This window comes from Streptosporangium sp. NPDC000095 (genome assembly GCF_042899335.1).
Classification (GTDB): Bacteria; Actinomycetota; Actinomycetes; order Streptosporangiales; family Streptosporangiaceae; genus Streptosporangium.
This window is the reverse complement of record NZ_JBIAZS010000016.1, coordinates 1-57,671: the sequence shown is the minus strand read 5'-3', so window position 1 is coordinate 57,671 and position 57,671 is coordinate 1. Positions and strand designations below refer to the sequence as shown.

The window sequence follows — 57,671 nt, the reverse complement described above, 5'->3', positions numbered from 1 at the left end:
GTCCCGTCGAGGACGAGGCCCCCGCCCACACCGGTGGACACCACGATGCCCAGCAGGGCGCGGGAGCGCGAGTGCCCGCCCCGCCACCACTCCCCCAGTGCCATGCACTGCGCGTCCCCCGCGAGGGCGACGGGGAGGCCGGGAAGGAGCTCGCTCACCGCGCCGACCAGGGGGAAGCCCCGCCAGGCGGGGATGTTGACCGGGCTGACCGTGCCGGCGACGGCGTCGAGGGGGCCCGCGGAGCCGATCCCGATCCCGGCCAGATCTCGGGTGTCATCGACGCCGACGGCGGCGTCTGCGGGGCGATCGTCCCGGGTACCACGGATGTCGTGGACGAGCGAGACCAGTGTCGCCTCGGGGTCCCGGCCGACCGGCACCTCCACCCTGCGTGTCACGGTCCCGTCGGGCCTGACCAGCGCCGCGGCGAACTTGGTGCCGCCGATGTCGATCGCGAGGGCGGTCACCGGCCGGCCCGCCCGGCATGCCGGGGCGCGGCTGGAGGGCAGGTGACCATCGGTGCCACCGCGCGGCTGTGCAAGGGGATCCTCCGCTGATCGATGCCACAAAGGGTACTTTTCCCAAGTGACCGGGCAAACAGGCTGAAGGTACGACGGTAATGACAACGTTGTCAACGGTATACGGGGAGCACGGAGCCACCGGTTCACCCCAAGCCCTCATGAGTTGTGCAGCCTTATCCGATTTAAGGGCAGATACGGTTAGCCCAGGTGTGATGTGAGGAGACTGCGATGACGCACGAACACGCGGGACAGCCCGCCAGGCCGTCCGATCTGGTCGACGTGGCCCGCCTGGTGACCTCTTACTACGCCCTGCATCCCGACCCGGGTGAGATCGGCCAGCGGGTGGCGTTCGGGACGTCGGGACACCGGGGCTCCTCGCTGAACGTCGCCTTCAACGAGGACCACATCCTCGCGACCAGCCAGGCCATCGTGGAGTACCGGGCCGCGCAGGGTGTCGACGGCCCGCTGTTCCTGGGCGCCGACAGCCACGCGCTGTCGGAACCGGCCGGCGTGTCGGCGCTGGAGGTCTTCGCGGCCAACGGGGTGACGGTCATGATCGACAGCCGGGACGGCTACACCCCGACCCCCGCGGTCTCCCACGCGATCCTGGCCCACAACCGGGGACGTTCCTCGGCGCTTGCCGACGGCGTGGTGGTGACCCCCTCGCACAACCCGCCCGGCGACGGCGGCTTCAAGTACAACCCGCCGCACGGCGGCCCCGCCGACACCGACGCCACCTCCTGGATCCAGGACAGGGCCAACGCGCTGATCGCCGACGGGCTGAAGGAGGTCAGGCGGATCCCGTACACCCGGGCGCTGGCCGCCGACACGACCGGCCGGTACGACTTCCTCGGCCACTACGTGGACGACCTGCCCTCGGTGCTGGATCTCGACGCCGTCCGGGAGGCGGGGGTGCGCGTCGGCGCCGACCCGCTGGGCGGGGCGAGCGTCGCGTACTGGGGGGAGATCGCCGAGCGGCACCGGCTGGACCTGACGGTGATCAACCCGCTCACCGACCCGACGTGGCGGTTCATGACGCTGGACTGGGACGGCAAGATCCGGATGGACTGCTCGTCGCCGTACGCGATGGCCTCGCTCATCGCCAACCGTGACGCCTTCGACGTCTCCACGGGCAACGACGCCGACGCCGACCGGCACGGCATCGTCACGCCCGACGGAGGGCTGATGAACCCCAACCACTACCTCGCCGTGGCGATCTCCTACCTCTACTCCCACCGGCCGGGCTGGCCCGCCGGTGCCGGGGTCGGCAAGACGCTGGTGAGCAGCGGCATGATCGACCGGGTGGCCGCCGACCTGGGCAGGCCACTGATGGAGGTCCCCGTCGGGTTCAAGTGGTTCGTGCCCGGCCTGCTGGACGGCTCGCTGGGCTTCGGCGGCGAGGAGAGCGCCGGGGCGTCGTTCCTGCGGCGCGACGGCTCGGTGTGGACCACCGACAAGGACGGCATCATTCTGGCATTGCTCGCCTCGGAGATCATCGCGACCACGGGCCGTTCACCGAGCGAGCACTACGGCGACCTGGTGTCCAGGTTCGGCGACCCCGCCTACGCCCGCGTCGACGCCCCCGCGACCCGGGAGGAGAAGGCGGTGCTCGCCAGGCTCTCGGCCGAACAGGTCACCGCGGGCAGCCTCGCCGGCGAGGAGATCACCCAGGTGCTGACCTCGGCCCCCGGCAACGGCGCGGCCCTCGGCGGGCTCAAGGTCTCCACCGAGAACGCCTGGTTCGCCGCCCGCCCCTCGGGCACCGAGGACGTGTACAAGATCTACGCCGAGTCCTTCAAGGGCCCCGAGCACCTGAAGCGGGTGCAGCAGGAGGCGCGCGACCTGGTCTCGGCCTCCCTGGGCTGACCGCGACGGCGGCGGCATACGCCCGGCGGGCGCGTCCGGGGGCAGGACGCCCGCCGGGCGCCCCTCCCCGGACGAAAGCGGGCGCGGCCTCAGGTGAACATGCGCCAGGCGGCGGGCAGGACCGTCCAGCGGCGCCGGGTGATCCGGCCGGTCAGCTCGCCGTCGGCGTTCACCGGGACGGATTCGCCCTCCACGGTCACCTCCCCGCCACGGGTGGTGATCACGTCGCGCAGGTCGGGATGGGTTCCCCTGCGCAGCCGGAGGGCGTAGGCGAGCCTGTTCAGCGGTCCGGTCGTCAGCGAGACGACGACGTCGGCCATGCCGTCGTCGGGCCTGGCCCGGGGAGCCAGTGGGGTGCCGCCGCCGATGGTGAGGCCGTTGCCGATCCCCACCATGAGTACCCGGTGCCCGTCGCCGACGGAGCGGCCGTCCACGGTGACGCGCAGCCGCCAGCCGGGGCTTCGCACACCGGCGAGCAGCGCTCCCGCCGCGTAGGCGAGCCGCCCGAGCACCGGCTTGAGCGGCGTCGCCCCCTCGGACGCCTCGGCGCCGATGCCGAGGTGGACCATGTTGACGACGACCCCGTCCTCGTCGTCCACCAGCAGGTCGAGCGGCTGCGGCCGGCCCGCGAGCACGACGCGGGCGGCGACCGGCGGGTCCAGCGGGACGCCCAGGCCGCGGGCGAAGTCGTTGCCCGTACCCAGCGGGACGAGTCCCACCGTACGGGTCTCCAGCTCGCCGCGCCGGTGCAGGGCGGCGACCACCACGTGCAATGTGCCGTCGCCGCCCAGCACGACCACGTCCCTGCCCGGGCAGGAGTCGAGCATCTCGTCCAGGTCCTTCTTACCGGCGGGCGCCTCGATCACGTCGGCGCCACCGGCGCGCAGCGTTTCGAGTGCGGCGGTCCTTGCCTTCTCGTCGGCGCTCCCCGCGCTCTCGTTGTAGATCGCCAGCAGCTCGGCCATGTCGTTCCTCCACGTGGTCGTCCCTACGGCTCCTGCCCACCGGAGTCCCGATCACGCGGGTCCCGCCCCATCCGCCACCAGCGCAGGGACACCCACAGCCCGGTCGCGACACCGATCAGCACGGCCAGGACGTACACCGCGCGGATCGTCTCCGGTGAGGTGTAGCCGTTGCCCGCCACGAGGATCGCCATGAGCAGCGCGGACAGCAGTCCCACTCCCACACCCCCGGCGATCCCGAGCAGCCCCACCTTCAGCGCGCGTGACAGACGGCCGCCGGGAGGCCGGGGCACCGGCGTCATGACGGCCATGAGGCGGCCCACGACAAGGGCGGGATCGTCGTCGACCCCGCCGGCGACGAGCTGGACGGTCACCCCGCCGCGTTCGGGTTCGCTCAGGCAGATCCATTGGCGCTCGTCGAGGAAGACGGTGGCGCCTCCCGCACCGGGAACGGTCAGCCACAGGAACGGCGTGCCCTCGGGGAACGTCCTGACGCCGTGTCTGGCCGTCGGCGCGTGCACGTCGAGCGCCGCGCCGAGAGCCCGCAGCGCCACCTCCTGGCCGGATATCCCCACGGCTGCCTCCCTTCCTCGTCCCTGTGCGGCGCGCGACCGGGCGCTCGCCTTCCGGCGGGGCGCCCCGACCCGAGGGGCGCCCGGAGGATCGGAGCCGTACGGCGGACCTCGTACGGCGGATCCCGGGGGCCGGGCCCGGCTCTCGGCGGGGCCCGGCGAGCGGTCAGGCGGACCTCACACGGTGGACCCGCGCAGAGAACCGGTCTCGGCGAGGGAAGGGGAGCAGATCTCGTCCAGCAGGTCGCGAAGCCGGGCCCGGTAGTCCTGGTCGGCGAGCCTGCCGTCGGCGTCGAACGGGGCGGGAGTCGTGGAGACGGCCAGTTCCGCGCCCCGGACCACCGCGCCCGCCGCGCCGAGCGCCCTGCGCAGCTGGATCTGCGTCCACATCCCCTCGTGGGCGCGCGGGCAGGCGGTCACCACACCCACCGGCTTGCCCATCAGGACCGCGCCGCCTCGCGCGCAGACGATCCAGTCGAGCGTGTGTCCCAGCTGCGCCGGGAGCGCGCTGTGCGCCGGCGCGGTGATCAGCACGCCGTCCGCGGCGGAGAGGCGGTGCCACAGATCGGCCACCGGCCGCGGGAGCCCGCCCTCCTCCAACGGCGGCACCTGCTCCAGGCCCCGCCAGATCTCGAAGTCCACCGTCGCGGGCAGTTCCCGTGCCGCCGCCTCCAGGAGCCTCCAGACGTACGCCCCCGGGCGAAGGCTTCCCGCGATCCCAACGATCCTCATTCCCGGCCCCATCCTGTCGCCGTACGGCGACGTTACGAGTGAGAGAGGTTCCGCCCTCGGTCACGCGGTCGCGGCCGCCGGCAGGGCTCCCCCTCGAACTCACCGACACAAACCGCTACTCGACCTCACCGTGACGCGAAGAGGGAGGTCCGATCGTGGTACGGGTCGAGCCGCCCCGCTCACGAACCCCGGAACGGCGATCACGCTTCCGTGAACCAGCACGGCGACGGCGGTGCCGGCGAACCTCACACTCCATCACACTCGGGGCCTGCCCTCAGTGCGGGGGGACGAACATGATCAAGCGTATCCTTCGCGAAAAAGCAGGTTATTTCTCTGTCAAGGGCGGCGAGGGCGCTGGAGGAAAGGCCGGTCCCGCGCTATGGAGCCCCCGGGTAGGTGCGGGGAGCCGCCCGGTCGGTGACCCGCTTGAGCTCGAAGAACGCCTCCTCGGTGGCGAGCACCTTGAACGCGTCCCAGAGCCGCCCGGCCCGCTCGCCGGTCGGGATCTCGCTGACGACGGGGCCGAACTGACCGGCGTGCCCGTTCACCGAGATGGTCGGGACGCCGATCAGCGCCTGGTTCCGCTCCCCCGCCGGCACCAGGGCGTGCGAGGCGTGGATCGCCTCGTCCCAGGTGTCGTCGCTCCGCGCCGCGAGCAGTTCGGGGGGCAGTCCGGCGTCGGCCAGCGCGGCGGCGATCACCGGCTCCAGCGACTCCATCGCGGCCCGCCAGCTCGCGAGACCGCCGTCGGGCGTCGTGTCGCGGGCGCGCCGGAACAGGCCGTCCTCGCCGTGGTAGCGGGTGCCGAGCGCGGTGTAGAGCTCGCCGACGGCGGCGTCCCCGGCCGCCGCGCGTGCCGCCGCGAACACCCGGATGGTGCCCCGGCCGAGCTCGACGATCTCGCGGTACTCCTCAGGCATGTCCTGCTTCTCGTTGAGCGCCGCCAGGCTCATCTCCCGCCAGTTGATCCTGATGGGGCGCACCTCGCGCACCTCCAGAATCCAGCGGGAGGTGATCCAGGCCCAGGGGCAGCCGGGATCGAACCAGAAGTCGACCAGATCCTCACTCATCGGAATCCTCTTTTCCGTGGAAGTTCCTCACAGCATCGGACCTCAAGCACACTGAAGGTCAAGTTCGCCGGCCGCACCGGAGCCGGGGCACGAGCCACGGCCACCGGCGTTCCCTGGGGCCGGACGCCGGGATCCCGCCCGTCCCGTGCCGCGCACGTGCCACCGATCTCCCCGGGGGGAGCCCGCCGCAGCTGATCAGTCGTGGCCACCGACTCGCCACGACGCGGCCCGCGCGGGGTAGGGGGCTAACCGGCCGACGCGGCGCGCCGGGCGGCGGGGGCGATCGCCGCCACCAGACGCGGTGCGAGGGCCGCCGCCTGGGCGCGGATCTCCGGGATCGCCGTCGTCTCGTACAGGCTTCCGCGCAGCAGGGGGCCGAGCGTGAAGATCCTGTCGTCCGCTTCTCCCGACGCGTCCAGGACCGCACCGCCGGGATCGGCGTCCAACCCGAGCCGCAGCCGGTCCGGCCGGACCACGCCGTCGGCGACGAGGCGGGCGAGGAGGGGGTCGCGGGCGATGTCGGTGCCGGGCCCGGTGGCGTTGACCAGCCAGCCGACGTCGAGTTCGCGGACGGCGCCGTCGGTGCTCACCTGGGCGCGCAGCCCGCGAGGGCCGGCGGTGGCCCGGAGCAGCCGGCCGCGGATCAGGTGAAGGCGGCCGGCGGCTCTGAGGTCGGCGATCCTGGCGGCCGTGGGGGGAGGGATCCGGTGGCGGTGAACCTCCCAGTGGCGGGCGGCCAGTCCCAGGAACCGCCTCTGGTCGTCCGGGGTGAGCCGGGCCCACAGTCTCTGGGCCTGTGGCCGCAGGCCGTCGACCACGCCGTACCAGTCGCCCCCGTTGTCCCGTACGGCCAGACGCACGGCGCGGAGCAGGTCGCCGATCCCCAGCGGCCCGTCCGGGATCGGCGTCGGGACCGGTGGCGGTACGGGCCGGGGGTGCGGGCGCGGCAGCAGCGCGTGCCGCGACACCGCGTGGACCACGGTATCCGGGTGCGCCCGGGTCACGCTGACCGCCACGTCCACCATGGTCAGCCCGGTCCCCAGCACGAGTACCGGCGCGCCGTCGCGGATCTCCGAGAGCGCGTCCGGCGCCCACGGGTCGGCGACGTAGCCGGGGCTTTTCTCGTCCACGATCGGCGGCCTGGCGGACTGCGCGCGGTTGCCCAGGGCGAGCACGACGGCCTCGGCGTCGATCCCGCCGCCGCCCGACAGGTGGACCCGCACCCCCCGGTCCCTGGTCAAGGCGCTCACCGTGCCCTTCACCCTGCGCACCACACGGACGGGCCACTCCTCCGCGTCGGCCAGCAGGTCGCGAAGGTAGCGCCCGTACGTCTGTCTGGGCAGGTAGTCGGATTCGGAGACGTCCAGCCCGTCGTCGAGGGCCCAGCGCAGGAAGTGGCCGGGGTCGTCGTCCAGCCCGCTCATCTTGTTCGCGCAGGCGTTGAGGAGGTGGTGCTGATCGGTGGTCGAGTACGCCTGTCCCAGCGCGTGCCGCCCGTACCGGTCGATCAGCACGACCTCCAGCGGCGTGTTCCGTGCCCGCGCCTCGCGGAGCAGGTGGACAGCCGCCAGCGTGCCGCTCGCGCCGCCGCCCACGACGGCGACCGATGGGTAACCTGACACGCGATCCAGCATAACCCACTATCCCTACAGGGTATACGGGATAGCGAGAACACGGGCCGCCCCATTCGCGGTCTTGACGCTTTCGGCGGCGAGCACCCCCTCCGCGTGCGCCCCCCTCCCACCTCGACAGGAGAGGGGAGCGCACGCAGATGACAGAAAACTACTTTTGGGGCATTGAAAATGAAGGAAATCATCATTGATGGGTAACCTGCCTTGAGACACCTTCCTCCGCCCACCCGCCACACGACGCCTACCTCGATCAAGGTGACCGCATGCCCCATCGCAGCCCCGACCTGGCCCGGCTGGCCATGACCGTCCTCCAGCCCGGGTTCGACGGCACCGAGCCGCCCGGGTGGCTGCTGCGCGCGCTCGGCGAGGAGGGCCTCGGCGGGACCGTGTTGTTCGCCCGCAACCTCACCGGCCTCGGCCACACCGCCGATCTGGTCGCCCGGCTGCGCGCGGAGAACCCCGCCGCGGTGATCGCGGTGGACGAGGAGGGCGGGTCCGTCACCCGTCTGCAGGCCGCGCGGGGCAGCTCGTGGCCGGGCAACCGGGCACTGGGCGTGGGCGACGACGTCGAGGCGACCCGGCTCGTCGCCCAGGAGATCGGCCGCCTCCTCGCATCCGCCGACATCACCCTCGACTACGCCCCGGTGGCGGACGTCAACGCCAACCCGGTCAACCCGGTGATCGGCGTCCGCTCCTTCGGCGCCGACGCGGAGCTGGTCTCCCGGCACACCGCGGCCTGGATCTCCGGGCTCCAGGGGACCGGGGTCGCCGCCTGCGCCAAGCACTTCCCCGGCCACGGCGACACCCACACCGACTCCCACCACGCCCTGCCGACCCTGCACGCCTCCGCGCGCCTCCTCGCCGAGCGCGATCTGCCGCCCTTCCGCACCGCGGTGGCCGCGGGGGTGCGGGCCGTCATGTGCGGGCACCTGCTGATCCCCGCCCTCGACCCGGAGAATCCCGCGACGCTGAGCCGGAGGATCGTCACCGGCCTGCTCCGCGAGGAGCTGGGATTCACCGGCATGATCGTCACCGACGCCATCGAGATGCGCGCCGTCGCGGCCCTCCATCCGCCGGGGGAGATCGCGGTCCGCGCCCTGGCGGCCGGGGCCGACGCGATCTGCGCGGGCATCTCCTCCCCCGGGGGCGAGAACGTCCACAAGTTGCGCGACGCCATCGTGGACGCCGTACGGGAGGGCAGGCTCGGCGAGGACCGGCTCGCCGAGGCCGCCTCCCGCGTCCTCGCCCTGTCGGGCTGGTACGCCTCGGACGCCGCCGCGCGGGCGCGGGCGGCGGGGATCGCCGCCAGGGACGCGGGGGACGAGGGCGAGGAGCTCGGCCTGCGGACCGCTCGGTCGGCCATCCGGGTGACCTCCACGGCCGCTCCGGCCGTGCTCTCCGGACCGCCGCTGGTCGTCGACATCGCCCCCCGGCTGAGCGAGGCGGTCGAGCCGGGCACGCTCACCGGTCTCATCGGCGCCTTCGCCGAGGTGCTTCCCGGCACCGTCGGCCACGTCGTCACCGTGGAGGCGCCCGAGCTGCCCGACCTGGGTGACGAGAGCCGCCCGCTGGTGATGGTGGTGCACGACGCCGGGCGCCACCCCTGGGTCGGCGAACTGCTGGCGCGGGCCGTCGCGCTGCGCCCCGACACCGTGGTGATCGAGACCGGGATGCCCGGCACCCCCACAGGGGCCGTGTACGTGACCACGAACGGCATCTCCCGGGCTTCGGCCCGCGCCGTGGCCCGCTGGTTGACCGGTGACCAATAGGCTGATTTATGACATGAAAGGCGCTTAATGAACGTCCTCGACGGCCCCACCCCCGTGAACCTGGTGGCCACGGTGAGGGCCGTCCTCCCCTCCCTCACCCCCGCCGCCCAGTCCATCGCCCGTCTCATCCTCGACGACCCCGGCGTCGTGGCCCGCAGCACCATCACCGAGTTCAGCGCGGCCTCCGGCACGAGCGAGGCCACGATCGTGCGCACCGCGAGGGCCCTTGGCTTCGCCGGATACTCGCAGCTGCGCTTCGCCCTGGCCGCGGCGGTCGCCAGGAACGAGCCGGAACGGCTGGTTCCCGGCGACCTCGGCCCCGACGACCCGCTGACCGACGTGATCGCGAAGGTGGCGAGGGCCGAGTCGGAGGCGCTGGCCGACACCGCGGCCCAGCTCAACCCCGACCGGCTGGGCCTGGTGGTGGAGGCGATGGCCGGAGCCCGCAGGGTCGACGTCTACGGGGTCGGCGCCTCCGGGCTCGTCGCGGTCGACATGGCGCAGAAGCTGATGCGGATCGGCCTGCCGGGTCACGCCTACACCGACGCGCACCTCGCGCTGACCAGCGCGGCACTGGTACGAGGCGAGGACGTCGCGGTGGCGGTGAGCTGCACCGGCGAGACCCCAGACGTGCTCGCGCCCGTGCGCGTCGCGCGGCGTGCGGGCGCCACCACGGTGGCGATCACCAACAACCCGCGCTCCTCCCTGGCCGAGCTCGCCGACCACGTCCTGGTCTCGGCGGGCAGGGAGACCGCCTTCCGGCCGGGCGCCCTGGCCAGCCGGATCAGCCAGCTCCTCATCGTCGACTGCATCTTCGTCGGCGTCGCCCAGCGCACCTTCGAGACCTCCGACGCGGCCCTGAGGGCGACCAGGGACGCCATCGACGGCTTCAGGACCGACTACCGCCGCCGGAGCAGGTCTTCCTAGTCCTGTCACGGCACGGCGCCCCAGCCCACCCCCGGAGTCCTTGACCGGCCACCGGCTCAGGGTCTGGGGCACCCCGTGCAAGACCGGCAGTGACGGCTCCGGGGGAATCTCGAAACCCGTTCACCCGGCCTCCGGACGCAGCCGCGACGACAACCGGTGGAATGCCTTCAGGTCGGTATGCGACAGCTCCGACAGGATGCCGGGTGGCCGGTAGAGGTCCTCCGTCAGCCGGGCCTGGAGCTCCTTACCGCGCCGGCTCAGGACGACGACCTTGACGCGCCTGTCGGTCCGATGCGCCTGGCGCTCGACCAACCCCTGTTTCTCCAATCGGTCGACGATCCAGGTGACGGTCGAGGCGTCGCAGCGCCACATGTCGGCCAGTGCCCGCATCGGTTCGCCCCGTCCCGGAACCAGCCGCATGAGGGCCTTGAGGTCTCCGGGGCTGACGCCCAGTTTCCCGAGGGACTCGATGCGACGCTCGTGTTCGGCGAGGAAGAAGTCGTAGAGCGCTTTCCAGATCTCGGATCTGAGGTGTTCGTCCTGATCAGGTTCGCGCTCTTCCATGAGAACCATGGTACGTAAGTCCAATGGCTTAAAATATTGGTGACATTAAAAGGTTTAAGTAATCCAAGTATCTGCTAGCGTCACACCCAGTGGTCCATCGAACCCTGGGAGTCCCTCCATGACCATTCTCGTGACCGGTGCGACCGGGCGGGTCGGCAGCCGCTTCGTCCCCCGCCTGCTCCAGCATGGGGAGCCTGTCCGCGCCCTGGTCCGCGACCCGGTCCGGGCCGAGCCCCTCGGCGGGCTCGGTGCCGAGGTGGTCGTCGGCGACCTGCGTGACACCGGCGGCCTCGATGGCGTCCTCAAGGGCGTCGACGCGGTCGTTCATCTCGGCGCGGCCTTCCGCGGCGTCCCCGACGAAGAGGCGATCGCAATCAACCACACCGCCACGGTCGAACTGGCCGAGGCCGCCCTCCGAGCCGGTGTCACCCGGTTCGTCCACGTCGGCACCACCCTCGTCTACGGTCCCGGCCGGGGCCGCCCGGCCCATGAGGCGGATGAGCCCGTTCCATCGGCAAGGGCCTACCCGGCGAGCAAGGCGACCGCGGAGAAGATCCTCCTGGGACTGCATCGGACCGAAGGACTGCCACTGCGCATCGCCCGCCTCGCCTTCGTCTACGGCGACGGTGATCCACACCTGGCGGAGTCGCTGCTGTGGGCACGCGACTGGCCACTCCACAAACGTCTGCACATGGTGCACCACGCCGACGTCGCCCAGGCCCTGCTGCGCCTCATCCGGGCCGGCGGTGTGGACGGGGAGACGTTCAACGTCGCCGACGACGCTCCCGTCACCGCGCTGGAACTGCTGAACCTCAACGGTGAGCCCGTCGCCGACGGGGCGACGAGCCGAACACTCGACGACCCCTGGGAGGGCATCGCGGACACCTCCAAGATCCGCCGTGAACTCGGCTTCCGGCCGATCCACCCCACCGTCCACAGCGCCGGGGCCGCAGGGGCGCTCTGATCGGGCAACGGCCGGCTCTCGGCTCCGCCGATCCTGTCTTCCCGGCCACGAATCACGGCCACTTCCTTTTCCGTGCCCTGCGGAGAACGCGACCGGAAGGCGTGCGGCGCGGGCTCAGGACAGGCGCAGGGCCTCGGCGGCGACGGCGTGGCGTAGGTCGCGGATGCCCGCGCGGCCACGCAGGGGGTGGACGTTGTTGGTCAGCAGGACGACGGTGAGGGCGCGTTCGGGATCGACGACGAGCGAGGTGCCGGTGAAGCCCGAGTGGCCGTAGGCGTCGGCCAGCGGGCCGACGATCGCGGGATCACCGATCCGCACGCCCAGGCCGTGGCGGAAGCCCGCGTCCCTCACGCCGTGGTCGCGGGTGAGCTCCGCGACCGCGCCGGGCCCCAGGACCGGCGCTCCCCCGGTGCGCAACGCCTCGGCGAAGCGTAGGAGGTCGTCGGCGGTGGAGAAGATCCCGGCGTGCCCGGCGACCCCGCCCAGGCCGTGCGCGGTCTCGTCGTGGACCTCGCCGCGCACGCATCCGGGCCCCGGGCGCTCGGGTTTGTGCTCGGTGGCGACGATCCTGGGCAGCAGGGACGCGGCGGGACGGTATCCGGTGTCGGGCAGGCCCAGCGGATCGATGACCCGGACGCGGACGAGCTCGTCCAGGCAGGCCCGGCCGGCGACCTCCGCCACCCTGCCCGCCGTGATCAGACCGACGTCCGAATAGAGATAGCGCTCACCCACGGGACCGATCGGCGGCGTCGAGAGGATCCTCTCCATCCGCCTGGCGCGGACCTGCTCGCCGTCGCCGGGAATCTCCTCGTGGGCTCTGCGTCCCGGCGGCAATCCCGCCGTGTGGGTGAGCAGGTGCCGCAGGGTGACCTCGGGCGCCCCGCCGTAACAGGCGGGCAGCCGGTCCGCGACGGGATCGTCCAGGCCGAGCAGTCCGTCCTCGGCCAGCGACAGGATGACGGCCGTGGTGAAGAGCTTGGTGATCGAGGCGAGGTCGAAGACCGCGTCGCGGAGGGCGGGTGGCCGGTCCTCGGCGAGCTCCTCCGAGGCCGACGAGTAGCGCACGGCCTCCCCCACCGCGGCGGCGGCCACCGTGACACCGCCCACGGCGATCGCGGCCACCGCCGCCGAGCAGACGCGCGGCACGGCCGCCCCGAGGATCCCGGCGAGCCGGGCACCCTCGTCACGCTCGGACATCGTTCCCGCCTCCGGTCCCCGGTCCCGGTCCCGGCTCCGCGCCGGAAACCGGCTCCGCGCCCGGCGTCGCTCTCACGTCCGGCGCCGGCTTCCCTTCCGCCGGAGGTTCAGGCGCCCCTGGCCCGTCCCGCCTCCAGCGCCGCCTCAAGATGGTCACCGTGTCGCTCCAGGAGGACCCGGGCACCGTCGGCGTCGAGGCCGTGCTCGATCATGAGTACCGCGACCTTCACGTGCCATCCGGCGGCCTCCAGCGCGGAGCGGGCGGCCGACGGTGCCGCCCCGGTGATGTCACTCACCATTCTGGCCGCCCGGTCGGCCAGCTTGGAGTTCATCGCCGACACCTCGATCATCGTGTTGCCGTAGGTACGGCCCAGCCTGACCATCGCGATCGTGGAGATCATGTTGAGGACCAGTTTCTGCGCGGTCCCCGCCTTGAGCCTGGTGGAGCCGGTCACCACCTCCGGGCCGACGATCACCTCGATGGGGTGCCGCGCGGCCGCCGACAGCGGGGTCGCGACGTTGCACGACAGGGCCACGGTCAGGGCTCCACGGCGGCTCGCCTCGGCCAGCGCGCCGAGCACGAAGGGCGCGCGACCGCTCGCGGAGACGCCCACCACCGCGTCGAGCGCGCCCACTCCCCGTTCCGCCAGGGCCGCCGCTCCCCCGTCCCGGTCGTCCTCCGCGCCCTCGACCGAACGCGTCAGCGCGGGGGTTCCGCCCGCGATGACACCCTGGACGAGCTCGGGGTCGGTACCGAAGGTCGGCGGGCATTCCGAGGCGTCCAGCACGGCCAGCCGGCCCGACGTCCCCGCGCCCACGTAGAACAGGCGGCCACCCGACCTCATCCTGGCCACGACCGCGTCCACCGCGGCCGAGATCTCCGGAACCGCCTCGGCGACCGCCGCGGGCACCGCGGTGTCCGCGGCGTTCATCAGCCTGGCCACCTGCTCGGTGGGGAGCAGGTCGATCCGGCTGTAGCGCGGATCGCTCTGCTCGGTGGAAAGCGTGGACAGCGTGGCTACTTGATCACTCATGACATCCCATGTCGTTAGTTGTCCTGTCTCACTGCCGTCAACCAGATGATCATCTGGCAGCGAGGAAGTTACGGCCGCGTACCCGGCAGCAACCCGTACATCGGGTCACTCCGGTGTGCCGAGGCCCTCATGACAGCCCACGGCGATAGAGCCAGAAGACCCGCTCGGCGTGCGCGCCGACCGTCCTGGCGTAGAAGCGCAGCGGCCCCACCCAGCCGATCTGGGCACTCGACATGCCCGCGGCCCGCTGCTCGGCGAGACAGCGGCGTACGAGCACGCGACCGACCCCCAGGCCCCGCGCGGCCGGCGCGGTGCCCATCGGGCCGAACCAGGAGGGCCGCGCGCCCCACGCGGCGAAGCCGAGGATCTCGCCGTCCCTGACGGCGTAGTGGCAGCCGGTGGCCTGCTCCGCCTCCCAGGCCCAGTTCGCGTTCCATTGCTCCTCGACGAAGGCCGACACGGCGGCGCGGTCCCCGGGGGCGACGGCGTGCACGGTGACCCCCAAGGCCGCCAGCCGCCCGAGGTCGGCGTCGACGGACAGGTCACCGGTGAGGTCGGCGGTCATGTTCCAGGCGACGTTGTGGCGCTCGTAGCCGAGGCTCTCGGCCAGGCAGGCCGCCGCGGTGTAGCGAACGTCGATGCCCGGCCAGGCGTAGCAGGGCGGGTTACCGGCGAAGCGCGCCTCGGTCGCCCCCCGGCCGCGCAGCCAGTCCTCGGCCGCGGTGACCAGCGCCCGGCCCAGGCCCGCTCCCCGAGCCTCGGGACGTACGGCGAGCAGGTCGAGATGGCCCACCCACGGGTCGCGCGCCGACATCGAGGCGAACACCACACCGTCCAGACCGCGCGTCACCAGCGCCGTCCAGGAGCGGTGCGCGGGCGGCGCGGCGAGACGGGCGACCAGGCTCGCGGCCTCCCCCGCGTCATGGGCGAGAGCGGCCCCGGCGATCTCCGCGAGCGCCTCCGCGTCGGCCGCGACGGCCTGCCTGATCACGGACAGCTCGCGGGTTCCGGACAGCTCGCCGATCTCGGACGCCGCACGGCTTCCGGACAGATCGCGGATTCCCGGCGCTTCCGGGCTCCTCGACGTCTCAGCGGCCCCCTGCGCCCCGCCCGCACTCCACGACCCCGCCCCGGGTCTCTTTCCCAGCGGGGTCACGGGTGACCGACCGGCATCGCGACGACGTTGCGTGGAGCGGGGTGGAAGCAGGCGTGCTCCTGAGGCGTACCGCCGCCGTGGCCGAGCAGCGGGTGCTCGGACTCGCAGCGGCCGGTACGGAACGGGCAGCGCCGGGCGAACAGGCAGCCTTCGTCGAGGCGGCTCTCGTCGAGCGCCCCGGTCGGCGTCACCGGCTCCTCGCCCGGCCGCTCCAGGCCGTGCAGCACGGGGATGGCCGACAGCAACGACTGGGTGTACGGGTGCACCGGAGCGGAGATGATCGTCTCGACGTGGCCGCGCTCGACGACCTGCCCCCGGTAGATGACGTACAGCTCGCCGTCGTCGCCGATGTAGCGCGCGGTCGCCACGTCGTGGGTGATGAACAGCACGCTCACCCCGAGGCGCTCGCGAAGGTCCTTGAGCAGGGCGAGGATGCCCAGCCGCAGCGATACGTCGATCATGGAGACGGCCTCGTCGGCGACGAGCATCTCGGGGTCGACGGTGAGGGCGCGGGCGATGACGACCCGCTGGCGCATCCCGCCGGAGAGCTGGTGGGGGTAGCGCGGCAGCACGTAGCCGGGGTCGAGGCCGACCAGTTCCAGCAGTTCCTGGGCACGTCCGTCCGCCCACGAGCGTGATCGGCCGGTCTGCGCGGCTCGCAGCGCCAGCGGCGCGTCCAGCGTCTGGTGCACCGTACGGGTCGGGTTGAGCGCCGAGTACGGGTCCTGGTGGATGAGCTGGATCCTGCGGAAGTGGGGCTGGCGCTGCCTCGGACGCAGCGACGACATGGGCGTGCCGTCGATGACGATCTCTCCGGAGTCGTAGCTCTCCAGCCCGGCGATGATCCGCCCCAGCGTCGTCTTGCCGCAGCCCGACTCCCCGATGAACGACACCGCCCCGCCCTTGGGGATGGCGAAGTCGACGCCGCGCAGTGCCTTCACCTCCCGGCCGGCGAGTATGCCGCCCCGCTGCTTGAAGGTCTTCGTGACTCCCTGTCCAGTGATCACGCTTTCTCCCTCGGCCCATGTGTCCCGGCGGGCCTTCCGGCCCCCCGCGAAACCGCGTCCCGGTCCTCGTGGGCGTTCCCGTTCGTGTTCGCGGCCCCGTTCCCGTTCTTCGTCCCGTTCCCGGCGCCGCCGTCCGTCCCGCTCGTGGCGCGCGCGGCGACTCCGTCGCCGGTCCGGTGCGCGGTGCGCGCGGCGTTCGCGTCCTCGTCCGCGTGGCGGGCGGCGACGGCGTGGCAGGCCACGATCCACTCGCCGCGCGTGACGGCGGGCGGCTCCTCGGTCTCGCAGACGTCCATGCGCAGCTCGCAACGCTCCCTGAAGACGCATCCCCTCGACGGGACTGTCCCAAGCGTCGGCGGACGGCCGGGCAGTGCCCTCGCCTCCCCGATGTCGCCGACCAGACGCGGGATGGCCCGGATCAGGCCCTGGGTGTAGGGGTGGCGGGGTGCGCCGAGCACCTCGGTGGTCGGTCCCTGCTCCACCACGCGCCCGCCGTACATGACGGCCAGCCGGTCGGCGACCTCGGCCACCACGCCGAGGTCGTGGGTGATGACGAGCGTGGTGAGCCCGCGCTCCTCGTGGACCTCCCTGATGATCCGGAGGATCGTGGCCTGGCTGATCATGTCGAGCGCGGTCGTGGGCTCGTCCAGCACGACGAGATGGGCGTTGAGCACCAGCGCGAACATGATGCCGACCCGCTGGCGCATCCCGCCGGACAGCTCGTGCTGGTGGGAGTCGAGCACGCGCGCGCCGTCCAGGCCCATCCTGCCGAGCAGGTCCTTGGCGTCCCTGACCAGCTCCCTCAGATCCTGGATGTCGTGCGAACGCCCCAGGTCGAGGAGTTGCTTGCCGACCGTCTTGAGCGGGTTGAGGGAGTTCTGTGCCGCCTGGAAGACGTACCCGATGTGCCGTCCCCGCGCCCGGCGCAGATCGTCGCCCCGCAACTCCACGACGTCACCGAGCCCGTCGATCTCCACGCGGCCCGAGCGGATCCTGCCGGGGGGCTGGACCGCGTTCAGCAGCGACAGCGCCAGGGTGGACTTGCCCGACCCCGACTCGCCGACCACCCCGGTGATCGTCCCCGGCACCAGCTCAAGGTCGATCCCCGACACGGCGGGCAGTTCTCCCGCCGACGTCCGGTAGACGACGGACAGGTCGTCGACGCGCACTCCGGGCGGGCCGCTCCTTCCCGCCTCGCGGGAGTTCGCCGCGCCCTGGGCGCTCGCGGTGCTCTCGGTGCTGCCGGTGCCCTCCGGATTCCGGGAGCCCCGGGTGCGCCGGGCGCTCAGGGTTCTCACGGCGGCGGCCAGCCGCTCGCCCGGTGTCACGGACACCTTCTCCGAACGTGCGAACATCTGTTCAGTCCTCCCGCAACCGGGGGTTGAAGATCTCGTCCATGGCGTCGACGACGAGGACGATGCCCAGGGTGAGCAGCAGGATCGCCAGCAGCGGCGCCAGCATGTACGGCAGCGCGGTGGTCGTCGTCAGCGCGCCGCCGCCGAACACGGCGAGGTTGAGCATCACGCCCCAGTTGTTGGCGTCGAACGGCAGGACCCCCAGGAAGAACAGGCCCACCTGCGCGTACACCGCGCCGGTCACCGCGATGAGCATGTTCATCGCGATGAAGGGAGCCATGCTGGGCAGCAGTTCCCTGCCGACGATGTGCCTGCCGGACAGACCGAGCCCTCTGGCCGCCTCGATGAAGCCGCGCTCGCGCAGCGAGAGGGTCTGCGCCCGTACGGCGCGCGCCACACCGCCCCAGCCGAGGAGTCCGAGCACCAGGCCCATCTCGAGCGCGCTGGTGAACTTCCAGACGGTCGACAGGACGAGCAGCAGCGGGAGGGCGGGGATCGTGAGCTTCATGTCGGTGATCCGCATGAGCACGGAGTCCCAGCGTCCGCGCCGGAACCCCGCGAAGAGCCCGACGGCGGTGCCGACGGCCACCGTGATCACGGCGGTGACCAGCGCGGTCAGCAGGACGTACCGGGCGCCGGTGACCACCAGGGCGAGCACGTCCGTGCCCTCGAAGTCGGTGCCGAAGGGGTGTGCGAGGCTCGGCGCGGCGTAGAGCGCGTTGTCGTCGCGCGGCAGCCGCGCGGGGTAGAGCAGCGGCCCGAAGATCCCCATGAACGCGAACATGGCCAGGATCGCCACGCCCACGATCCGGCTGGGCTTGCGCCGCAGGACCCGCCAGACGCCGCGCCGGAAGTTGCGCCGCAGCGTCGCGCGGGTGCCGGCGATCCCCGAGGTCCCCGAGGTCCCCGGGGTGCCGGGTGCGCCGGGGGCGCCACCCGTGATGACCGGTGCCGTCACGCGATCACCCCCGCGGTGCGGGTGTACGGGCTCGTGAGATCCGCCGCCCGCGTGCCGGAAAGGCGGTTTCCCACGGCTCCCCTGATTCGTCCGGTCATGACGCCTCCTGTCCGGAACGGACCCGTGGGTCGATGGCGGTGTAGAGCATGTCGGCGACGATGTTCGCGATGACGATCGCCACGGTGATCAGCAGGAAGGCCCCGCCCATCAGCGCGTAGTCGCGGTCGGTGATGCTGTTGAGCAGCAACAGGCCGAGCCCCGGGTAGGTGAAGATCCGCTCGATGAAGATCGCGCCGCCGAAGAGCAGACCCAGCGAGAGCGCGAGGATGGTGAACAGCGGCAGGATCGCGTTGCGCGCCACGTAGCGGAAGATGACGCCGCGCTTCATGCCGCGCAGCTCGGCGGCGAGGATGAAGTCGTCGCCCAGCACGGTGACCACGCTCGACTTCATCGCCAGGATCCAGCCCCCGTATCCGGCCAGCGCGTAGGTGAGGATCGGCAGCGTGGCGTACTGGATCAGCGAGCCGATGTAGGGGGCGTTGAGGCCGGGTTCGAGCGTGACGTCCGCCGTGCCGCTCGCGGGGAAGATCGGCAGCAGGGTCGTGAAGACCGCGCTCAGCAGCAGCGCGAGGACGTACTGCGGCAGGCCGTGCAGCAGCGAGCCCGAGACGGCCAGGATGTCCCCCAGCTTGCTCGACCGCTTGATCGCCGCGTAGACGCCCAGGATGATGCCGACCGCGAAGCTGAGCAGGGTTCCGACGAGCACCGGCAGGATCGTCCACGTCGCCGCCGAGGCGAGCAGGGTGGTCACCTCCGCGCCGGGAACGCTCAGCGACTGGCCGAGGTCGAGGTGGAGCAGACCTCTCATGTAGCCGACGTACTGCTCCCACATCGTGCCCTTCGGCATGAACCCGTACAGCACCGCGACGGCGCGTTCGGCCTGTTCCGGCGACATGCCCTGCTCGACCAGCTTCTCGTAGCGGGCCTGCATGGGGTCTCCGGGGATGTTCCTGATGATCACGAAGCTGATCGTGGTGACCACCAGGATCATGGCGAGCCCGCGGACGAGGTGGCCCGCGAGGCGGCGTGCGATGACCGTCATATCTGGCTCCTCCTCTTGATCATGCCCAGCTGGAGCCAGACCCCGGAGGTGAGGCGCAGCGCGTCGCTGTCGTCGCCGGGGAATCCGGTGAAGCGGGTGGTGTTGACGACCTGGGTGTTGACGTAGTCCCACAGCTGGATCACCGGGAGGTCCTGGTTGGCGGTCCTGGCGAGGGTCGAGACGATCCCCCGCTGCTCCGCCTCGGGCACCGAGTTCAGCTTCACCGCCAGCTCGCCGGGATTGACCCTGCCCACGCCCTTGACGTCGATGATCTCGGCGCCGCCCATCCAGTTGCCCTCCGTGCCGGGGGCGACGTGCTTGAGCCTGCCGCCGAAGAGCTGCCAGCCGTTCTGCGCGCCGTACAGGCGCTGGAAGATGTTGTAGGGGGCCGGGCCGAGCGCCACCAGCCAGAAGCCGAGGTCATACTTCCCTGCCGCCATCTCCTCCAGGTAGAGCGGGTAGTCGGCGGTGGTGACCACCTCCGCGTCGATCCCGGCGTCGTTGAGCTGGCTGGTGACGGCCTTGGCGCCCGCCAGCCAGTCGGAGAAGGAGGCGGGCACGTTGATGGTCATCTTCCAGGGGCTGCCGTCGGGCATCGTCCACCTGCCGTCGACCTTTCTCATCCCCGCGGCCCGCAGCTCGCTCTCGGCCCTGGCGGGGTCGTGCCGGTAGGGGTCCAGGGCGGCGAGGCCGTCGCCCAGCCACGCCTTCGCGGCCTCCTCGTGCAGGCCGGAGGTGGTGGCCGAGGCGGCGCCCCCCTCGGGGGAGGCGACCTTGGTGACCTGCGCGCGGTCGATCAGGTACGCCAGTGCCCGGCGTACGTGCACGTTGTCGTAGGGCTTCCTGGACTGGTTGAACGCGAGTCCCATGCTGACCGGCGAGTATCCCCTCACGATGGTGTTTCCCGGGGTCTCGGTGATCCGCCGCATCACCCCCGCGGGGACCGCGGTGAACGGGGCGTTGTCCAGCCTGCCGGAGACCAGGTAGTTCCAGACCTGCTCGTTGCCGGTGTAGTTGAGGATGCGCACCTGGTCGGCGGCGACGTTGGCCGCGTTGTAGAAGTTCTCGTTCTTGACCAGCAGCGCCTCGCCCGGGTTGACGCGCTTCAGCACGAACGGCCCGGCTGAGACGTCCCTGGGCGGGGCGAAGGAGATCACCTTGTCCGCGAGGCTGGTGATCCCCGCCCGGGCCACCTCCGCGCCGGGGGCGTCGCTCTGCGCGAGCTTCAGCTTCTGCCAGAAGTCGGCGGGCAGCACACCGCGCCAGACGTGCTCCGGGACGATGACGGTCTCCATGACGCTGCGGACGAAGGAGGAACTCGGGTTCTTCGCCGCCTGGGTGATCTTGATGGTCCGATCGTCCAGAATCTTGATGTCGGAGGCCGTACCGGCCGCGGAGGGGTCGAGGGCGTAGGCGGTGCCACCCTGGGTGTAGGCCAGGCCGATGGAGAACCTCACGTCCTCCGCGGTGATCGGCTCGCCGTCGGACCACTTGCCGTCCGGGCGGAGCTTGAGGGTGATCGAGGACTGGTCTGGGGCGACCTGCCAGCTCTGCGCGACCCCCGGGTAGAACCGGTTCGGATCGGTCAGGTGATTCTTGGTCCACCCGAGCCACTCGGCGTTGAACCCCCGGAAGGCGTTGCCCTTGGGGTTGTACGGGTTGACCGGCGCGTTCGCGTCGATGCCCGGCTTCAGCGCGTCGATCGTGGTGAAGACGTCACCGGCGGAGCCGGCGGAGCTGTCCGCGTTGCCGCCGCACGCCGCGGTGGCGGCTGCGAGGCAGAGGGAGACCGCTACCGCTGCTAGTCGCTTCATGAACGCTCCGTTGGGTGTTCTTCGAGGTCAGGGCACTGATACCGAGGTGTGGTGTTGTCCGGACAATACGTTCACCCTGCCGTCAACGTCAATTATCTCCACTCTTGTGATGCTCTCTGTAGCTTTCCTTCACCAGCCGCCCACCGGGGTTTCACCCACGCGCCGATCATCGTCCGCCCCGTGTGGAGCGGGCGATCCGATCCGCGCGGAGAAGATCCGGTCCGCGCGCGGGGAGGTGGACGATCTCACCGGGGTGTGAGGCCGCCCGGCGGCCCCGGACCCGGCCCCGTCCGGAAGGCACGAAGGACACGGAAGGCCGCGAGACACGAGAGCGGGCTGAAAGTTACACCCTCCCGGCGAGAACCGCGCAGGTCAGGACCCCGCGGACGCGGACGGCTTCCCGCCCCCGCCCGGGACGCCTAGCATCGGCCCGCAGCCGGGCGAGACCGAGGCGGGAGCGGAAGATGCGAAGAACGGCACGCGGAGGCGGCACGATTCTCACGGTTCTGGCGACCGCGATGGCCGCGGTCGTGACCCTGGGACTCCTGCTCGCGGGCACCGCGGTCCCCGCGCAGGCGGCGGCCACCAGGATCATGGCACTCGGAGACTCCATCACCGGCTCCCCCGGATGCTGGCGCGCCCTGCTGTGGAACCGCCTCGTGAACGCGGGACACACCGGCATCGACTTCGTCGGCACCCTGCCGCCCCAGGGCTGCGGCGTCGCGCACGACGGGGACAACGAGGGACACGGCGGGGCGCTGGTCACCAACGTCGCCGACCAGAACCAGCTTCCCGGCTGGCTCTCGGCGACCAGGCCCGACATCGTGATGATGCACTTCGGCACCAACGACGTCTGGAGCAACCGTCCGACCGCCACCATCCTGTCCGCGTACGGCAAGCTGGTGGACCAGATGCGGGCGAGCAACCCCGACACGAAGGTCCTCGTCGCCCAGATCATCCCCATGAACCCCGGCACGTGCGGTGAGTGCGCGCAGCGGGTCTCCGCGCTCAACGCGGCAATTCCCGGATGGGCCGCGAGCAAGACCACCGCGCGGTCACCGGTGATCGTGGTCGACCAGTGGACGGGCTTCACCACCGGGTACGACACCTACGACGGGGTGCACCCCAACGCGTCGGGCGACCAGAAGATCGCCGACCGGTGGTTCCCCGCGCTGGCCGCCCTGCTCGGCTCCGGGCCGACCACCACCCCCACCCCGACGATCACTCCGACGCCGACCGTCACTCCCACGGCGGGCCGTGGTTGCACCGCCGTCTACCGGACGACCAACCAGTGGTCGGGCGGCTTTCAGGGTGAGGTGACCGTCAAGAACACCGGCCCGGTGGCCATCACCGGCTGGACGGCGAACTGGACGTTCACCGGGCGGCAGATCAACCAGGCGTGGAACGCGACGGTCACCCAGTCGGGAGTCGCCGTCTCGGCGCGGAACGCCACCTGGAACGGCTCCCTGGCACCCGGCGCGACCACGGTCTTCGGCTTCCTCGCCTCGGGGCCGGGCTCCCCCGTCCCCGAGGTGTCCTGTACGGCCGACTGACCCGCGGGGCCCCGCGCCGGAGTCCCCTCGATCCGGCTCCGGCGCGAAGGGCCGTGCGGGACGCCGACCGGCGTGAACACGAGCGGGCCCCCGGCCATTTGAGGCCCGGGGGCCCGCTCGTGTTCACGCCTTACGCGTCCTGGCTCTGGCTCAGAGCGCCGGGAAGCCTCTCCAGCAGGCTCTTCAGATCGTCGGCGTGCTCCTCTTCCTGGGCCAGCAGGTCCTCGAAGACGCGCCTGGTGGTCACGTCGTCGTTGCCGAGCCAGTTGACGATCTCCGTGTAGGAGGCGATCGCGATCCGCTCCGCGACCAGGTCCTCCTTGACCATCTCGATCAGGTCGAGGCTGTCGTCGTACTCGGCGTGCGAGCGCGCCGCCAGCGTCTCGGGGTTGAAGTCCGGCTCGCCACCGAGCTGGACGATGCGCTGGGCGAGACGGTCGGCGTGCTCCTGCTCCTCGGCGGCGTGCTCCAGGAACTCCGCGGCCACCACCCCGGCGTGGATGCCCGAGGCGGTGTAATAGTGGCGCTTGTAACGGAGCACGCAGACCAGCTCGGTCGCCAGGGCCTCGTTGCACACCTGGATCACCCGGGGCAGGTCCGCGCCGTAGGCCGACGTGATCGGCCCCTTGTCGATCTCCTGACGCGCCCGCGCCCGGAGCTCCTTGATATCTGTGAGGAATTCAGCCATGAGCCTGCCCTACCCAGAATCGGCGGGTTATCCGGCACCGTTTGTTCGCGGTGTCGCTTTCTGGGTAGCCGCCCGCTCGACATGGGAACAGCGACGAAGGTCCCGCAGACGCGGACCATGAACGGTGAAGAGCTCTCGGCCGACCACGCCTGGGCCGCCCTGCGCGAATACGGCCGCTGGCATCTGGTCCGCGACTCCTTCAGCAGGTTCAGATACGGCGAGGGCATGACCAACGCCAGGGCCCTGGCGTTCCAGGTCTGCCTGTCGATCATCCCCGGTGCGATCGCGCTGGTCGGGCTGAGCTCGGTGATCAACCAGGAGCATCTCGGCGAGGTGCTGGAGCTGGTCCTGAGCAAGCTCGCGCCGGGGGCGGGGGTGGAGGCGGTCAAGGACGTGCTCTCCGACAGCCACCGGCAGGCGGGCCGTACCGGGGGTGTCATCGCGCTCTGGCTCGGCCTGGCCACCGCCGTGTCCTCACTGACCAGCGCCATGGCCCAGGTGGAGCGGGGGGCGAACCGCATCTACGGCGTCGAGCGGGACCGTCCCTTCCACCGCAAGTACGGCAGGGCTCTGCTGATGGCGCTGACGGCCGGCGCCTTCATGACCGCCGGTTTCGTGGTGATGGTCGGAGGCGGCGCCATCGGCAGGGCCCTGGCCCAGGTCTACGACTGGAGCGACGGCGCCAGGGAGGCGTTCGACCTGGTGCGCTGGCCGCTCGGCTTCCTCCTCGCGCTGCTGTCGACCTCGGTGCTGTTCCGCGCCGCACCGCGCAGGAGGCAGCCCGGTCACACCTGGCTGGCGTTCGGCGCCCTGGTCTCGCTCGTCCTGTGGACGGTCTTCACCCTCCTGCTCGCCTTCTACACCGAGAGCAGCGGCACCTTCGGCGCCACGTACGGACCGCTCACGGCCGTCATGGCGCTGCTGCTGTGGTCGTTCCTCAGCTCGATCGCCCTCTTCCTGGGGCTGGCGTTCGCCGCGCAACTGGAGGCCGTCCGCGCCGGGCGGGCGGATCCCGTTCATCCCGACCCCGGCCCCACCGCGGCCGAGGAGCGAGAGCCCCTGGTCGGCGCGGTGGGTACGGCGGCCGTCACGATCGCCAGGACGCTCGTGGGAGCCCTGCGCGGGCGCCGGCGGGAGTCGGGGAACGGGCCGCCCCATCCGTAGCGGCTCATCCCTGAAGGCCCGCCCGTAGCGGCCCGCCCATAACGGTGCGTCCGTAGGCGCCCGTCCGTAGGCGACCCGTTCCACGACGACCGGCCGCTCCGCCGTCTCGTCCCACCCTGCCCCGTCCGGGGCGCCGCGTGATCATCGGAGGATCTCAAGGTCCCCCGGCGCTCCGGAGGGCGGCTCCCCCGGGCGCCCGAGCGTGATCTGGAAAACCAGGCGTGACATCGGGATACCCATCTCGATAGTCAACTCATCAACCAAGAGCCTCTTCCACCATAGTGAGATATATTCATGTGCGGATCCGAAGGGGGCGAGGGTGTCGGCACAGGAACGCAGGCTCGCGGCCATCGCGGCGGCATCGGCCGACGCCTTCCGGAGCGGCGACTACCACCAGGTGAGGGCCGAGGACGTCGCCGAGCGGGTCCGGCTGCCGCGGGGCACCGAGGGCGACAGAGGCCGCAGCGCCGTCTGGCTGTACAACGAGGTCAGGAGCCGGCGCGTGCTGGTGGCCCTCGCGGTCAAGCACGCCTTCGACGAGTTCACCTCGGACGACCTCGCGCCCGAGCCGCCGCGCTCCCTGCTCGACGCGCGGCGCCTGGTCACGGCTGCACTGCGCAGGGTGGCGCGTTTTCACCAGGTGGAGCGCTTCATGCTGGCCCAGGTGCGCCTGGGCATCGGTGACATCTCCACCTCCGAGAAGCGCCCGTCGGCCGGGCAGAGCCAGCCGGTGTGGGAGACGGCGGAGGTCTACGGCGCCACCGCCGCCGCGGGGTGGGAGGGCCGCGTCACCGCGTACGCGCGATTTCTGGAGCCCCGGCTGGAGCTCGCCGCGCTCGCGGTCGCCGTCCCGTCCGCGGGGTGGGCCGCGGCGAGTGCCGAGCGCCTGTCCGAACTCGCCTTCCGGTCGATGGCCGACGACCCCGAGGGAGTGGCGGAGCACCAGGCGACCGCGCTCTGCGCGCACTGGTTCGCCCGCGACCTGTTCCCGTTGGCCGGGGAGTGGGCCGAGCGGCTGCACACCGCCGAACGGGCCGCCGAGCTCGCCGAGCGGATGGACTCCGGCGGCCGTGCCAGGAGCCGTGCCCTGGAGATGGTCCTGCAGGTGCTGCTCGACGGCAGCCCCCTGCTCGCGCGGGCGGCGGAGGTCGGCGGCGAGCTGGCCGACCTGCTGGCGGCCGGTGACCTCGACCCGCGCACCCTCTGCGACGTGACCAGCAGGCAGGGTATCGCCCTGCTGCGCCTGGGCGACCTGCCGGGCGCGAGGTCGTGCTTCGAGCGGTCGCTGCGGGTGGCGGGAGGGCTTCCCGCCTCCGCGGACGCGACGTCGCTCGGCGCGCGGGCCCGGCACAACCTCGCGGAGGTGCTGGTGGAGGCCGGCCGTCCCTGCGAAGGGCTGCGCGAGCTGACGAAGGTGAGCGAGCAGCGCGTCGAAGGTGTCCCCGCCACCGGGGTCACCCCGGCGTGGCGGGGGTTCACGCTCACCCGGCAGGCGATGGCCAGGGCCGCCTCCCGCGCGGGCCGGATCGTCACCGGCGTGACCCTGGCCGAGGCGACGCTCGCCGACCGCGAGCAACGCCTCGGTCCCGACAGCGTCAACACCGCCTCGGCCAGGGTGACCCTCGCCGAGGCCCTGCTCGCGGCGGGCCAGCCCGCGCAGGCACGTCACCACCTGACCGAGGCGCTCCGGCTGCGGACGCAGCACCTGCCGCCCGAGGGCTACTGGCCCCAGTACGACACGGTGCTTCTGGCGGAGATCGAGCTGACCGCGGGGTTCCCCGCGCAGGCGGTGCGGCTGCTCACCGGGGTCACCGTCACCACGGAGTGGTTCGCCCGGCAGGTCTCGCCCCGGCTGGGCGCCGAGGCGACACTGGTCCGCGCCACGGCCCTCACCGCCTCGGGCGAGCCCGCCCAGGCGCTCGCCGCCCTGCGTACACTCCCGGCCGAACGACCGGTGCGTCGCGCCCAGGCCGCCGCGCAGCTGGCCCTGGGCGACGCGGCCGGGGCGGCGCGGGTGCTCGCCTCCCTCGCGAAGGACGAGCACGACATGGACGACGACTTCCCCGGCCAGGCCGAGCGGCTGCTGCTCGCCGCCCGGGCCGCGTACGCCCTCGGTCTGGAGGACGAGGCGGAGACCACCGGCGCGGCGCTCGTCGCCATGGGCGAGGACGTGCTGGAGGCCTCACACCCGCTGGTTCTCGCCGGGCGCCTGGAACTCGCGCTGTACCGGATGGGCTCGGGAAAGGTGGAGGAGGTGGCGCCCCTGCTGGCGCCCCTGCTCGACCGCCGCCCGCTGGCTCACGGCCGCCCGCCCCTGGGCGACGGGCACCCGCTGCTGGCCGAGGCCCGGTCGGTGGCCGCACGGGTGGGCGAGCCCACGTCGAGCACCCCGGAGGACCGTCTGTGGGAGGACGACTGACGTGCCGTCCCGGCCTGCCCGGTGGACCCGTCGGTCACGGTTCTCCGCGACGGGTGCCACGCGCCCCCGTACGGTGGGCTCGCCCTCCCCCGCGGCCGGGTGCGGCGGGCCGGCCGAGGTGGGTGAGCGTGCTGGCCAGGTCGTCCGCCGCCTTGGGCCAGAGCGGGTCGTCGTCGGAAGTGGCCTCCAGGAACAGGCCGAAGTGCCCCGCCGCCCGCTCCAGGTCGGCGGCGCTGCCGGTGGCGATCCCCCTGCTCCTCAGGAGCCCGCCCAGGGCGAACGTCGCCTGGTTCGTGGCCGGGTCGCCCTCCGGCAGGTGGGGGAGCACGTCTTCGAGCAGGGCGACGGCCTCGCCGAGATCGGTGCCCGCCCCCGGCCGGGTGGCGCGCAGGGCCAGCGTCGTACCCAGCCGGTAGCGCAGATAGAGGGCCGACCACCTGTCGTCGCACTCGCGCAGGGCCGCCCTGAGCCTGTCGACCGCGAGGTCCAGGTCGTAGGGCACGCCCCGGTCCGCGTGACGGCTCAGCAGCAGCTCGGCGAGGGCCTCGTGGTCGGCGGCGCTGAACCAGGCGTTCTCCTCGTGAAGGTCGTCCGCCTCACAGAGCATGGTGATGGCGACGTCGCGATCGGCAGGATCCCCGAACTCCTCCCAGCGGATCTCGTGCACCCGTCCCACCAGGGCGAAGGACCATTGGTCGCAGTCGTGGGCGAGGAGCCAGCCCGCGTGTTCGGCCGCCTCGTCGAGATCCGTCCGGCTCACGGTGCCCGGGAGATCGTCGTCGGCGCACCGGCGCAGGATCGCCTGGGTGAGCGCCTGGCGCCACCCGGCCTCGCCATAGGTGCCGTCCATCTTCGCCCGCAGGGCACGCAACCGCGTGACCTCGTCCCCAGCCATGCCGGATCTCCCTTCCAAGACTGTATGAAACTATATAAAGAGAATCCGCCCTTCCTTGTGGTAAGTAAATAACTGTCGCCAAAGGGGAAGCCGGACGGCGGCAGTGTGGCGCGACCGGTTCCTGCGAGCGTGGGCCCTGTGCCGCGTCCGCGCCGACGGGGCCTGAGCGCCGCTCGGGCCGCTGGTGGCGGCGGCGGCGAATATTTCCGGCGGCCACAAAAATTTTCCACCCTCCGATAACGATCAGGCTCCGGGGGCGTATCGGGCGAGAGTCCGTTGGGAGACGAAGAGGCGTATTCCCAGGCCACCGGCCACACTCCGAAAGGTTTCGGATATGCTGCCGGGCATGCCAGGTAAGCCCCGGGTGACGATCGCCCGCATCGCCGAGGAGGCGGGTGTCTCCGCGCCGACGGTATCGAAGGTGATCAACGGCAGGGCCGAGGTGTCGCCCGAGACCCGCAAGCGGGTCGAGCGGCTGCTGCGCGAGCACGGCTACATCCGGCGCACGACCGGTTCCGACGGCCCGGCGGGCCTGATCGACCTGATCTTCGCCGAGTTGGAGAGCCCGTGGGCGATGGAGCTCGTCCGCGGGGCCGAGAAGGCGGCAGCGGAGGCAGGGGCCAGCATCGTCATCTCCGTCCTGCACACCCACGCGGGCCCCGGCCGCGACTGGCTCGACCGGCTGGCCGCCCGCCGCACCGACGGTGTGATCATCGTCGGCTCCCACCTCTCGGCGCAGCGCTACGACCGGCTCAACTCCCGCTCGATCCCTTTCGTGGTCGTTGATCCCGAGGGCGAGCCCGCTCCCGGAGTGGCCTCGGTGGGCGCGACCAACTGGCAGGGCGGCCTGACCGCCACCCGGCATCTCCTGGAGCTCGGCCACCGCAGGATCGGCATGATCGGCGGTCCGCCCGACGTGCTGTGCAGCCGCGCCCGCATAGACGGCTACCGGGCCGCGCTGGAGACGGCGGGGGTCGAGGTCGACCCCGCGCTGATCCTGTACGGCGACTTTCTCGTCGGCTCAGGCCACGACCACGGCCACACCCTGCTCTCACTGCCCGACCCGCCCACCGCCATCTTCGCCGGCTGCGACCTGCAGGCCTTCGGCGTCTTCGAGGCCGCCAGGCAGCGCGGGTTGCGCGTCCCCGACGACCTGAGCGTCGTCGGCTTCGACGACCTGCCCCTGTCCAGGTCCGCCTGGCCGCCGCTCACCACGGTCCGCCAGCCTCTGGAGGAGATGGCCTTCGTCGCCGCCCGCATGGCCCTGGGCATCTCCCGTGGTGAGTCCCCCGAGCCCCGCCGGGTCGAGCTCTCCACCGACCTCATCATCCGCGAGAGCTCCGCTCCCCCGGCGGGCTGACCGCCCCCTCACCTTCCCGCCGTCCGCCGGGCCCGGTCGCGGACCGTCGTCCCCGTCGGGGGAGCGATCGTCTCCGTCGGGGGAGCGATCGTCTCCGCTTGGGGGCCATGATCGCGGGAGGGGCCGGGGGATCGCTTCGCGATGATTATGACGTGCCGCTAATTCCTCGAATGCGGCGACGAATTAGCACGATATTTCGTACGATCTCGCGATAGCTCCTCTCCCGTATTACCTTTCCTCGTATGGTGACGCTGCCCTGCGAAAAAACCCGGCGATAGACCATTATCCGGTATGTGGCCGCCAGCGACGGGGGAGAGAACCATGGCCGCTTCACGACGGAGAACCACCCGCCTCGCGCTCGCCGTACTGCTCACCGGCGCGCTGCTCGCGGGCATCGTGGGTACCGCGGGCACCGCGACCGCCACGACAGGCGCGAACGCCCCGGTGGGCGCCTCCGCCGCGAGCGGCCTCGACGACATCAACGAGGACATCCGCAGCGCGCGGTACGTCATCAACCGCTTCTGGGCGACACACTGGCCGGATTTCTTTCCCGGCAGGTATTCACCTCCGCGCGTTCTCGGCGGGTATGACGGCGCGTGGGGCAACACGCCGACATGCCGGGGATATCCCCTTCCCGATGACAACGCCCTGTACTGCTGGCCGCCCTACGACTTCATCGCCTGGGACGTCGACCTCATGCGAATGGGATACCGGCAGGGCGACGCCTGGGTCTATCTGATCATCGCGCACGAATGGGGTCATGCCGTCCAGGCCCGCATCCCCCAGCGGCTGCTGTCCCGGCAGCTCGAACTCCAGGCCGACTGCCTCGCCGGAGCCACGCTCTTCGGAGCCGCGGAGGACGGCATCCTGTTCTTCGAGACCGGCGACACCGAGGAGATCGCGGCGGCCCTGCGGGCACACGCGGACGACACCCCCTGGACCGACGTGAGCGACCACGGCACCGCCGCGCAACGCCTGGGCGCTTTCAACCGGGGCGCACGCCAGGGCGTGGGGGGATGCTTCGCGTGACGAGGGCGAGGACGTTCCCGGCTCACGACCACCACAGCACCCGGCTCACCGCCGGGTAGGACCCCGGCCCGGATGACGGAGGGGTCATCTGGGCCGGGGGCGTGAAGCCCACCCCCCGGTCCGCGTGCGGGTCTCCCCTCCCGCACGCGGACCCCCGGCCCGCACGAGTCCCCTCCTCCCCGCGCGGGACGCGAACCCCGTCCCCGCCACCGCGCTCCACCTCCCCGAGGAAACCGGCCTCCGGTTCCGTACGGGAGGCGAAGGGTCAGACGCGGATGCTTCCCGCACGTTCCATCAGGGCGGCCAGACGGCCGGCCCGTTCGATGTCGCCGGCGTGCACGGAGGCGGCTCTGGCGATCTCCAGTGGTTCCATGGCCGCCGGGAGGCGGCCCGCGTCCATGAGAAGGTCCGCCCACTCCCCCGCCACGGCGGCGAGGTAGCCGTGGTCGGCGGCCTGGACGTCCTCCGACAGGGTGAGCCCGCGGCGGATCGTCACCGACTCCGCGTAGGCGGCGATGGCCTCCTCTCGTCTGCCCAGCGCGGCGAGCAGCCACCCGAGGCCGTGCAGCGCGGTGGCGAAGGCCACCGCGCCGGCGGACGGGTTCTCCGCGGCGAACCCGCGCCGGATGGAGACGGCTCTCGTGCTGTGGAGCACGGCCTCCTCCAGCCGCCCCAGCGACGCCGTCCGCTGGGCCAGGGTGTGCAGCGCCATGGCGAGACCGGGCTCGTGCGCGACCGGGTTCCGCGCGGCGAGATCCCGGTAGATGTCGACCGCCTCGCGGGCGGCGTCCAGGGCGGCCTCCGGCCTGCCGATGCGACCCAGGTCGCAGGCGAGGCCGTTCAGCGAACCCGCGAGGTGGGGCAGGTGGTCGCCGGGGCGCGCCCGCGCCAGCTCGCGCCTGACGGCAACCGCCTCGCGGCCCACCTCGACCGCCTCGTGCCTGCGGCCCAGCCTGACGTACCGGGTCGCCGCCCCGGCCAGGCACAGGGCCAGGTCGGGAAGGTAGGTGTCACGGTCGTCCGCGGCCAGCCGCCGGACGATCGTGAGAGCCTCCTCGCTCGCGGCGAGCGCCTCCCCGTGACGCCCCGCCGCTCCGAGCACGCTGGAGCGGCGGCTCAGCGACAGGGCCAGACGGTGCGCGCGCTCCGCGGACGCACCGCCGTCCTCCACCTTCACCACGGTCTCACCGGGGTGCTCCGGTCCGCGGACCGGCAAGGGGTGGCGTCCATCCCTTCTCCTTGAGCATGAGAACTCTCCTTGAACTCGAACGGTGTCAACGGGATCCATCTCGCCTCCTTTCGCCGAACCGAGCCGTCGGCGACGATGACCAGATCTTCTGCTGTTTTGGAACGCTCCGATTTCGGAGGTGACGACTTCCCGAGGGGCTTCTCGCCCCTAGCCGAGACCTCGCGCGGAAACCCACCTCGTCCCGGCGGGAAACCCTCTGTCCCGGAAGTCGAGGAGGGCCCCGAGCCCCTTCTTCCCCGGAAGCGTCTCCGCCTCCCGCGGGCCGTCCGGCAGCACCTGCCAGACGGGGTCGCGCCGGAGGACCGGCCGCTCCCTTTCCGTCTCCCCCTCGGCTACCGGTGTCCAGAGCGTGCGGACGCCGTGCTCGTTGACGAGGCGCAGGCGGGTACGGCACCCGGGGCAGCGGATCCCTCCCGCACCGAGGTCCTCGCGGCGGGCGGTGAAATAGCCGTACTGGTCCACCCCCCGCTCGTTCCACGACAGGTCCATGTGCCGGTCCCAGTCGACCTTCGCCGCACGCCTGCCCTTGGGAGCGCAGATCGGGCAGGGCACTCGCACCTCGTCCCAGAACCGTGAGGACGCCAGTTCGGGGTCGCGGTGGCCGACGTTCCTCACCATCCCGGTGACATCTCTCCCGCCGCCCTCGGGGGGTCTCCGGATCTGCGGGACGGTGGTGATCGGATCGGCGTGGTTGACGAGCCTGGCGAAGCGGTCGGCGTGAGCGTCGCTCAGCAGGGGGACGCCCAGGACGGCACGGGCGGTGAGGTGCTCCATCCGCCGGATGCCGCCCGAGGGGCGGGCGGCGTACGCGGAGGTGATCATGGGAGGTGTGGAGCCGCGCGGCAGCAGCCACAGCGTGGCCAGCAACTCGCTCACCGTCCAGAACGACGCGAAGTAGTCCGGGGTGGGATGGACGATCGCCCTGCCCGTCGTGACGATCTCGTACATCAGCCGCGCCACGCCCTCCCACATCTGCTGCCGGGTGACCACCTCGGCCGGGTAGGAGTACTCGCGAGGCGACACCATCCGCACGGTGACCGAGTGGGCCTTCTCGAAGGCCTCGCGCCACTCCCCCGCCTCCCGCCGGCGCTCGCCGTGGAAACTGAGGAAGTAGTCGGCCGGCTCGTCGAACATCCAGTAGTGCGCCCGGGGTTCGGGCAGGCGTGGCGCGGGTGTCCTGACCGCGCCCAGCATGCGGCGCAGACGCCGCTCCAGCCACACGCCCAGCTCCGGGTTTTCCAGAACCTCACCGTGGACGGGGGCGTGGCTGGCGCGGGTCAGCACGTTGCGCGGCAGCGGGGTGCGGCTGAGGACGATGCTGCCCGGGTCGAGTTTGGCGCGCATGTTGAAGGCCTCGTAGACGTCCTCCGGCCCCTCGACCGAACAGTCCCACACGACGAAGGTCGACGCCCGCTGCGCCGCGAGCGCGGTGATCTGGCCGGCGCCGGGAAGAGCGACCGCGAGGCGGATCCCCAGTCTCGCGCAGATCGGCCGTATCCAGTTGTCCAGCAGGTCGTGACCGTCGTCGGTCGGTGGCACGAAGGCCGTCATGGTGGCGTTCACGCGACCGCCCCGGCCGACCCCGCGCGACCGTTCCCCTCGGGACGCACCACCGGCACGTCCCGTACGTCGAGAAGTGCCCGCGGTACCGTACCGGCCCGCGGCCGGCGGTGCGCCCGGCCCGGCTCGGGTCCGCGGCGCCGGCGTCCCGTTGTGAGGTGCGATGTGCTGCCCATCCGATGTTCTCCCCTGGCGTGCACTCCATGGACGACGATCTCCAGCCCCTCAGGGGGGCGCGGCATCCCCTCGTGCGGTCATCCGTCCAGGTGGGTTTCCAGGAGGGTGACCAACTCGATGACACCGTGGAAGGGGACGGGCTGCGCGGAGTCGTCGGACGCGACCGTCCCGGCGATGTGACCGGTGGCGGTCCTCTGGACGTCGATGGTCAACCGCATTCCGGCCTCCTTCTGCGGCACCGCTCTCCCGGCGCTCTGGCGGCGCCCACGGTAGTCGCCGGGAGAGCGGAAGGCGTCCAGGTACCACCCCTACGGATGGCACGACGGACCTTGACATGCCCGCTTCACCTGCACCGGCCCGGCCGCGCCGCCGGTATGCCGCTCCTGTGAGCCGGGTGTCCGGTCCCGGCCGCCGGTCAATCCCCGGGGTCGGACAGGACGGCGCGCAGCTCGATCCGGTTGGTCACGTTCAGCTTCGCGTAGATGCGGTTCAGCTGCGTCTCCACGGTGCTGATCGTCACCGAGCGCCGCTGCGCGATCTGACGGGTGGTCATGCCCTCGCAGACCATCGCCACGACCTCGCGCTCGGCCCCGGTGAGGCTGCTGAAGGCGGCGTTGGGGCCGTCCACGGAGAGCCTGAGCTCCCCGGCCGTCTTCAGCGCGAGGGCGGCGTAGGCCGCGGCGCCGGTGCGGTTGAAGGCGACCAGTGCCCGCCGAAGCAGCCGTTCCGCCTCGGCGTGGCGCCCTCTGGCGTGCTGGGAGCGCGTCATCACCAGGTCGATCCTTCCCGCCTCGATCGGCAGGCCCACCTCGCGGGCGAGTGCGAGGGCCTCCTCGCACTCCCGTACGGCGCGCGTGTGGTCTCCCCTCGCCGCGGCGATCTGGCCCCTGACCCTCGCGATGGACATCAGGGTCGAGCGGCGCCCGCTGGAGGCGGCCCTGTCGCTGAAGATGTCCAGCGCGGCCTCGGCCTCCTCGACCCGGCCCAGCTGGGAGAGCGCGTCGGCGCAGACCGGGCCGAACAGGTGGGTTCCCGGCTCCAGGGAGTCGTAGTGCGCCTCGATGGCCTCGGCCGCGACGAGCAGCCGCTGGGTGTCCCCCTGGGCCTGGGCGATCGCCGCACGCGCGCCCGCCGCGTAGGCGAGGCTCACCCTGCTCTCGACGATCGGCGCCCACTCCGCGGCCTGGCGTGCGTGCTCGCGCGCCTGGTCCCACTCTCCCCTGGCCGCCTGGGGGAAACACGCCAGGGAGTGCAGGAGCGCGTAGTCCCAGACCCGCTCGTTCTCCTCGGCGTCGCCGACGGCGAGCCTGGTGAACTGGACGGCGTCGTCGAGCCTGCCCCGGCGGAACTCGACCTCGCCCAGGAAACCGAGTGCCTGGCCGACCCGCAGCGCCTCGCCGCGCGTGGCCCGCGCGACGCCGTCACGCAGGTCGGCGGACGCGCCCTCGAGATCGTCGGTCCACAGCCGGATCATCCCGCGGGCCACCAGCCCGTCCAGCCCGGCCACCGACCCCGGCAGGTCGGCGTCCGTCAGGGACGCCAGCGCCTCCTCGGCCCGTCCGGCCAGGGTCCAGCCCAGGGACCGGGCGAACCAGGCGAAGGCCCGCACCCATGGCTCGTGACTGCCCGCCGCGACGGCGGCCGTACCGTATTCGACCATCTCTGGGTAGGAGATCTCGACCACCCCGATGATCGCGAGCTGGGCCGCGACGCGCGCCCGCAGGTCGGCGGGCGCGTGCGGGTTCTCCGCCCCGTCGCGCTCGGCGGCGCCCAGTGCCTGGACCAGCAGCAGCTTCGCCTCCGCGACGCGCCCGGAGATCAGTGCCTGGTAGCCGGCGACGTAGTCGCGCCAGGGACCCGGTGGCGCGGCGAGGACCTCACTCTCGTAGCGCCGGGCGACGGTGGCGTCGCCGGAGACCAGCAGGGTCTCCACGGCCGTCAGCAGGCGGGCCACCCTGTCCGGTCCCGGTGGTGTCAGTTCCACCGCGTGGCGGGCGTACACCGCGGCGAGGGGAAGCCTGCCCCGCGCCAGCAGGAACCGGGCCTCCTCCTGGGCCAGCTCGGCGAGCTCGCCGTCCGTACCGCCTCCGGACGCCGCGATCCCGTGCCACAGCGCGCCGGGGCCACCGAGCAGCGCGGCGCTGCGGTGCAGGGCGCGGCGGCGCTCGATGCCGGAGTCGTAGTAGATGCCGTCCCAGACGAGCAGGGTGGTGAACGCGAACTCCTGCCCCGCCGTCCCGGGGATCTCCTTCACCAGCCCGGCGCCGACGGCCTCCGCGAGGGGGGTGGTGGCGTCGGCGACGCCGGCCAGGGCACGCAGGTCGGTCAGGCCGAAGCGGCGGCCGAGCACCGCCGCCGCACCGACGACCTCGCGGGTACGGCGGTCACACGACGCCAGCCTCGCCACGACGGCCTGCGTCATGCCCCGGGGGGCGGGCAGCGGGCCGTTGCCGAAGTTGATTGAGTGCATCTCCACCTGGTCCAGCAGCAGGAGCGAGTGCAGCGCGTTGCCGTCGGTGTGCTCGTGCAGCCTTCTCGCGCCGGAGGGGGTGAGCCCGTCGTGGCCGGTCGCGACGGCGAGCCGCACCAGATCGTCGGCGGGGAGTCCTTCGACCTGAAGCAGGCGCCCCTGTGGCGAGTCGAAGATGCGGGCCCAGCCCTCGTGGAGTTCCAGGCGGGGCGCGTCCGGCGCCGCTCCCGTCGCGTATCCCGGAGCCTGGTGGACGACCAGGAGCATGACCTGGGCGTTGCGCAGGCGCCGGGCGGCCAGGCGGAGCGCGGCCATCGACTGCCAGTCGCCGCAGTGCGCGTCGTCGACGACCACGATCAGCGCGTCGGCGGCGACGAGTTCCGCCGCGAGGGCCTGGCCGACGAAGGCGGCCTCGGCCTGGCCGGCCAGCGTCCTGGCGAGCACCGGGGTCGGTAGCTGCTCGGCGATCTGCTCCAGGACGCCCCACGGGTGGGCGAGCGCGTCCTCGTCACCGAAGGCGCGAACGGTCCGCACGCCGGGCACGGTACGCAGGAAGCGCTCGATCAGCTCGGTCTTGCCGATCCCGGACGCCCCCCGGACACCCACGATCCGCGCGTCACGACGTCCGGCATCCCTCCACGCCTCCCCGAGAAAGTCGAGTTCCCGCTTCCGGCCGATGAACAGCGGAGAGGTTCTGCCGTACAACGCAGCGCTCCCTTTTTCACGATTCACATGTTCTTGACGGCGATTATGGGTCAGGAATCAGCCTGTCGGCACGCGTTTCATCTGAAGATTTCTCACGAAACGGATTCGAGTAAATTTCACGTCGTCCGCCCGCCTCGCGGATTCTTCCTGCTCTCGCACACGCGGAACGTCTTCGGACACAGGCCGCGACCACTCGGATACCCTGGCCCACACCGCACGACAGGTCCGCGGCACCTCTTCACCTCGACCCTCCCGCGGCATTTTCCGAAAAGGGAGCGGTCCATCTTCGGCAAAGGTGCGACGGCCCGCGGATACGGTCGGCCGAAAGCGGAGGCGACCATTGATTACCTCACCCGCGATACGCATTCCACAATTTCCGCATCGAGTAAGTGCCTGATGACACGAAGTGGCCGACACTTCGCATACTGCGCGAGACGTCACACGGCGAACACCGCGCGCGACTCCCGGCCACGGTCCGGCACCCCTTTTCGGACGCCTGGACACGAGCCCCCCTCCCCCCCTCTCTCCCGGTGCTGTACAGTCACCCATCATGAAAACCGTTCCCATTTTCATAGTGGGCTCCCTCCTCCTCACCCTCGCCGCCTGCGGGAGCGCGAGCGGCACGTCCACCGGCGTCGCCGGCGCGGCCACGCCCGCCGTCACGGAGCTGACAAGTTGTGGCTTGCCCCTCAAGGTGGCCGCGCCGCCGCGCCGGGCGGTCTCCATGGAGCAGAACGCGACAGAGATCATGCTGACGCTGGGACTCGCCGACCGGATGGCGGGAACGGCGTACCGGACGGATCCGGTGCTCACCGAGCTCAAGGCCGGCTACGACGAGGTCCCCGTCCTGGCCGACCGGTATCCCGGCAGGGAGGCCCTGCTGGCCGCCGGGCCCGACTTCGTCTACTCGATGCGCGCCTCCGCCTACGCGCCGGACGCCGGTGGGACCAGGAAGGACCTGGCCGCTCTCGGGATACCGGCCTACCTCTCCTCCAACGACTGCGAGGATCCCGGTCTCATCCCCTCCTCCGTCACCTTCGACGCCATCTTCGGTGAGATCGACGACATCGCGAAGATCTTCGGTGTCCCGGAGCGCGGCGAGAGCGTGCTGGCCGACCTGCGAAAGCGCCTCGATGTGGCCAAGACCACCGTCGGGAACGTGACGACCGGCGCGAGTGCCGAACCGAACCTGATGTGGTACTACTCCGGGACGAAGACTCCGGCCATCGCGGGCCGTGGCGGGCTGCCCGACACCATCGGCACGTTCCTCGGCGTGGGAAACGCCTTCTCCGACATCACCCAGCAGTGGTCCGAGGGAAGCTGGGAGAAGATCGCCGAGCGCGACCCGGACGTGATCGTGCTGGCCGACCTCACCCGTGGCGGTGACGGCGACAGCGCCGAGGCCAAGATGGGCTTCCTGCGCTCCGATCCCGTCGCCTCCCGGCTCACGGCGGTCAGGAAGAACCATTTCATCGTCGTCCCCGGGTCGGCCATGGACCCCTCGATCAGGAGCGTCGGCGCCGTGGAACAGGTCGGCAGAGGTCTGCGGGATCTCTACGGCTGACCTCATTCCCCGACATATCTCGACGTTCCTTGAAATACCTCGAACCCGGCGCCTCGGAACCCCGCAGACCTCCACCCGGATCACGGACCGCGGAGCACCGACGCCCTTCGCGGACGCGCCGCCGCACGACCACCGAACTCCCCGGAGACCACGATGACCGCCCCCACAGATGTCCCCCCTCCCGCCTCCTCCTCCGTGACCTCGCGTGACCTGTTCTCCTCCTGGGAGGAACAGCAGTCCGCCTACGTGGCACACCGGGAGAACCGCTTCCAGGTGATGCTCGACGTGCTCGACCTGCACTGCCCCGGCGATCCCACCGTGCTCGACCTGGCCTGCGGGCCCGGCTCGATCACCGAACGCGTACTGAGCCGCTTTCCCCGGGCCCGCGCCGTCGCCGTCGACCACGACCCCGTACTGACACGGCTCGCGCGCTCGGTCCTGGCGCGCCACGACGATCGTGCCACCGTGGTCGAGTGCGACCTGGCGCACGCGGGCTGGTCGTCCGCGCTGCCCGGCCTGAGCTTCGACGCGGTGCTGACCTCCACCGCGCTGCACTGGCTCTCCCCCGGGCAGCTGCTGGAGGTCTACACCGAGCTGGCGCGCCTGCTGCCGCCGGGTTCCGTACTCCTCAACGCCGACCACCTGCGCTTCGGCGACGATCATCCGGCGCTGCGGCGACTGTCGGCCTCCCACGACGCCGCCGTGCAGCGGGCGGCCTTCACCGACGGCGCCGCCACCTGGGAGCAGTGGTGGGCGACGGTGGCCCACCACCCCGAGCTCGCCCCCCTGCTCCCCGAACGCGAGCGGCGCTTCGCCGACCGCCCGCCGCAGCCTCCGGCCCCCCTGGAGTTCCACCTCGCGGCGCTGCGCACGGCGGGCTTCGCCGAGGTGGGAACCGTCTGGCAGTACCTGGACGACCACGTCGTCTTCGCCCGGCGATGACCCCCGACGCCCTCGATGACCTCGATGACCTCCTCACGGGCCGGGCGACGACGTGCTCTCTCGGTGGGCGGCGCCGGGCTGGCACTGCTGCCGCTCTCGGTGGCCCTCGCGGTGACCGTCGGCGCCGCGGGCCTGTCGGTGGGCGACGTGTTCCAGAGCGTCGCCGCGCACCTCGGTCTGCCGCTGGAACCCCCGCCCCCGCTGCGGGACGCGATCGTCTGGGAGCTGCGCCTGCCCCGGGTGCTGCTCGCGACCCTGGTCGGGGGTGGCCTGGCCGTCTGCGGGGCGGTCCTGCAGACGTTGACCCGCAATCCGCTCGCCGACCCCTACCTGCTCGGCATCTCCTCCGGAGCGTCCACGGGAGCGGTCGCCGTCCTCATCCTCGGCCTGGGGTCGGGGACCGCGGCGGCCCTGACGGCGGGCGCCTTCGCCGGCAGCCTGGCGGCCTTCTGCTGCGTACTCATGCTCGTCGGCGCCACCTCGGGCGACTCCCTGCGTGTCGTGCTGGCCGGGGTGGCGGTCTCGCAGCTGTTCAGCGCCCTGACCAGCCTGGTCGTCATCTGGGCCGGTGACGCGCAGAGCACTCGCGGCGTGACGTTCTGGCTGCTGGGATCCCTCGCCTCGGCGAGCTGGAGCACCGTCGTCCTCTGCGCGGCGGTGGCCGGGATCGGCCTGGCGGTGTGCTGGGCCGCCTCCCCCGCCCTGGACGCGCTGGCCTTCGGGCGCGACATCGCCGCCTCACTCGGCGTCGCTCCGGGCAGGACCCGGCTTCTCCTGCTCGTCACCACCGCGCTGAGCACCGCGGTCCTGGTCGCCGCGAGTGGCGCCATCGGGTTCGTGGGCCTGGTCGTCCCGCACGCCGTCCGCTTCCTGGTGGGCGTCCGCCACCGCGTGCTGCTACCGGCCTGCGCGCTGTACGGGGCGGTCTTCCTGCTGTGGGCCGACACCGCCGCGCGCACACTCTTCTCCCCGCGCGAGGTGCCCGTAGGGGTGCTCACCGCCCTGATCGGCGTCCCCGCGTTCGCGGTCATCATCCGCAGAAGGAGCACCCGATCGTGAGGAGCCGAAAACGCGACCGGAACCCCGGGCGGCCGGCGCGGGCGTCTCAGATGGAGGGGGGCAGGGCCGACGACAGCACGTCGAAGCGGCGGTCCCCCTCGTACAGGGGCGTCTGCGTCGAAGGGGACGCGGGCAGCGGGTCGTACAGGGGCGTGGGCGTCGGGATCGGGGTCGGTGCGGGAAGGGGCGGGGGTACGGGGCTCAGCGACCTGTTCCCGCTCTCGTACAGGACCGCGTACAACCCGCTGATCAGGCGCCGCACGTCCTGCTCGGGGCGGACCACCAGGCGGATGAACTGGCTGGTCATACCGAGCTTGTTTCCGCACTCGCGGACGAACAGGTTGTGCTCGTCGAGCAGTTGGTCGCGCAGGGCGGCGCCGTCCCTGCCACCGGGGAGCCGTACCAGCAGGAAGTTGCCCTGGGAGGGGAAGACGGTGAGGCCGGGGACCCGGGTCAGCTGGTGGCGCATCGACTCGCGGTCCAGGGCGACCAGCCGCAGGCTGTCCAGATACTCGGACATGTACCGGCGGATCATGAAGACCACGGTCTCGGCGAAGGAGTTCAGGTTCCACCGGGGCAGGGCGCGCCGCACCCTGTCCGCCAGGGCGGGGTTCGCCACCATGTAGCCGAAGCGGATGCCGTGCAGCCCGAAGTTCTTACCGAGGCTCTTCAGCACGACCACGTTCGGCCGGATCGCGGCCTCGTTCGCGACGCTCGGATACGGCTCGGCGTCGACGAAGTCGATGAACGACTCGTCCACCACGACCAGGTCCAGGTCGACGAGCCTGTCGAGCAGGGCGATGACCTCGTGGCGGCGCAGGTAGCCCCCGTCGGGGTTGTTCGGGTTGCAGATGACCGCCACCCGGGAGCCGCGATGCCTGACGAAGTTGACGAAGGCGTCCACGTCCAGCGCGAATCCCTGGTTCTCCGGCAGCGGATACATGTCCACGCGCTTGCCGGTCTCCATCGGCTGGTCGGTCCAGCGGCCGAAGGTGGGGATCGGCACCGCGAGGCTCTCCCTGACCAGCAGGTGGTCGATCCAGGTGATGAGTTCCGTCGACCCGTTGCCCATCACGACGGTCTGCGGGTTCAGGCCCAGCACCCCGCAGAGCTCGGCGGTGATCGTGTCGGCGTCGCTGGGATAGAACTTCAGGATCGTGGCGAGGTTGTGCTCCAGGACGCCGAAGGCCTCCGGGGTCGGGAAGTACGGATTGCAGGGGATACAGAAGTCGACCGGTTCCTCCCCCCGCTCCGGCGCGGCTCGGATGAGCGAGAAGTACGACGGGCTGTGCGCTGCACCGTGCGCTCGGCGGTGGGTGGAACCGGCCAACTGGGGCCTCCTGCTGACGAATGTTCACGCCTCTGACACCCCCAGCTACGCACCTGGATACCGGCTGGTTCAGCAGGGCGCCCCCGGGCTCGGGCGACTCCCGGGGATCCGGGGTTCACCGGCGGGAACGATCGATCACCGCGACCCGTGACCCCTGATTTTTACAGCCTCTTCGTCATGAACACGCTGTACGGGTCGTACTCGTAGTCCGCGAACGGCTCGCAGTACTCGAAGCCGAACTTCTCGTACAGCCTCCGGGCGGGCAGGAAGAACTCGCTCGCCCCGGTCTCAAGGCTCAGCCGGGTGAATCCCATGCGCCCGGCCTCGGCGATGATGTGCTCCAATAGCAGGGACGCCGTCCCGCTGCGCTTGCGCGCCGGCGCGGTGCGCATCGACTTCACCTCGGCGTGTCCCGCGTCCAGTCTCTTGATCGCGCCGCAGCCCACCAGGCTGTCACCGTCCATCACCGACCAGAAGGTGACCTCGGGCCGGCGAAGCCCGTCCAGATCGAGGGCGTGCTTGCTCTTCAGGGGGGTGACGGCTCGCATCTCCTGGACGTGCTCGTCGAGAAAACCGGCGATCTCCGGACCGGAGAGGTCGTCGAGGACAATCTTCATCAGCTTTCCCTTTCCGGGAGTTCGGTTCCGCGGACGCCAGATCACATTCTGGGGCCTCCTGGAGCCGGCCCGGTCGTGGGAGCGGCCGCCGACGCATCGGCCACCTCCTACCGATCCGCCGGAGCGGTTTTTCCGGCGGCGACGAGGTACGCGACCGCGGCCGTGCAGACGAGCAGGGCGGTCCAGTTGTTGAGGCGCAGGCCGAGGACGTGGGGGGCGGGATCGATGCGGAGCCACTCGATCCAGGCGCGACCCGCGCTGTAGGCGGCGGCGTAGAGCGCGAACGTCCGGCCGCGGTCGAGCCGGAACCGTCGTTCGGCCCAGATGACGAACCCGGCCACGCCCAGGTTCCACAGCGACTCGTAAAGGAAGGTCGGGTGGTAGGTGGCTGTGGACTCCATACCGGGTGGCCGATGGGCGGGGTCGATCTCCAGCGCCCAGGGCAGGGTCGTCGGGCCGCCGTACAGCTCCTGGTTGAACCAGTTGCCCCATCGGGCGATCGCCTGCCCGAGCGCGATCCCGGGCGCGACGGCGTCGGCGAAGTCGCGCAGCGCGATGCCGCGCCGGCGGCAGGCGAGCCACGCGCCCACCGCGCCGCCCGCGACGGCGCCCCAGATGCTGATCCCGCCCTCCCAGATCGCGAACGCGCGCAGCGGGTCGTCGCCCGGGCCGAAGTACTGCTGCCAGTCGGTGGCCACGTGGTAGATCCGGGCGCCGACCAGGCCGAGCGGCACGGCCCAGATCGCGATGTCCTCGACCGCGCCGGGATCGCCGCCGCGAGCGACCCAGCGGCGCCGGGTCACCCAGATGCCGACGAGGACGGCGAGCAGCATCAGCAGGGCGTAGGCGCGGATCGGGAACGGGCCGAGGTGCCAGACGGCTTGGGTCGGGCTGGGGATGGCGGTCACGGCGTCGAGTCTGGTTCAGCCGGGGCGGCGCCCGCATCGATCGCAACGCCGATCATGCGATCAGTCGACCGGTTGATGCCGAACGGACGGGAGGTTGATTATCGTCGGCGGTGTGGAGTCCTGGGAGCGGTCGCGGCGCCGGTGGCAGCACGCCTTCTTCGCCTCATGGCTGGTGCTCACCTCGGCCGGCCCGCTGACGGAGGTGGGCCGGGTGCTCCCGGTGGTGCTGGTGGCCGGGCTGGCCGCCTGGTACGCGGTGTGGTTCGTGCTGCGCACGCCGCCCCCGGACGACGTGCCCACGCCGTACGTGCTCGGTGGTGGACTGCTCTGGCTGGGGCTGTTCGCGATGGACTCCTCCTTCCTGGTAATCGCGTTGAGCGTCCTCGTGCCGTACTGCATGGACGCCGTGCGGGTCGGGCTGGTCGCGGTGGTGTCCTGCGCCGGGGGCTGGCTGTGGCATCGTTTCCACGCGACCGGGTCGATCACCTGGGCCGAGATCGTCATCGCCGCGCTGATCGCGACCAGCGCGGCCGCCGCGGTCGGGTACTTCGGCTCGGTGTCCCGGCAGAGCGCCGAGCGCAAGCGACTCCTCGACCGGCTGCAGGTCGCGCAGGAGGCGCGGGCGGCGGCCGAACGGCAGGCGGGCGTGGCGGCCGAACGGCAACGGCTCGCCCGTGACATCCACGACAGCCTGACCCAGGGGTTCGCCAGCGTGACGATGTTGCTCGAGGCGGCCCAGGAGACCCTGCCGGACAACAGGCACCTGACCCAGGCGCTGCGGGTGGCGCGGGAGAATCTGGCGGAAAGCCGCAGGGTGGTGAGAGCACTGCGCCCCGGCCAGCTCGACGGGTGCGGCCTGCCGGAGGCCCTGCGGCGGCTGTCGGGCAGGCTGTCGGACGAGACCGGCGTCCACGCGCACACCGTGATCACCGGCAGGCTCCGGCCGCTCGAGGCACGGGTCCAGGCGGAGCTGCTGCGCGTGGCGCAGGAGGCGGTCGCCAACGTTCGCCGCCATGCCCGCGCCGAGCAGGTCACGCTGACCCTGTCGTACATGGAGGACCTGGTGGTGCTTGACGTCCACGACGACGGCGACGGTTTCGATCCCGGCAGGGCCGCCTCGGGACACGGCCTTTCGATCATGCGGGAGAGGATGGAGCAACTCGGCGGCACGCTGCTCGTGGAAAGTTCCCCGGGGGCGGGCGCCACGGTGGTGGCCAGCCTTTCCCCGGTGGCGCTGAGCGGGTCGCGATGACCGTCCGGGTCCTGATCGCCGACGACCACCCGTTGGTCCGCGACGGCATCCGGGCTGTCCTGGGCACCCAGGACGATCTGGAGGTGGTCGGTGAGGCGGTCTCCGGCACGGACGCGGTGCGACTGGCGCGCGACCTGAGGCCCGACGTCACCCTGATGGACCTGCAGCTGCCCGGGATCGACGGCGCGACCGCGATCGGCAGGATCCGCGAGGACGACCCGGGAGCCAAGGTGATCGTCCTGACCGCCTACGACACCGACGGCGACATCTCACGCGCCATCGACGCGGGAGCCATCGGCTATCTCCTCAAGGACGTCGGCCGCGAGCAGCTGTTCGACGCGATCCGGGTGGCGGCGCGGGGGGAGAGCGCCCTGTCGCCGACGATCGCGAGCCGGGTGCTGTCGTGGGCGCGGGCCGACGCCCCCGATGCTCTCAGTGGCCGGGAGGCCGAGGTCCTCGGTGCGGTCGCCCAGGGGATGAGCAACAAGGCCATCGCCGCCCACCTGTGCATCAGCGAGGCCACGGTCAAGACCCACCTGCTGCACATCTTCGCCAAGCTCGGCGTGGACGACCGCACCGCCGCGGTGACGGTCGCCGCCTCCCGCGGCATCATCCGGCTGGACGGCCGGCCGCTTCAGCCGAGATCGGCGGTGAGCCGGTCGCGCGGCGGGGCGGACGCGTAGTGCCCGCCCGACTCCTGGCAGTGGACGCTCTGCCGGTAGGTCGCCGGGTCGTACTCCGGCGCGTCCTGGATCTCCTGCTTGGTCTGCGAGACGTGCACCTTGCGCTCGTCCTTGTCGATCCTGGTCACCGTGCTGGCCGGGAGCACGACCTTCCTGCCCGAGAGCCAGGAGCCGACGTCGGCCACGATGTAGCTGTCATCGGTCATGTTGCTCTCCTCCTCCACTCGGCCGACCTTGCCGTCGACGGCCTCCACGTCGAAGCCGATGACGCTCATCGTCTCGTCCATCGTCTCGTCCGGACCGTAGACGCCCTCGCGATAGCTCCACAGACCTTCGCTCGTCATGTGCGGGCTCTCTCCTTGTCACGATGTGTGTGGCCCCCCGACTACCCCTCGCGGCCGAGATAAACGGTGCGGCGGACGGCCGTCCTCCGCCGGCTGTCAATCGTGCCTGGTCGCCTCGGTCCGGAAATCCAGGATGTCTTTACCGATGCTGGTAAATCGCAGGAATCATGTGCCTTTGCCGCCGTCTCGGAGGCCCATATGGGCGCCACGACTCCGTGCGGGAAAGGGGGTAAGGACAATGCCTCGGACGGTATGCCGAATGGCCGCCCATATAAGGGGGGAGGTCCGTGGTTCACGGATCGGACAGGGGCCGGACGAGGATCAGATGGAGATCACCGTCATGTCGCGTAAACGTCGCGACATCGTCACTGTGGCTCTCACTGGGCCCTCACCGTGGCCGGACCCGCCGCCACCGCCGCCTTCGCCCAAATCGGTCGAGATCGGACCAGGCGGGAATGGTGCCGGTACGCGCCCGAGCGGCGGGGACCGCTTGACCACACCGGGTGAAACCGTCGAGGAAGGGTTCCAGGAAAGGCCCACGCGGCCGAACCCGGGGAGAAAGACGACCCTGTGAGCTGCCTCACCTACCGTTTCTGATATATCCCCCGTATCAGTAAAGTCTCTCCGGTTATCCTTGCACCCGTGCCCGTCTACGTGGCCGTGGATCTCGGACCTGAGAACGGCCGGGTATTGACCGGCGAATTCGATGGTGAACGGCTCTCGGTGCGTGAAGTGCACCGTTTCGCCAACCGGCCCGTCCGCGTTCTCGACGGCCTGTACTGGGACGTGCTCGGGCTTCTCACCCAGGCTCGCGGGGGCATCGCGCTGGCCGCCGCCCGCGACCGCCTCACCAGCGTGGGCGTGACCGCCTGGGGCGGCGACTTCGCGCTCCTCGACCGCGACGGGCGACTGCTGGCCAACCCCCGTCACCACCGCGACCCCTACACCTCCGGGCTGGCGGGACTCGTCTCCTGGCAGGACCACTACGAGCTGACCGGTGTCCATCCGGGCCCCGGCACCACGGCCTGCCAGCTGCTGGCGCATGCCGGTTCCCCGCTCCTGGACGCGGCCGACCACCTGGCGATGATGCCGGACCTGTTCACGCTCTGGCTGAGCGGCGAGATGCTCAGCGAACGGACGATCGCGAGCACCAGCCAGCTGCTGGACGTCAGGACCGGCCGCTGGGCGAACAGCATCGTCACCCGCCTGGGCCTGCCCCGTCACCTGCTCGCCGACCGGCTCACCGAGCCCGGTACGGTCGTCGGCCCGCTGCGCGGCGAGAGCGGCGATAGCGGGGGAAACGGTGGGAGCGGCAGGAGGGGCGGCGACCGGAACGGGAGAGGCCGCGCCACGCCCATGGTCGTCGCGGTTGCGGGCCACGACGCCGCCTCCGTGGCGGCGGCGCTTCCCGTCTCATCCGGATCGGTGGGCTATGTCTCTTTCGGCCCTCGCTCGCTGGCGGGGCTGGAGCTCGACGCGCCGGTCACGAGCCGGGAGGCGAGGCTGGCGGGCTTCACCAACGAGGGCGGCGTCATGGGGACCGTGCGCTTCACCCGGACCCTCAACGGCCTGCTGCTGCTCCAGGAGTGCCGCAGGGCCTGGGGGGCGCGCACCTCGTACGCGGATCTGGTCGCCGAGGCCACGGCGGCCCCCGCCTTCGGCCCCCTGATCGACCCCGGCCATCCGTGGTTCCTCGAACCCGGTGACATGCCGGCCAGGATCGGGGCCTACTGCCGTTCGACCGGCCAGGCGCCGCCCGCCGGCCGCGCACAGACGGTGCGCTGCGTCCTGGAGAGCCTCGCCTGCTCCTACCGGTGGGCGTTGGAGCAGGCCGAGTTCCTCAGCGACCGGCGGGTGGAGGCCGTGCACCTGGTGGGGAGCGCGGCCTCCAGCGACACTCTGTGCCGGCTCGTCGCCGACTTCGCCGGACGACCGGTGCTCGCGGGCCCCGTGGAGGCGACCGCCGTGGGCAACCTGCTGGTCCAGGCGATGGCCGAGGGCCGCATCGGCTCCCTCACCGAGTTGCGCGAGGTGGTCCGCCGCTCGTTCAGGCCCCGGCCGTTCTCTCCCTCAGGGCAGCGGGAGGCGTACGAGATCGCCTACTCCCGCTACCGGCGGCTGACGGGGACCGAGGGAGGCTGGAACGGCACGGAGCACGGGCCGGCCGCCGGGTACCGGATGCGCCCGGCCCGTCACGCGGCGTCGGTGCCGCCGGTGACGGCACCGGCGGCACCGGCGTCAATGGGACTCGCGGGCGACCGCGTGACCGCTGGAGCCGATGAGGAAGTCGAGATCGGCTCCCCGGTTGGCCTGCATCACGTGGTCGACGTAGAGGCGTTCCCAGCCCCGTGAGGGCGCGGCGAACGCCTCCCGCATGGTCTCCGAGGGCAGACGTCTGGCCAGTTCCTCCGGCGGGATGTCGATGTCCAGGCGCCTGGCCTCGACGTCCAGGACGATCGGGTCACCGGTCCGCACCAGGCCGAGCGGGCCGCCCGCCGCGGCCTCGGGCGCCACGTGCAGGACCACCGTCCCGTACGCCGTGCCGCTCATCCTGCCGTCGCAGATCCGCACCATGTCACGCACCCCGCTCTCCAGGAGCTTGGCCGGCAGGGGCAGGTTCGCCACCTCGGGCATCCCCGGGTAGCCCTTGGGTCCGCACCCGCGCAGCACGAGCACCGTGGAGGGGTCCACGTCGAGATCGGGATCGTCGATCCGCGCGTGCATGTCCTCGACGCTGTCGAAGACCAGGGCACGGCCCCGGTGGCGCATCAGCTCGGGCGAGGCCGCCGCGGGCTTGATGACGGCGCCGGACGGCGCCAGGTCGCCGTACAGGACGGCGATGCCCGCGGCCTCCTGCAGCGGCCGGTCACGCGGGCGGATGACGGTCTCGTCCCAGATCCGCGCCTCGTCCAGGTGATCGGCGAGCGACCTGCCCGTCACCGTCAGCGCCTCGGGGTCCAGCAGGTCGCGCACCTCGCGCAGCACGGCCAGCAGCCCGCCCGCGCGGTGGAGGTCCTCCATCAGGTGCCGGCCCGCCGGCTGCAGGTCGGCCAGGAGCGGCACCCCGGCGCCGACGCGGTCGAAGTCGTCGAGGGAGAGCTCGACGCCGAGCCGGCCCGCGATGGCCAGCAGGTGCACCACCGCGTTGGTGGATCCGCCGACGGCGGCCAGCGCCACGATCGCGTTGAGGAACGATCCCCTGGTGAGCAGGGCGCTGGGACGCAGGTCCCGCTCGACGAGCTCGACGGCGAGCCGCCCGGTCTCATGAGCGCCCTCCAGCAGACGGCTGTCGGGGGCGGGCGTGCCCGCGATGCCGGGGATGGTGGTGCCGAGCGCCTCGGCGACGCAGGCCATCGTGGAGGCGGTTCCCATGGTGTTGCAGTGGCCCCTGCTGCGGATCATCGACGACTCCGAGCGCAGGAACGCCTGCTCGCTCAGGGTGCCCGCGCGGACCTCCTCGCTGAGCTTCCACACGTCCGTGCCACAGCCCAGTGGCGCGCCGCGGAAGGTGCCGGTGAGCATGGGCCCGCCGGGGAGCACCACCGCGGGCAGGTCGACCGAGGCCGCGGCCATCAGCAGGGACGGGATGCTCTTGTCGCAGCCGCCCAGCAGCACCACACCGTCGATCGGGTTGGCCCGCAGCATCTCCTCGATCGCCATCGCGGCCATGTTGCGCCACAGCATCGCGGTGGGCCTCACCAGCGTCTCACCCAGCGAGACGACCGGCAGGTTCATCGGGACGCCGCCGGCCTCCCAGACGCCCCGTTTGACGCCCTCGGCCACCTCGTCGAAATGGGAGTTGCACGGTGTGAGATCGGAGGCGGTGTTGGCGATGGCGATGTGCGGACGGCCGTCGAAGGCGTGCGAGGGCAACCCCCGCCGCATCCAGGCCCGATGGATGTAGGCGTTGCGATCGTTTCCCGCGTACCACTGCGAGCTACGTCGTTCCGCCGTCACGTTTTCAGCCCCATTTGCCGAACGGTAGTCTACGGAGCCCGATTCTTGTACCTCTGTTACCTCCGTCCCCGCCCGGCGGTGCCGTCTGGAAGGTTCCAACCGTGAGAGCGTTCGTCGTGACCGGGCCCCGCCGCTTCGCCGTACTGGACGTCGATCCGCCGGTTCCCGGCCCCGGGCAGGTCGTGGTCGACGTGGAGCGGGCCGGGGTGTGCGGCACCGACATGGAGTTCTTCAGCGGCGACATGGCCTATCTCGAGGAGGACCACGCCCGCTATCCCATGCGGCTCGGCCACGAGTGGTGCGGGACGGTCTCCTCGGTCGGCGAGGGCGTCGACGGCGGCTGGATCGGCACCCGCGTCACGGGCGACACCATGCTCGGCTGCGGCAGGTGCCGCCGCTGCCTGGGCGGGCTGCAGCACGTGTGCGAGGACCGCTTCGAGATCGGCATCCGGGGCGGCTGGCCCGGCGCCCTCGCCGAGCGCCTGCCCGTGCCGGTCACGGCGCTGCACGCCCTGCCGGACGCGGTCGACGCGGTGGCCGGGGCGATGGTCGAGCCGGGCGGCAACGCGTTGCGGGCCGTCGAGGCCGCGGCCCTCGCCCCCGGCGACCGGCTGCTGGTGCTGGGGCCGGGGACGATCGGCCTGCTCGCCGCCGCCTTCGCCCTCGCGCACGGGGCGGAGGTGCACATCATGGGCCTGTCGGAGCCGTCGCTGGAGTTCGCCCGCACCCTCGGGGTGCACGGGGCGTGGACCGCCGACCGGCTTCCCGGCCTCCCGTTCGACGCCGTCGTCGACGCCTCCAACGCCCCCGGCCTGCCCTCCCTCGCCGTCGATCTGGTGGAGCCCGGCAAGCGGGTGGTCTACATCGGCCTGGCGTCGACCCCCAGCGCCGTCGACACCCGCCTGCTGGTGCTCAAGGACGTGACGGCCGTCGGCATCCTGAGCGCCTCGCCCGGCCTGGCCGGGGCGATCGAGCACTACGCGTCCGGCTCGGTGGACCCCCGGCCGCTCGTGGCGGCCGTCGTCGGGCTCGACGAGGTGGGCGAGATCCTCTCCGGCTCCCGCCCCGCGGGCTCCGGGCCCGGCCCCAAGATCCACGTCGACCCCCGGGTCTGACCCTTCTCAGCCCTTCAGGCCGGTGTGGGCCAGGCCCTCGATGAACTGCCGTTGCGCGAGCACGAACACCACGAGCACCGGCAGAGCGGTCATCGAGGCGGCGGCGAGCTGGACGTTCCACATCGGCCCGCCGTAGGCGTCGACGAACTGGGTCAGCGCCTGCGGGAGGGTGAACTTCTCCGGCGAGGAGAGGTACACGATGGGTTCCAGGTAGAGGTTCCAGCTGTGCAGGAACGTGAAGATCGCGACGGCGCCGAGCGCGGGGCGGGCCAGCGGCAGCGCGACCCGGTAGAAGGTGCCGAACCGGCCGAGCCCGTCCACCCGGGCCGCCTCCTCCAGCTCACCGGGCAGGCTGATGAAGAACTGCCGCATGATGAAGGTGGCCAGCACGCCGGGCGCGCCGAGGATCGGCACCAGGATGAGCGGCCAGTGGGTGTCGGTCAGCCCGAGCCCGTGGAACATCTGGAACAGCGGGACGATCGTGACCTCGCTCGGGATGAGCAGCCCGAGCAGTACGACGACGAAGAGGACGTTCTGGCCGGGGAAGCGGATGCGCGCGAAGGCGTACCCGGCCATCGCGGCCACCGCCATCGTCCCCGCCGTGACGACCAGGGCGATGTAGAGGCTGTTGAAATACTGGCCCGCGAAGGGCTGGAGCCGGAAGACCTGCCCGTAGGCCGAGAAGTCCCAGTCGGCGGGCAGCGGCCGCGGCGGGAAGGCGAAGATCTCGCCGACCGGCTTGAGGGACGAGGTCACCATCCACCAGGTCGGGAAGACGAACGGCACGCACAACACACACAGCACGCCGTACAGGAGCGTCTTCATCCGTACCGGTATCTCACGTCTCATTGAAGACCCACCTCCTGCGCATCCGCCACTGCACGACGGTGAGCAGCGCCACGATCACGAACAGCAGGACCGACAGCGTCGCGCCGTATCCGAAGTGATGGAACTGGAACGCCTGCTGGTACAGGTAGTAGACGAGGACCGTTGTCGACATTCCCGGGCCGCCCTGGGTGAGCACCGCGATCTGCGCGAACACCTGCAGCGACCCCACCACGGTGATGATCGAGGTGAGCAGGATGGTCGGGCTGATCAGGGGGACGGTGATCCGCAGGAAGCGGGTCCACGCCCCGGCGCCGTCGAGTTCGGCGGCCTCGTACAGCTGGGACGGCACGCCCTGGAGGGCGGCGAGGAACAGCACCATGTTGAGGCCGACGTTCTTGAGGACCTGCACGACGATCACCGAGAGCATCGCGGTGCCCTCGCCGCGCAGCCAGTTGGGTCCGTCGGCCCCGGCGACGGCGAGCAGGCCGTTGAGTCCGCCGTCGTCCTGCAGGAGGAACCGCCACACGATCGTCCAGGCGACGAGCGAGACCACCACGGGCGAGAAGAACAGCGTGCGGAAGAAGGTGGTCCCGCGCAGCCGCTGGTTGAGCAGGATCGCGAGGACGAGGGCGAGGCCGAGGTTGAGCACGACCAGCCCGACGGAGAACAGCGCGGTCCCCGCGAGGACCTCGCGGAGGTTGGCGTCGGCGAGCAGCCTGTCGTAGTTCTCCCCGCCGACGAACTCGAAGGTCCCGGCGAGCACGTTCCACTCGTGCAGGCTGTACCACAGAACGAGCCCGAGCGGCAGGAGCACGAACAGCAGGCTGCCGAGGAGCTGCGGGGTGATGAGCAGGTATCCGACCAGGTTGTCGCGGCGGCGCATGGTCCAGAACACCCCGCCTCCTCCACCGCCGCCGGAAACCCGGTGAGCCCGGCGGGTCCGCCGGGGACCGCGAGTCAGGCCCTCGGCCTCCGTGTCCTCCGCGCCCTCCGCCGTCCGGCGGGCGGCCCGGTCGCCGGTGACCGGCCGGGCGTCGGCCCGGCCGGTCACCGCGGATCGGGGGTGTGACGCGGCCACGTCACGCGCCCAGCATCGGCTGGATCTTGGCGCACACGCCGCCCAGCACGGCCTTGACGTCGGCACCGGGCTGCCAGAGCGGGTCGAGCGCGGCCCGTACGGTCTGCGACAGCTCCGCCTGGCCGGTGTGGTTGGGCTTGACCACGCCCTTCTCGATGCCGCCGATCACGACCTCCTGCAGCTGGCCGGGCTTGAGCAGCGGGTTGCTCTTGGCGAGGGTGTCGGCGGTGAGCTGGGAGGCCCGGGGCGGCGGGAAGTAGGCGGCGAGCTTGGCCGAGTTGCCGGGGTTGGTGAAGAAGGCGAGGAAGTCGGCCGCCAGCTCCGCGTTGGCGGACTGCTTGAAGACGCCCAGGCCCGCCTGTCCGATCACCGAGTACTCGCCCTTGGGCCCGGCGGGCAGCGGCACGAGATCCCAGCCGAACTTCGCCTCCTGCAGGAGCGAGGCGCGGGAGATCTGGGTGATGGTCATCGCCGCGTCGCCCGCGAAGAAGTCGGCCGTGGTGCCGGGGCCGGGGAAGGCCTTGTCGGTGAAGATCGACTTGTGCAGGAACGTCATCGCCTCGACCATCTCGGGGCTGTCGAACCCGCAGCTCCTACCGTCCTCGCTCCAGGCCTGGGCGCCCCAGCCGCCCCACACCGTGGAGAGGTTGTCCCAGCCCTTGTAGTCGAAGTCGCGGACGACCATGCCCGCCTTGCCGGTCTCGGCGGCGACCGCGGCGTTCTGGGCGGCGACCTTCTCCCAGGTCCACGTGCCGTCCTCGATCATCTCCGCCGGAGGCTTCTGGCCCGCCTTCTTGAGCAGGTCGGTGTTGACGAACACGCCGAACGGCGAGGTGGAGAACGGGTAGGCGTACAGCTTGCCCTCGGCCTGCCAGAGCTTGACCGCCGAGGGGGTGAGGTCGTCGAACTCGTAGCCCTCGGCCTTGCGCAGCGTGTCGTCGAGCGGCGCCAGCGCGCCGGAGGAGACGAAGTCGGGCGCGGAGTTCTCCAGGATCCAGGCCAGGTCGGGGGCGTTGCCGCCGGCGATCTGGGTGGTCAGGGTCGTGGTGTAGTTCTCGAAGGGGAGGGGGTCGAACTTGATCTCCCCGACGTCGGGGCGCGTCTTTTTGTACTCGGCGGCGATCTCGTCGAACAGCTTCAGGTGGGCCTCGTTGGAGGTCCAGATCGTCATGCGCAGCGGCTGCGGGCCCTGCGCGGCGGGGGCGGCCTCGCCTCCCCCACCGCACGCCGTCAGGGTGAGCAGCGCCGCCAGCGCGACGGCCGCGGGCTTCGCGAATGTTCTCATGGTCCGATCTCCTTGCTGGGAATCCCCCGGCGGTCGTGGTGGGTGACCGGTCGCCCGGCCGGTGCCGCTCGTCCGGTCAGTAGCCGGTCACCTGCGGCCAGCGCAGCTCGACGCCGTCTCGGGTGAGCCGCCGCTGGAAGTCGGCGAGCAGGCCCTCGTCCTCGCGTACGGCGTGCGGGGTGGTGGCGTTGTCCAGGCAGAAGGCCGCGAGGGCCCCCGCGGCCTCGCCGACGTTCCACTCCACCGGGTGCAGCCGGTAGGCGCCGTTGGTGATGTGGGTGGTGCCGATGTTCTTGGACGCGGGCAGCAGGTTGGTCATCCGCTGCGGCACGAGCGCGCCGAGGGGGATCTCGAACGGCGAGCTCGCCACGTCGATGTAGTTGTCGCCCCCGGTGGAGGGGTGCAGGTCGATGCGGTACATCCCCACCCCGACGGAGTCGGCGTAGCTCACCGCGCCCTTGTCTCCGCGCACCGCGAACGACAGGTCCTGTTCGGCCACGGTGTACAGGGCGCGGACGCGGCGCGACTCGCGGATGTAGGGCGCCTGGGCCAGCCCGTCCTCACCGCCGCCGGTGACGTCGCCGCGCAGGCGCAGGCCGGGAAAGCCGGTCCCGCCGTCGGCGCGGGGCGCCTCGGTCTGCATCCAGTACAGCACCGAGCGCGACAGCTCGCGAGCGGCGGCCACGTGCGCGGCGGCGTCCGGCACGTCGATGACCGGGCCCTCCAGGTAGTCGATCATCGGCCAGTTGACCAGGGTGATGTCGCTGTCGTAGGCGCCGTCGGCGAAGTTGCGCCGCGCGGCGATCCTGCGGAACGTCCACAGGTTCGCGTCACCGGGGTTGAGGCGTTGGTCGGCCTCCACCAGCAGCGGGTCGTCGTCGGGGTTGGGGGTGAAGGAGCGTTCCACGATCTCCAGGGTCCTGGGGTGCGGGCAGCGCCAGGACAGCAGCCGGTCGCCCCAGAAGTCGGGCTGGTAGCTCCTCCAGAACTCGTAGGCGGCGGGTTTGTCGATGGTGTGGTCTCCGTCGACGTGGTCGATCGCGAAGCACACCGAGACGGCCTGCATGTTCATCGGCTGGGCCTCGGCGGGCGCGCTCGGCTCTCCGGTGTCGCCCTGCGACTCGAACCCCGTCACGTACTCGGTGCCGGTCAGCGGCAGCAACTCGCCCGTCTCCGTGGCGTCCAGCACGTACGGCGCGACGGCCGTGACCTCGCCTTTCCCTTCGCGGTGCTCCAGGCGCACGGCCCGCACCCGGTCGCCGTCGACCTCGGCGCCGACCGGCCGGTACGGCTGCAGCACGCGCAGCCGCCCGGAACCCCGGTACGGCGCGAGCATGGCCTCGATCACCGCGACCGCGACGCGCGGCTCGTGGCACAGGCGGCTCACGTGCCCGGCGCCCGGGTTCAGCTCCCGCCAGGCCCGCGACCGCGCGGTGAGCGGGTAGTGGTCGCGGTAGTAGCGGCGGATGCCGTCGCGCAGCGCCCGGTAGGAGGCCGTGACACCGAACCGCTCCACCCAGGAGTGCTCGTCGGGCGGTACGGCCTGGCTGGTCAGCTGCCCGCCGAGCCAGTCGTACTCCTCGGTCAGGATCACGGTGCGCCCGGCTCGCAGCAGCGCCAGGGCGGCGGCGACGCCACCCAGTCCTCCGCCGACGACCACCGCGTCCGCCGATATCTCAACCACGTCGGGGCTCTCTCCCATCATCGTCGTTCTCTCCGCCTTCTCGCCGTTCCCGGCGTTCTTCGCCTTCTCGGCGCTTGTGGCGTTCCGCACCGTCCGGTCAGCTCCGGACCGGTGCGAGCGTGGATCCCTCGACCAGCTCGCAGGGCAGTAGTTCCTGTGGCGTTCCCCCGCCGCGCTCCAGCAGCCGCGCGAGCAGCTCGACGGCCCTGCGGCCCATCTCCCGCCGGGGGATGCGGAACCCGGTGAGGTCGACGTCGACGCGAACGGGCCTGGTCGGAGCGCCCAGTGCGATGAACGACAGGTCACCGGGGATCCCAAGACCCCGCTCACCCGCCGCGTGCATGATCGCCACGGCGTCGGCGGGCTCCTCGGCGAAGACCGCGGTCACCCCCGCGGCCGACAGCTCGTCCAGCATCTCCTCGGGGGTCCTGCCGATGACCGACACGTGCACCCCCTCGGCTCCGACGGCGGCCACCGCCTCGCGGAAGCCGCGCATGCGGTCGGCCGGCGACTCGGCACCGGCCCCGGTGCCGACGTAGGCGAGCCGCCGGTGGCCGAGCCCGGCCGCCCGGTCGACCAGGGCGCGCACCGCGGGCGAGTAGTCGGCGCCCACGTACGGCACCGGGGCTCCAGCGTCGTCGCGGCGGCCGATGGAGACGAAGGGGATGCCCTCGGTCAGCAGCCGGGCCAGGTCGTCGCGGTCGACGGCCCGCCCGAGGAGCACGCAGCCGTCCGCCAGCCGCACCCGGCTGTCCTCGTTGAAGATGCGGCGTCGCTCCCCCGCGGCCCTGGCGCTGGTGAACAGCAACAGGTCACAGCCCATCTCCTCGGCGCACTCCTCGATGCCGAGCAGGAAGGGGTGGTAGAAGTCCGCGCTCGCGGTCGGGAAGACGGCCTCGTAGGTGAAGACGCCCAGGATGCGGTTGCGCCGCTCGGCGAGCCGCCGGGCGACCGGGTCCGCGACGTATCCGGTCTCCCTGATCACCCTCAGCACCCGCTCGCGCGTCTCCGGGGCGATGCGTACCTCGGCGTCGATCCGGTTGTTGAGGACGAGCGAGACCGTCGTCTGGCTCACCCCCGCGATGCGGGCGATGTCCTGCTGGGTGAGCCGGCGGCCGGGGGCGGTCACGATTCGTAGCGTCCCATCTGCTGATAATGCGCATTAGCGAAGTTGGGACGTCATCCTGCAATCCGCGGCGGATCCTGTCAAGAGCCGGGCTCCAGGATCTTGCTCTGGAAATTTCGCCGGTGATAATCCGTATTAGCACCTTGACGAGCGGGCACGCCTGACCGAATCTTTGCGATCAGGGAGAAGTCCTCACCATCACTCACGGTGAAAGTTGTCGCGAAGGGACGTTCCATGTCTGAACCCCTCCTGGACCGCCGCGGACTCCTGCGCGCGGCGGTCGGTGCCGGCGTGGCCGGCGGTCTCGGGCTCGCCCTTCCCGGGACGGCCACGGCGGCGATCGCGCAGGCGTCCGTGCAGGCGTCCGCGCTGGCCGGCACGACCGCGGCGCTGGGACCCGCCGGATTCCCCACCTACCGCTACATCGGCACGGCGTTCGACAAGGCGAGCCTGCGCTACAACCCGACCAACGAGCTGATCTTCCCCTGCATCCGGGGCATGTACGACAAGATCGCGAGCCCGCTGGGGCGCTACTACCTCTACTACGCTCCCCACGACGCGCCCGGCGGCATCTGCCTCGCCTACGGCAACTCGCTCGGTGGCCCGTTCACCGAGTATCCGAGCAACCCGATCATCTCCAGGACCTGGTCACCGCACTACTCGGTGAGCCACATCTCCTCGCCGCACATCATCTGGAACGCCGCCGACCGGCGGTTCCACATGTACTTCCACGGCGAGAACAACACCACCCGGATGGCCTGGTCGACCGACGGCGTGCGCTTCACCTACCACGGCACGGTGCTGACCACCGCGATGATCCCCGGCTCGACGGAGACCTCCTACGCCCGGGTCTTCGAGCACGCGGTCCCGGGACTGGGCAACAAATACGTCATGGTCTTCATGGGCGTCACCGGCGGCTCCCGCAAGATCTTCTGGGGCTGGTCGTCCAACGGCATGGACTGGCGGTTCGACCCGACCCCGCTGGTGTCGCCCGGCCCCGACGGGCAGAGCGACCTGTCCGGGCCGTCCCTGCTCAAGCGCAACGGCACCACCTATGTCGCCTACCACGGCAACAGCGGAAACATGTTCCTCACCGAGGTGGGCAACGCCTTCGACCGCGAGGTGCACCTCGGCGTCTTCCACCGCCCGCTGACCGGAGCCCCCGACAACGGCCGTAGCGCCGCCCCCTCCTTCGGCACCGACGGCGGCGTGGCCTACATGTTCTACGAGGCCGGCCGGCGCGGCGGTTCGACGATCGCCGTCGCCCGCGCCGTCTAGCAACACGCGCCCTCGCCATCGCCCGGGGCCCCGGGGGGGCGCCCCCCCCCCCGCCCCCGCCCCCCCCGGGGCCGCGGGGCCCCCCCCGGGGGGGGGGCCGCCCCCCCCCCCGGGGGGGGCCCGGGGGGGCCCCCCCCCCCGGGGGGGCCGGGTA

48 protein-coding genes (1 of these 48 running past the window's edge) are annotated in these 57,671 nt (G+C 71.6%); 17 read left to right on the top strand and 31 right to left on the bottom strand.

The genetic code is table 11. The annotated features are described in order from the left end of the window. Positions 1-464, bottom strand: the 5' portion of a protein-coding gene (locus ACFY3V_RS30140) for an ROK family protein (protein ID WP_362901092.1). Its footprint begins 478 nt before the window's first position; the window shows 464 of its 942 coding nt (coding positions 1-464); it begins with the start codon at positions 462-464; the stop codon falls past the left edge of the window. Positions 465-746: 282 nt separating this feature from the next. Here ACFY3V_RS30140 and pgm point away from each other — a divergent pair, with 282 nt between their 5' ends. Next, on the top strand, positions 747-2,384 hold the full coding sequence (gene pgm, locus ACFY3V_RS30135; protein WP_362901094.1) for a phosphoglucomutase (alpha-D-glucose-1,6-bisphosphate-dependent): 1,638 nt from the start codon (positions 747-749) through the stop codon (positions 2,382-2,384). Between the two features lie 89 nt (positions 2,385-2,473). Here the strand turns inward: pgm and ACFY3V_RS30130 are convergent, their stop codons facing one another. The 5 genes from ACFY3V_RS30130 to ACFY3V_RS30110 all read right to left on the bottom strand — a co-directional run bounded on the left by ACFY3V_RS30130 (position 2,474) and on the right by ACFY3V_RS30110 (position 7,342). Beyond that, on the bottom strand, positions 2,474-3,349 hold the full coding sequence (locus tag ACFY3V_RS30130) for a diacylglycerol kinase family protein (RefSeq protein ID WP_362901096.1): 876 nt from the start codon (positions 3,347-3,349) through the stop codon (positions 2,474-2,476). A 23-nt stretch (positions 3,350-3,372) separates the two neighbouring features. Beyond that, a complete protein-coding gene (locus ACFY3V_RS30125; protein WP_350946250.1) occupies positions 3,373-3,921 on the bottom strand; it encodes a hypothetical protein in 549 nt (182 codons plus the stop codon). A 174-nt stretch (positions 3,922-4,095) separates the two neighbouring features. Continuing rightward, positions 4,096-4,650, bottom strand: a complete 555-nt coding sequence (locus ACFY3V_RS30120; RefSeq protein WP_362901098.1) for an NAD(P)H-dependent oxidoreductase — start codon at positions 4,648-4,650, stop codon at positions 4,096-4,098. 377 nt (positions 4,651-5,027) lie between these two features. Next, the gene (locus ACFY3V_RS30115; RefSeq protein ID WP_389778206.1) at positions 5,028-5,720 is read right to left on the bottom strand and encodes a disulfide bond formation protein DsbA; all 693 of its coding nucleotides are present in this window, start codon (positions 5,718-5,720) and stop codon (positions 5,028-5,030) included. Positions 5,721-5,965: 245 nt separating this feature from the next. Beyond that, on the bottom strand, positions 5,966-7,342 hold the full coding sequence (locus ACFY3V_RS30110) for an FAD/NAD(P)-binding protein (RefSeq protein ID WP_389778204.1): 1,377 nt from the start codon (positions 7,340-7,342) through the stop codon (positions 5,966-5,968). A gap of 272 nt (positions 7,343-7,614) precedes the next feature. Here ACFY3V_RS30110 and ACFY3V_RS30105 point away from each other — a divergent pair, with 272 nt between their 5' ends. Continuing rightward, the gene (locus ACFY3V_RS30105; RefSeq protein ID WP_389778202.1) at positions 7,615-9,120 is read left to right on the top strand and encodes a glycoside hydrolase family 3 protein; all 1,506 of its coding nucleotides are present in this window, start codon (positions 7,615-7,617) and stop codon (positions 9,118-9,120) included. Between the two features lie 27 nt (positions 9,121-9,147). Continuing rightward, entirely contained in the window at positions 9,148-10,047 is a 900-nt protein-coding gene (locus ACFY3V_RS30100; RefSeq protein WP_362901105.1) for a MurR/RpiR family transcriptional regulator, read from the top strand. 120 nt (positions 10,048-10,167) lie between these two features. Here the strand turns inward: ACFY3V_RS30100 and ACFY3V_RS30095 are convergent, their stop codons facing one another. Further along, positions 10,168-10,611 (bottom strand): MarR family transcriptional regulator, encoded by a 444-nt coding sequence (locus ACFY3V_RS30095; protein WP_362901107.1) that lies wholly within the window; start codon positions 10,609-10,611, stop codon positions 10,168-10,170. Positions 10,612-10,729: 118 nt separating this feature from the next. On the opposite strand from ACFY3V_RS30095, the gene ACFY3V_RS30090 reads away from it, so the two are divergent. Continuing rightward, positions 10,730-11,575 carry an NAD(P)-dependent oxidoreductase gene (locus tag ACFY3V_RS30090; RefSeq protein WP_362901109.1) on the top strand — a complete coding sequence of 282 codons (846 nt, stop codon included), beginning with the start codon at positions 10,730-10,732 and terminating at the stop codon, positions 11,573-11,575. 114 nt (positions 11,576-11,689) lie between these two features. Here ACFY3V_RS30090 and ACFY3V_RS30085 read toward each other — a convergent pair whose 3' ends face one another. From ACFY3V_RS30085 to ACFY3V_RS30050, 8 genes are all read right to left on the bottom strand, one after another. After that, entirely contained in the window at positions 11,690-12,772 is a 1,083-nt protein-coding gene (locus ACFY3V_RS30085) for a serine hydrolase domain-containing protein (protein WP_362901111.1), read from the bottom strand. Between the two features lie 107 nt (positions 12,773-12,879). After that, a complete protein-coding gene (gene murQ / locus ACFY3V_RS30080) occupies positions 12,880-13,806 on the bottom strand; it encodes an N-acetylmuramic acid 6-phosphate etherase (RefSeq protein ID WP_350946257.1) in 927 nt (308 codons plus the stop codon). Between the two features lie 127 nt (positions 13,807-13,933). After that, a complete protein-coding gene (locus ACFY3V_RS30075; protein WP_362901114.1) occupies positions 13,934-14,797 on the bottom strand; it encodes a GNAT family N-acetyltransferase in 864 nt (287 codons plus the stop codon). A gap of 161 nt (positions 14,798-14,958) precedes the next feature. Continuing rightward, positions 14,959-15,969, bottom strand: a complete 1,011-nt coding sequence (locus ACFY3V_RS30070) for an ABC transporter ATP-binding protein (protein WP_362511345.1) — start codon at positions 15,967-15,969, stop codon at positions 14,959-14,961. Next, positions 15,966-17,324, bottom strand: coding sequence for an ABC transporter ATP-binding protein (locus tag ACFY3V_RS30065; RefSeq protein ID WP_362901116.1), 1,359 nt, complete (start codon positions 17,322-17,324; stop codon positions 15,966-15,968). Before ACFY3V_RS30065 ends, ACFY3V_RS30070 begins: the two co-directional genes overlap by 4 nt. Positions 17,325-17,328: 4 nt before the next feature. Then, positions 17,329-18,282 (bottom strand): ABC transporter permease, encoded by a 954-nt coding sequence (locus ACFY3V_RS30060; protein ID WP_362901118.1) that lies wholly within the window; start codon positions 18,280-18,282, stop codon positions 17,329-17,331. A 94-nt stretch (positions 18,283-18,376) separates the two neighbouring features. Next, entirely contained in the window at positions 18,377-19,384 is a 1,008-nt protein-coding gene (locus ACFY3V_RS30055) for an ABC transporter permease (RefSeq protein ID WP_362901120.1), read from the bottom strand. Further along, positions 19,381-21,198: an ABC transporter substrate-binding protein gene (locus ACFY3V_RS30050; protein ID WP_389778195.1), complete on the bottom strand. Its 1,818-nt coding sequence runs from the start codon at positions 21,196-21,198 to the stop codon at positions 19,381-19,383. Before ACFY3V_RS30050 ends, ACFY3V_RS30055 begins: the two co-directional genes overlap by 4 nt. 464 nt (positions 21,199-21,662) lie before the next feature. On the opposite strand from ACFY3V_RS30050, the gene ACFY3V_RS30045 reads away from it, so the two are divergent. Continuing rightward, positions 21,663-22,751 (top strand): cellulose binding domain-containing protein, encoded by a 1,089-nt coding sequence (locus tag ACFY3V_RS30045; protein WP_389778193.1) that lies wholly within the window; start codon positions 21,663-21,665, stop codon positions 22,749-22,751. Positions 22,752-22,881: 130 nt separating this feature from the next. Here the strand turns inward: ACFY3V_RS30045 and ACFY3V_RS30040 are convergent, their stop codons facing one another. Then, positions 22,882-23,439: a ferritin-like domain-containing protein gene (locus ACFY3V_RS30040; RefSeq protein WP_362901126.1), complete on the bottom strand. Its 558-nt coding sequence runs from the start codon at positions 23,437-23,439 to the stop codon at positions 22,882-22,884. A gap of 117 nt (positions 23,440-23,556) precedes the next feature. Here ACFY3V_RS30040 and ACFY3V_RS30035 point away from each other — a divergent pair, with 117 nt between their 5' ends. Together ACFY3V_RS30035 and ACFY3V_RS30030 are read left to right on the top strand one after the other, a co-directional pair. Beyond that, a complete protein-coding gene (locus ACFY3V_RS30035) occupies positions 23,557-24,603 on the top strand; it encodes a YihY/virulence factor BrkB family protein (protein WP_389778191.1) in 1,047 nt (348 codons plus the stop codon). Between the two features lie 319 nt (positions 24,604-24,922). Next, positions 24,923-27,022 (top strand): tetratricopeptide repeat protein, encoded by a 2,100-nt coding sequence (locus ACFY3V_RS30030; RefSeq protein ID WP_389778189.1) that lies wholly within the window; start codon positions 24,923-24,925, stop codon positions 27,020-27,022. Positions 27,023-27,056: 34 nt separating this feature from the next. Here ACFY3V_RS30030 and ACFY3V_RS30025 read toward each other — a convergent pair whose 3' ends face one another. Next, a complete protein-coding gene (locus ACFY3V_RS30025) occupies positions 27,057-27,917 on the bottom strand; it encodes a hypothetical protein (RefSeq protein ID WP_389778187.1) in 861 nt (286 codons plus the stop codon). 346 nt (positions 27,918-28,263) lie between these two features. Between ACFY3V_RS30025 and ACFY3V_RS30020 the strand changes: the two genes are divergently transcribed. Together ACFY3V_RS30020 and ACFY3V_RS30015 are read left to right on the top strand one after the other, a co-directional pair. Continuing rightward, a complete protein-coding gene (locus ACFY3V_RS30020; RefSeq protein WP_350946269.1) occupies positions 28,264-29,277 on the top strand; it encodes a LacI family DNA-binding transcriptional regulator in 1,014 nt (337 codons plus the stop codon). A gap of 321 nt (positions 29,278-29,598) precedes the next feature. Continuing rightward, positions 29,599-30,306 (top strand): neutral zinc metallopeptidase, encoded by a 708-nt coding sequence (locus tag ACFY3V_RS30015; RefSeq protein ID WP_362901135.1) that lies wholly within the window; start codon positions 29,599-29,601, stop codon positions 30,304-30,306. Positions 30,307-30,571: 265 nt separating this feature from the next. Here the strand turns inward: ACFY3V_RS30015 and ACFY3V_RS30010 are convergent, their stop codons facing one another. The 4 genes from ACFY3V_RS30010 to ACFY3V_RS29995 form a co-directional block, all read right to left on the bottom strand. Then, complete coding sequence (locus tag ACFY3V_RS30010) at positions 30,572-31,522, bottom strand: tetratricopeptide repeat protein (RefSeq protein WP_362901137.1); 951 nt, start codon at positions 31,520-31,522, stop codon at positions 30,572-30,574. A 180-nt stretch (positions 31,523-31,702) separates the two neighbouring features. Continuing rightward, a complete protein-coding gene (locus tag ACFY3V_RS30005; RefSeq protein ID WP_389778183.1) occupies positions 31,703-33,118 on the bottom strand; it encodes a hypothetical protein in 1,416 nt (471 codons plus the stop codon). A gap of 251 nt (positions 33,119-33,369) precedes the next feature. Further along, positions 33,370-33,510: a hypothetical protein gene (locus tag ACFY3V_RS30000; protein ID WP_350946273.1), complete on the bottom strand. Its 141-nt coding sequence runs from the start codon at positions 33,508-33,510 to the stop codon at positions 33,370-33,372. 197 nt (positions 33,511-33,707) lie between these two features. Beyond that, entirely contained in the window at positions 33,708-36,467 is a 2,760-nt protein-coding gene (locus ACFY3V_RS29995) for a LuxR C-terminal-related transcriptional regulator (protein WP_389778181.1), read from the bottom strand. Positions 36,468-37,041: 574 nt separating this feature from the next. Between ACFY3V_RS29995 and ACFY3V_RS29990 the strand changes: the two genes are divergently transcribed. The 3 genes from ACFY3V_RS29990 (at position 37,042) to ACFY3V_RS29980 (ending at position 40,032) form a co-directional block, all read left to right on the top strand. After that, positions 37,042-38,031 (top strand): ABC transporter substrate-binding protein, encoded by a 990-nt coding sequence (locus ACFY3V_RS29990; protein ID WP_389778179.1) that lies wholly within the window; start codon positions 37,042-37,044, stop codon positions 38,029-38,031. Between the two features lie 153 nt (positions 38,032-38,184). Next, complete coding sequence (locus ACFY3V_RS29985; RefSeq protein WP_389778177.1) at positions 38,185-38,973, top strand: class I SAM-dependent methyltransferase; 789 nt, start codon at positions 38,185-38,187, stop codon at positions 38,971-38,973. Between the two features lie 24 nt (positions 38,974-38,997). After that, positions 38,998-40,032 carry a FecCD family ABC transporter permease gene (locus ACFY3V_RS29980; protein ID WP_389778175.1) on the top strand — a complete coding sequence of 345 codons (1,035 nt, stop codon included), beginning with the start codon at positions 38,998-39,000 and terminating at the stop codon, positions 40,030-40,032. A gap of 46 nt (positions 40,033-40,078) precedes the next feature. Here ACFY3V_RS29980 and ACFY3V_RS29975 read toward each other — a convergent pair whose 3' ends face one another. From ACFY3V_RS29975 to lgt, 3 genes are all read right to left on the bottom strand, one after another. Further along, a complete protein-coding gene (locus ACFY3V_RS29975; RefSeq protein WP_389778173.1) occupies positions 40,079-41,362 on the bottom strand; it encodes a pyridoxal phosphate-dependent aminotransferase in 1,284 nt (427 codons plus the stop codon). Positions 41,363-41,523: 161 nt separating this feature from the next. Then, positions 41,524-41,979, bottom strand: a complete 456-nt coding sequence (locus ACFY3V_RS29970) for a GNAT family N-acetyltransferase (RefSeq protein ID WP_362901147.1) — start codon at positions 41,977-41,979, stop codon at positions 41,524-41,526. A 107-nt stretch (positions 41,980-42,086) separates the two neighbouring features. Then, the gene (gene lgt / locus ACFY3V_RS29965; RefSeq protein WP_362901149.1) at positions 42,087-42,887 is read right to left on the bottom strand and encodes a prolipoprotein diacylglyceryl transferase; all 801 of its coding nucleotides are present in this window, start codon (positions 42,885-42,887) and stop codon (positions 42,087-42,089) included. 112 nt (positions 42,888-42,999) lie between these two features. On the opposite strand from lgt, the gene ACFY3V_RS29960 reads away from it, so the two are divergent. After that, positions 43,000-44,139 (top strand): sensor histidine kinase, encoded by a 1,140-nt coding sequence (locus tag ACFY3V_RS29960; RefSeq protein ID WP_389778170.1) that lies wholly within the window; start codon positions 43,000-43,002, stop codon positions 44,137-44,139. Further along, entirely contained in the window at positions 44,136-44,822 is a 687-nt protein-coding gene (locus ACFY3V_RS29955) for a response regulator transcription factor (protein ID WP_362901153.1), read from the top strand. The genes ACFY3V_RS29960 and ACFY3V_RS29955 overlap by 4 nt, the downstream gene beginning before the upstream one ends. On the opposite strand, the gene ACFY3V_RS29950 is transcribed toward ACFY3V_RS29955, so the two are convergent. Next, complete coding sequence (locus ACFY3V_RS29950) at positions 44,774-45,166, bottom strand: PRC-barrel domain containing protein (protein WP_362901155.1); 393 nt, start codon at positions 45,164-45,166, stop codon at positions 44,774-44,776. The genes ACFY3V_RS29955 and ACFY3V_RS29950 overlap by 49 nt on opposite strands. Positions 45,167-45,808: 642 nt before the next feature. Between ACFY3V_RS29950 and ACFY3V_RS29945 the strand changes: the two genes are divergently transcribed. Continuing rightward, a complete protein-coding gene (locus ACFY3V_RS29945; protein WP_389778167.1) occupies positions 45,809-47,518 on the top strand; it encodes a rhamnulokinase family protein in 1,710 nt (569 codons plus the stop codon). On the opposite strand, the gene ACFY3V_RS29940 is transcribed toward ACFY3V_RS29945, so the two are convergent. Next, positions 47,405-49,123, bottom strand: a complete 1,719-nt coding sequence (locus ACFY3V_RS29940) for an IlvD/Edd family dehydratase (protein WP_362901159.1) — start codon at positions 49,121-49,123, stop codon at positions 47,405-47,407. The genes ACFY3V_RS29945 and ACFY3V_RS29940 overlap by 114 nt on opposite strands. Positions 49,124-49,224: 101 nt before the next feature. Here ACFY3V_RS29940 and ACFY3V_RS29935 point away from each other — a divergent pair, with 101 nt between their 5' ends. Next, on the top strand, positions 49,225-50,238 hold the full coding sequence (locus ACFY3V_RS29935; RefSeq protein ID WP_389778164.1) for a zinc-binding dehydrogenase: 1,014 nt from the start codon (positions 49,225-49,227) through the stop codon (positions 50,236-50,238). A gap of 6 nt (positions 50,239-50,244) precedes the next feature. Here the strand turns inward: ACFY3V_RS29935 and ACFY3V_RS29930 are convergent, their stop codons facing one another. The 5 genes from ACFY3V_RS29930 to ACFY3V_RS29910 all read right to left on the bottom strand — a co-directional run bounded on the left by ACFY3V_RS29930 (position 50,245) and on the right by ACFY3V_RS29910 (position 56,242). Beyond that, complete coding sequence (locus ACFY3V_RS29930; protein WP_362901163.1) at positions 50,245-51,087, bottom strand: carbohydrate ABC transporter permease; 843 nt, start codon at positions 51,085-51,087, stop codon at positions 50,245-50,247. Further along, positions 51,077-51,961: a carbohydrate ABC transporter permease gene (locus tag ACFY3V_RS29925; protein WP_389778162.1), complete on the bottom strand. Its 885-nt coding sequence runs from the start codon at positions 51,959-51,961 to the stop codon at positions 51,077-51,079. The genes ACFY3V_RS29930 and ACFY3V_RS29925 overlap by 11 nt, the downstream gene beginning before the upstream one ends. Positions 51,962-52,145: 184 nt before the next feature. Continuing rightward, entirely contained in the window at positions 52,146-53,429 is a 1,284-nt protein-coding gene (locus ACFY3V_RS29920; RefSeq protein WP_362901167.1) for a sugar ABC transporter substrate-binding protein, read from the bottom strand. Positions 53,430-53,505: 76 nt separating this feature from the next. Continuing rightward, entirely contained in the window at positions 53,506-55,203 is a 1,698-nt protein-coding gene (locus ACFY3V_RS29915) for an FAD-dependent oxidoreductase (protein WP_362901169.1), read from the bottom strand. 7 nt (positions 55,204-55,210) lie between these two features. Beyond that, positions 55,211-56,242 (bottom strand): LacI family DNA-binding transcriptional regulator, encoded by a 1,032-nt coding sequence (locus ACFY3V_RS29910; protein WP_389778159.1) that lies wholly within the window; start codon positions 56,240-56,242, stop codon positions 55,211-55,213. 231 nt (positions 56,243-56,473) lie between these two features. On the opposite strand from ACFY3V_RS29910, the gene ACFY3V_RS29905 reads away from it, so the two are divergent. Then, complete coding sequence (locus ACFY3V_RS29905) at positions 56,474-57,517, top strand: hypothetical protein (protein ID WP_362901173.1); 1,044 nt, start codon at positions 56,474-56,476, stop codon at positions 57,515-57,517. Positions 57,518-57,671 lie beyond the last annotated feature (154 nt).

Excerpts from the sequence above, each read along its gene's own strand:
- ACFY3V_RS29970 (WP_362901147.1), bottom strand. The coding sequence starts at position 41,979 with ATGAAGATTGTCCTCGACGACCTCTCCGGTCCGGAGATCGCCGGTTTT.
- ACFY3V_RS30085 (WP_362901111.1), bottom strand. The coding sequence starts at position 12,772 with ATGTCCGAGCGTGACGAGGGTGCCCGGCTCGCCGGGATCCTCGGGGCG.
- ACFY3V_RS30000 (WP_350946273.1), bottom strand. The coding sequence starts at position 33,510 with ATGCGGTTGACCATCGACGTCCAGAGGACCGCCACCGGTCACATCGCC.
- ACFY3V_RS29950 (WP_362901155.1), bottom strand. The coding sequence starts at position 45,166 with ATGACGAGCGAAGGTCTGTGGAGCTATCGCGAGGGCGTCTACGGTCCG.
- ACFY3V_RS29905 (WP_362901173.1), top strand. The coding sequence starts at position 56,474 with ATGTCTGAACCCCTCCTGGACCGCCGCGGACTCCTGCGCGCGGCGGTC.
- ACFY3V_RS30020 (WP_350946269.1), top strand. The coding sequence starts at position 28,264 with ATGCCAGGTAAGCCCCGGGTGACGATCGCCCGCATCGCCGAGGAGGCG.
- ACFY3V_RS29955 (WP_362901153.1), top strand. The coding sequence starts at position 44,136 with ATGACCGTCCGGGTCCTGATCGCCGACGACCACCCGTTGGTCCGCGAC.
- ACFY3V_RS30035 (WP_389778191.1), top strand. The coding sequence starts at position 23,557 with ATGAACGGTGAAGAGCTCTCGGCCGACCACGCCTGGGCCGCCCTGCGC.
- ACFY3V_RS30090 (WP_362901109.1), top strand. The coding sequence starts at position 10,730 with ATGACCATTCTCGTGACCGGTGCGACCGGGCGGGTCGGCAGCCGCTTC.
- ACFY3V_RS30115 (WP_389778206.1), bottom strand. The coding sequence starts at position 5,720 with ATGAGTGAGGATCTGGTCGACTTCTGGTTCGATCCCGGCTGCCCCTGG.
- ACFY3V_RS30105 (WP_389778202.1), top strand. The coding sequence starts at position 7,615 with ATGCCCCATCGCAGCCCCGACCTGGCCCGGCTGGCCATGACCGTCCTC.
- ACFY3V_RS30095 (WP_362901107.1), bottom strand. The coding sequence starts at position 10,611 with ATGGAAGAGCGCGAACCTGATCAGGACGAACACCTCAGATCCGAGATC.
- ACFY3V_RS30040 (WP_362901126.1), bottom strand. The coding sequence starts at position 23,439 with ATGGCTGAATTCCTCACAGATATCAAGGAGCTCCGGGCGCGGGCGCGT.
- ACFY3V_RS30130 (WP_362901096.1), bottom strand. The coding sequence starts at position 3,349 with ATGGCCGAGCTGCTGGCGATCTACAACGAGAGCGCGGGGAGCGCCGAC.
- ACFY3V_RS30120 (WP_362901098.1), bottom strand. The coding sequence starts at position 4,650 with ATGAGGATCGTTGGGATCGCGGGAAGCCTTCGCCCGGGGGCGTACGTC.
- ACFY3V_RS29980 (WP_389778175.1), top strand. The coding sequence starts at position 38,998 with ATGACCTCCTCACGGGCCGGGCGACGACGTGCTCTCTCGGTGGGCGGC.
- ACFY3V_RS30065 (WP_362901116.1), bottom strand. The coding sequence starts at position 17,324 with ATGTTCGCACGTTCGGAGAAGGTGTCCGTGACACCGGGCGAGCGGCTG.
- ACFY3V_RS30055 (WP_362901120.1), bottom strand. The coding sequence starts at position 19,384 with ATGACGGTCATCGCACGCCGCCTCGCGGGCCACCTCGTCCGCGGGCTC.
- ACFY3V_RS29930 (WP_362901163.1), bottom strand. The coding sequence starts at position 51,087 with ATGAGACGTGAGATACCGGTACGGATGAAGACGCTCCTGTACGGCGTG.
- murQ (WP_350946257.1), bottom strand. The coding sequence starts at position 13,806 with ATGAGTGATCAAGTAGCCACGCTGTCCACGCTTTCCACCGAGCAGAGC.
- ACFY3V_RS30015 (WP_362901135.1), top strand. The coding sequence starts at position 29,599 with ATGGCCGCTTCACGACGGAGAACCACCCGCCTCGCGCTCGCCGTACTG.
- ACFY3V_RS30050 (WP_389778195.1), bottom strand. The coding sequence starts at position 21,198 with ATGAAGCGACTAGCAGCGGTAGCGGTCTCCCTCTGCCTCGCAGCCGCC.
- ACFY3V_RS30025 (WP_389778187.1), bottom strand. The coding sequence starts at position 27,917 with ATGGCTGGGGACGAGGTCACGCGGTTGCGTGCCCTGCGGGCGAAGATG.
- ACFY3V_RS29985 (WP_389778177.1), top strand. The coding sequence starts at position 38,185 with ATGACCGCCCCCACAGATGTCCCCCCTCCCGCCTCCTCCTCCGTGACC.
- pgm (WP_362901094.1), top strand. The coding sequence starts at position 747 with ATGACGCACGAACACGCGGGACAGCCCGCCAGGCCGTCCGATCTGGTC.
- ACFY3V_RS30100 (WP_362901105.1), top strand. The coding sequence starts at position 9,148 with ATGAACGTCCTCGACGGCCCCACCCCCGTGAACCTGGTGGCCACGGTG.
- ACFY3V_RS30045 (WP_389778193.1), top strand. The coding sequence starts at position 21,663 with ATGCGAAGAACGGCACGCGGAGGCGGCACGATTCTCACGGTTCTGGCG.
- ACFY3V_RS29920 (WP_362901167.1), bottom strand. The coding sequence starts at position 53,429 with ATGAGAACATTCGCGAAGCCCGCGGCCGTCGCGCTGGCGGCGCTGCTC.